Origin of the sequence: Erwinia sp. S43, from assembly GCF_016624745.1 — a bacterium.
Classification (GTDB): Bacteria; Pseudomonadota; Gammaproteobacteria; order Enterobacterales; family Enterobacteriaceae; genus Erwinia; species Erwinia coffeiphila.
The window spans coordinates 1-57671 of record NZ_JACVTX010000005.1; the positions used below are offsets into that span (position 1 = coordinate 1).

The 57671-nt window shown below is 55.8% G+C and carries 41 protein-coding genes (1 of these 41 running past the window's edge); 8 read left to right on the plus strand and 33 right to left on the minus strand.

Annotated elements, in window-relative coordinates:
• Positions 1-153: 153 nt before the first annotated feature.
• Positions 154-1398, minus strand: coding sequence for an N-acetylmuramoyl-L-alanine amidase AmiC (amiC, locus tag IBT47_RS08175; RefSeq protein ID WP_200560067.1), 1245 nt, complete (start codon positions 1396-1398; stop codon positions 154-156).
• Positions 1399-1611: 213 nt separating this feature from the next.
• Between amiC and argA the strand changes: the two genes are divergently transcribed.
• Positions 1612-2985, plus strand: a complete 1374-nt coding sequence (argA, locus tag IBT47_RS08180; RefSeq protein ID WP_200547057.1) for an amino-acid N-acetyltransferase — start codon at positions 1612-1614, stop codon at positions 2983-2985.
• A 17-nt stretch (positions 2986-3002) separates the two neighbouring features.
• Here the strand turns inward: argA and recD are convergent, their stop codons facing one another.
• From recD to IBT47_RS08220, 8 genes are all read right to left on the minus strand, one after another.
• Positions 3003-4832, minus strand: a complete 1830-nt coding sequence (gene recD, locus IBT47_RS08185; protein WP_200560068.1) for an exodeoxyribonuclease V subunit alpha — start codon at positions 4830-4832, stop codon at positions 3003-3005.
• Positions 4829-8365, minus strand: a complete 3537-nt coding sequence (recB, locus tag IBT47_RS08190; RefSeq protein WP_200560069.1) for an exodeoxyribonuclease V subunit beta — start codon at positions 8363-8365, stop codon at positions 4829-4831. Before recB ends, recD begins: the two co-directional genes overlap by 4 nt.
• Positions 8362-11247: a pitrilysin gene (ptrA, locus tag IBT47_RS08195; RefSeq protein WP_200560070.1), complete on the minus strand. Its 2886-nt coding sequence runs from the start codon at positions 11245-11247 to the stop codon at positions 8362-8364. The genes recB and ptrA overlap by 4 nt, the downstream gene beginning before the upstream one ends.
• 120 nt (positions 11248-11367) lie before the next feature.
• Positions 11368-14736, minus strand: coding sequence for an exodeoxyribonuclease V subunit gamma (recC, locus tag IBT47_RS08200; RefSeq protein WP_200560071.1), 3369 nt, complete (start codon positions 14734-14736; stop codon positions 11368-11370).
• A 91-nt stretch (positions 14737-14827) separates the two neighbouring features.
• Positions 14828-15145, minus strand: a complete 318-nt coding sequence (locus IBT47_RS08205; RefSeq protein ID WP_200560264.1) for a prepilin-type N-terminal cleavage/methylation domain-containing protein — start codon at positions 15143-15145, stop codon at positions 14828-14830.
• Positions 15129-15551: a DUF2509 family protein gene (locus IBT47_RS08210; protein ID WP_200560072.1), complete on the minus strand. Its 423-nt coding sequence runs from the start codon at positions 15549-15551 to the stop codon at positions 15129-15131. Before IBT47_RS08210 ends, IBT47_RS08205 begins: the two co-directional genes overlap by 17 nt.
• Positions 15548-16096 (minus strand): prepilin peptidase-dependent protein, encoded by a 549-nt coding sequence (locus IBT47_RS08215; protein ID WP_200560073.1) that lies wholly within the window; start codon positions 16094-16096, stop codon positions 15548-15550. Before IBT47_RS08215 ends, IBT47_RS08210 begins: the two co-directional genes overlap by 4 nt.
• Positions 16087-16554 carry a prepilin peptidase-dependent protein gene (locus IBT47_RS08220; protein WP_200560074.1) on the minus strand — a complete coding sequence of 156 codons (468 nt, stop codon included), beginning with the start codon at positions 16552-16554 and terminating at the stop codon, positions 16087-16089. Before IBT47_RS08220 ends, IBT47_RS08215 begins: the two co-directional genes overlap by 10 nt.
• 271 nt (positions 16555-16825) lie before the next feature.
• On the opposite strand from IBT47_RS08220, the gene ddpX reads away from it, so the two are divergent.
• Entirely contained in the window at positions 16826-17395 is a 570-nt protein-coding gene (gene ddpX, locus IBT47_RS08225; RefSeq protein WP_200560075.1) for a D-alanyl-D-alanine dipeptidase, read from the plus strand.
• Positions 17396-17433: 38 nt separating this feature from the next.
• Here the strand turns inward: ddpX and thyA are convergent, their stop codons facing one another.
• From thyA to rppH, 4 genes are all read right to left on the minus strand, one after another.
• Positions 17434-18228 (minus strand): thymidylate synthase, encoded by a 795-nt coding sequence (gene thyA, locus IBT47_RS08230; protein WP_105593898.1) that lies wholly within the window; start codon positions 18226-18228, stop codon positions 17434-17436.
• Complete coding sequence (gene lgt, locus IBT47_RS08235; RefSeq protein WP_105593897.1) at positions 18225-19103, minus strand: prolipoprotein diacylglyceryl transferase; 879 nt, start codon at positions 19101-19103, stop codon at positions 18225-18227. Before lgt ends, thyA begins: the two co-directional genes overlap by 4 nt.
• Positions 19104-19260: 157 nt before the next feature.
• Positions 19261-21507 (minus strand): phosphoenolpyruvate--protein phosphotransferase, encoded by a 2247-nt coding sequence (ptsP, locus tag IBT47_RS08240; RefSeq protein ID WP_200560076.1) that lies wholly within the window; start codon positions 21505-21507, stop codon positions 19261-19263.
• 12 nt (positions 21508-21519) lie between these two features.
• Complete coding sequence (gene rppH / locus IBT47_RS08245) at positions 21520-22047, minus strand: RNA pyrophosphohydrolase (RefSeq protein ID WP_105593895.1); 528 nt, start codon at positions 22045-22047, stop codon at positions 21520-21522.
• 684 nt (positions 22048-22731) lie between these two features.
• Here rppH and mutH point away from each other — a divergent pair.
• The 3 genes from mutH to IBT47_RS08260 all read left to right on the plus strand — a co-directional run bounded on the left by mutH (position 22732) and on the right by IBT47_RS08260 (position 25040).
• Positions 22732-23418 (plus strand): DNA mismatch repair endonuclease MutH, encoded by a 687-nt coding sequence (gene mutH / locus IBT47_RS08250; RefSeq protein ID WP_105593894.1) that lies wholly within the window; start codon positions 22732-22734, stop codon positions 23416-23418.
• 145 nt (positions 23419-23563) lie between these two features.
• Positions 23564-23779 (plus strand): YgdI/YgdR family lipoprotein, encoded by a 216-nt coding sequence (locus tag IBT47_RS08255; protein WP_200547070.1) that lies wholly within the window; start codon positions 23564-23566, stop codon positions 23777-23779.
• Between the two features lie 220 nt (positions 23780-23999).
• Positions 24000-25040, plus strand: a complete 1041-nt coding sequence (locus tag IBT47_RS08260; RefSeq protein WP_105593892.1) for an NADP(H)-dependent aldo-keto reductase — start codon at positions 24000-24002, stop codon at positions 25038-25040.
• A 108-nt stretch (positions 25041-25148) separates the two neighbouring features.
• On the opposite strand, the gene lplT is transcribed toward IBT47_RS08260, so the two are convergent.
• From lplT to IBT47_RS08295, 8 genes are all read right to left on the minus strand, one after another.
• Positions 25149-26363 (minus strand): lysophospholipid transporter LplT, encoded by a 1215-nt coding sequence (gene lplT / locus IBT47_RS08265; RefSeq protein ID WP_105593890.1) that lies wholly within the window; start codon positions 26361-26363, stop codon positions 25149-25151.
• Positions 26356-28512, minus strand: coding sequence for a bifunctional acyl-ACP--phospholipid O-acyltransferase/long-chain-fatty-acid--ACP ligase (gene aas, locus IBT47_RS08270; RefSeq protein WP_200560077.1), 2157 nt, complete (start codon positions 28510-28512; stop codon positions 26356-26358). Before aas ends, lplT begins: the two co-directional genes overlap by 8 nt.
• A 783-nt stretch (positions 28513-29295) precedes the next feature.
• Complete coding sequence (locus IBT47_RS08275; protein WP_200560078.1) at positions 29296-30699, minus strand: efflux transporter outer membrane subunit; 1404 nt, start codon at positions 30697-30699, stop codon at positions 29296-29298.
• The gene (locus tag IBT47_RS08280) at positions 30689-33814 is read right to left on the minus strand and encodes an efflux RND transporter permease subunit (RefSeq protein ID WP_200560079.1); all 3126 of its coding nucleotides are present in this window, start codon (positions 33812-33814) and stop codon (positions 30689-30691) included. Before IBT47_RS08280 ends, IBT47_RS08275 begins: the two co-directional genes overlap by 11 nt.
• Positions 33815-33823: 9 nt before the next feature.
• Positions 33824-34948: an efflux RND transporter periplasmic adaptor subunit gene (locus IBT47_RS08285; RefSeq protein WP_200560080.1), complete on the minus strand. Its 1125-nt coding sequence runs from the start codon at positions 34946-34948 to the stop codon at positions 33824-33826.
• A 212-nt stretch (positions 34949-35160) separates the two neighbouring features.
• Positions 35161-35349 (minus strand): toxin-antitoxin system HicB family antitoxin, encoded by a 189-nt coding sequence (locus IBT47_RS27020; protein WP_234471798.1) that lies wholly within the window; start codon positions 35347-35349, stop codon positions 35161-35163.
• A gap of 439 nt (positions 35350-35788) precedes the next feature.
• The gene (locus IBT47_RS08290; RefSeq protein ID WP_200547076.1) at positions 35789-37504 is read right to left on the minus strand and encodes a penicillin-binding transpeptidase domain-containing protein; all 1716 of its coding nucleotides are present in this window, start codon (positions 37502-37504) and stop codon (positions 35789-35791) included.
• Between the two features lie 398 nt (positions 37505-37902).
• Positions 37903-40176 carry a molybdopterin guanine dinucleotide-containing S/N-oxide reductase gene (locus IBT47_RS08295; protein WP_200560081.1) on the minus strand — a complete coding sequence of 758 codons (2274 nt, stop codon included), beginning with the start codon at positions 40174-40176 and terminating at the stop codon, positions 37903-37905.
• A gap of 229 nt (positions 40177-40405) precedes the next feature.
• Here IBT47_RS08295 and galR point away from each other — a divergent pair, with 229 nt between their 5' ends.
• A complete protein-coding gene (gene galR, locus IBT47_RS08300) occupies positions 40406-41407 on the plus strand; it encodes an HTH-type transcriptional regulator GalR (RefSeq protein ID WP_200560082.1) in 1002 nt (333 codons plus the stop codon).
• 114 nt (positions 41408-41521) lie between these two features.
• On the opposite strand, the gene IBT47_RS08305 is transcribed toward galR, so the two are convergent.
• Both IBT47_RS08305 and lysA read right to left on the minus strand, forming a co-directional pair.
• Positions 41522-42007, minus strand: coding sequence for a GNAT family N-acetyltransferase (locus IBT47_RS08305; RefSeq protein WP_200560083.1), 486 nt, complete (start codon positions 42005-42007; stop codon positions 41522-41524).
• An 834-nt stretch (positions 42008-42841) separates the two neighbouring features.
• A complete protein-coding gene (gene lysA, locus IBT47_RS08310; protein WP_200560084.1) occupies positions 42842-44095 on the minus strand; it encodes a diaminopimelate decarboxylase in 1254 nt (417 codons plus the stop codon).
• A gap of 126 nt (positions 44096-44221) precedes the next feature.
• On the opposite strand from lysA, the gene IBT47_RS08315 reads away from it, so the two are divergent.
• On the plus strand, positions 44222-45142 hold the full coding sequence (locus tag IBT47_RS08315; RefSeq protein ID WP_200548070.1) for a LysR family transcriptional regulator: 921 nt from the start codon (positions 44222-44224) through the stop codon (positions 45140-45142).
• Here the strand turns inward: IBT47_RS08315 and IBT47_RS08320 are convergent.
• A complete protein-coding gene (locus IBT47_RS08320) occupies positions 45139-46302 on the minus strand; it encodes an MFS transporter (protein WP_200560085.1) in 1164 nt (387 codons plus the stop codon). The genes IBT47_RS08315 and IBT47_RS08320 overlap by 4 nt on opposite strands.
• Before the next feature lie 464 nt (positions 46303-46766).
• On the opposite strand from IBT47_RS08320, the gene IBT47_RS08325 reads away from it, so the two are divergent.
• On the plus strand, positions 46767-47393 hold the full coding sequence (locus tag IBT47_RS08325) for a serine protease (protein ID WP_200548072.1): 627 nt from the start codon (positions 46767-46769) through the stop codon (positions 47391-47393).
• Positions 47394-47409: 16 nt separating this feature from the next.
• On the opposite strand, the gene IBT47_RS08330 is transcribed toward IBT47_RS08325, so the two are convergent.
• The 9 genes from IBT47_RS08330 to prfB all read right to left on the minus strand — a co-directional run.
• Entirely contained in the window at positions 47410-48102 is a 693-nt protein-coding gene (locus tag IBT47_RS08330; RefSeq protein ID WP_200560086.1) for an amino acid racemase, read from the minus strand.
• Between the two features lie 19 nt (positions 48103-48121).
• Positions 48122-49192 (minus strand): ferric ABC transporter ATP-binding protein, encoded by a 1071-nt coding sequence (gene fbpC, locus IBT47_RS08335; protein WP_200560087.1) that lies wholly within the window; start codon positions 49190-49192, stop codon positions 48122-48124.
• An 11-nt stretch (positions 49193-49203) separates the two neighbouring features.
• Positions 49204-51273, minus strand: coding sequence for an iron ABC transporter permease (locus IBT47_RS08340; protein WP_105593871.1), 2070 nt, complete (start codon positions 51271-51273; stop codon positions 49204-49206).
• Positions 51274-51336: 63 nt separating this feature from the next.
• A complete protein-coding gene (locus tag IBT47_RS08345) occupies positions 51337-52368 on the minus strand; it encodes an ABC transporter substrate-binding protein (protein WP_105593870.1) in 1032 nt (343 codons plus the stop codon).
• Positions 52369-52408: 40 nt separating this feature from the next.
• Positions 52409-53716 carry an MFS transporter family glucose-6-phosphate receptor UhpC gene (uhpC, locus tag IBT47_RS08350; protein WP_200560088.1) on the minus strand — a complete coding sequence of 436 codons (1308 nt, stop codon included), beginning with the start codon at positions 53714-53716 and terminating at the stop codon, positions 52409-52411.
• Between the two features lie 90 nt (positions 53717-53806).
• Entirely contained in the window at positions 53807-55345 is a 1539-nt protein-coding gene (locus IBT47_RS08355) for an MASE1 domain-containing protein (protein WP_200560089.1), read from the minus strand.
• Positions 55345-55974 carry a response regulator transcription factor gene (locus IBT47_RS08360; protein WP_105593867.1) on the minus strand — a complete coding sequence of 210 codons (630 nt, stop codon included), beginning with the start codon at positions 55972-55974 and terminating at the stop codon, positions 55345-55347. The genes IBT47_RS08355 and IBT47_RS08360 overlap by 1 nt, the downstream gene beginning before the upstream one ends.
• A gap of 155 nt (positions 55975-56129) precedes the next feature.
• Positions 56130-57650: a lysine--tRNA ligase gene (gene lysS, locus IBT47_RS08365; RefSeq protein ID WP_105593866.1), complete on the minus strand. Its 1521-nt coding sequence runs from the start codon at positions 57648-57650 to the stop codon at positions 56130-56132.
• 9 nt (positions 57651-57659) lie between these two features.
• Positions 57660-57671, minus strand: a protein-coding gene (prfB, locus tag IBT47_RS08370; protein ID WP_200546343.1) for a peptide chain release factor 2 (it continues 1087 nt past the right edge of the window). Within the gene, positions 57660-57671 belong to an annotated coding region that runs on past the window's edge; the region does not span the whole gene.

Consider the following 57671-nt stretch of genomic DNA (forward strand, 5'->3'; position numbering starts at 1 on the left):
ATGGAGCAGCCTGGTAGCTCGTCGGGCTCATAACCCGAAGGTCGTCGGTTCGAATCCGGCTCCCGCAACCAATCAAACACCCTTCAGGGTGTTTTTTTGTATCTGCAGTTTGTTCGCTGATGTAAAGCGGACGGTTTCCCCGCCCACTCTTCGCTACTTATGCGGGCTCAACGATGCGCCGTTAGCAAAGTAAGCCTTAATCCCGGCAAAAATCGACTCCGCCACCTGCTGCTGAAAATGTGCGGTACGCAGCTTGCGCTCTTCTTCTATATTGCTGATAAACGCCGTCTCAACCAGTATTGACGGAATATCCGGTGCTTTGAGTACCGCAAATCCGGCCTGATCGACGCTGCGTTTATGCAGATGGTTCACTTTCCCCATTCGTGACAGCACCTCTTTACCAAACTTCAGGCTGTCGTTAATTGTCAGGCTCTGCACCATATCAAACATCGTATGGTCCAGATAACGATCGCCGCTCATGCTGACGCCGCCAATTAAATCCGATTCATTCTGGGTTTGTGCCAGATAACGCGCGGCGGTGCTGGTAGCCCCTTTGGTCGACAGGGCAAAAACCGACGACCCGCGAGCGGCGCGGCTGGTAAACGCATCGGCGTGGATCGAGACAAACAGATCCGCACGCTGCTTGCGCGCTTTCGCCACCCGCACCTTTAGCGGGATAAACACATCTTCATTACGCGTCATATAAGCACGCATGTTCGGGTGTTTATCGATTAGCGCTTTCAGGCGGCGGCCAATTTTCAGCACCACATCCTTTTCACGAGTTTTATGCTTACCGACCGCACCGGAATCTTCACCACCGTGCCCGGGATCGATCATGATCACGATGGGCCGATCTTTCCCTGCCTTACCAGGCAGCGGTGCCGCATCGGGCTGACTGCGTTCCAGCTCGCCCTGATTGTAATCTTCCAGTAATGCCAGCAGCGGATCATCATCGTACGGCTGTTTAACCGGGTAGAGATCCAGTACCAGGCGGTTTTTAATCCCGGCGACCGGTGCCAGTGTGAAGATCTTGGGCGAGACGTTTTGCTTCAGTTCCAGCACCAGGCGTACGGTACTGGCATCAAACTGCCCCACGCGGGCATTTTTGATGTAGGGGTCGTCCTGACGCACCAGATTGCCGACGCCGTTCAGCGTACGATTGAGCTGAATATTTTCAATATCGACCACCACGCGGTCGGGATTACTGAGCGCGAACTGCTTATACTTCAGTGGGATATTAGACTCAATGGTCAGGCGAGAATAGGTTGACGATGGCCAGATGCGGATCGCCACAACATGGCCGCCAGCAGCCATACCTGCCCGGCTGACGCTGAGCAGCAATACGGCACCCGCTCCCTGTAAAAGCCGTCGTCGGTTGAGGGATGTTGAATCGGTCATGCCACTCCAGTTGCTGTGAATTGATTAATAAAAAGACAAACGTTCGTTTTTTGCAAAAACTTTAGCGAATCCCTTAACCAGTGTCACCCCAAAAAAGCGATTAAATGCAGCACATTAGCTTGAGCAAAAATCAGTACTGGGTGATAAATAAGGAAAAATGCCACTTGCGCCCGAAGCAATAAAAGAATAAAAATACACATTTACCGAATAATAATGCAAAGAGGGTTTGCCGTGAAGGAACGTAGTACCGAGCTGGTTCAGGGTTTTCGCCATACCGTTCCCTATATCAATGCCCACCGTGGTAAGACGTTTGTCATAATGCTGGGTGGTGAAGCCATCGAGCATGAGAACTTCTCAAGCATCGTTAACGATATTGGCCTGCTGCATAGCCTGGGCATCCGCCTGGTGGTGGTTTACGGGGCCAGACCGCAGATCGATGCCAACCTCTCAGAGCGAAATCTCGAGCCTGTTTATCACAAGCATACCCGCGTAACGGACGCACAATCGCTGGAGCTGGTCAAACAGGCCGCCGGCCGACTGCAGCTGGATATTACCGCTCGCCTGTCGATGAGCCTGAACAATACCCCGCTGCAGGGCGCGCATATTAATGTAGTCAGCGGCAACTTTATTATCGCCCAGCCTCTGGGCGTGGATGACGGGGTGGACTACTGCCACAGCGGCCGTATTCGTCGCATTGATGAAGAAGCGATCCACCGTCAGCTGGACAGTGGTGCCATCGTGTTAATGGGCCCGGTGGCGGTTTCCGTTACCGGCGAAAGCTTCAACCTGACCTCTGAAGAGGTGGCAACCCAGCTGGCGATTAAGCTGAAAGCGGAGAAAATGATCGGTTTCTGCTCCGAGCAGGGTGTCACCAACAGTAGCGGCGATATTGTCTCCGAACTGTTCCCGAACGAAGCGCAGCAGCGCATTGAAGAGCTGGAAAACGACCAGGACTATCATTCCGGCACCGTGCGCTTTCTGCGCGGCGCGGTAAAGGCCTGCCGCAGCGGCGTGCGCCGCAGCCACCTGATCAGCTATCAGGAAGACGGTGCCCTGCTGCAGGAGCTGTTCTCTCGTGACGGTATTGGTACGCAGATTGTGATGGAAAGTGCTGAGCAGATCCGTCGCGCCACCATTAACGATATTGGCGGCATTCTTGAGCTGATCCGTCCACTGGAGCAGCAGGGTATTCTGGTGCGCCGTTCACGTGAACAGCTGGAAATGGAAATCGACAAATTCACCATTATCGAGCGCGATAACCTGACTATCGGCTGCGCCGCGCTTTATCCATTCCCGGAAGAGCAGATTGGTGAAATGGCCTGTGTTGCCGTTCATCCGGATTACCGCAGTTCATCACGCGGCGAGGCGCTGCTTGAGCGTATCGCGCTACAGGCTCGCCAGATGGGGCTGAAGAAGCTGTTCGTGTTGACCACGCGCAGCATCCACTGGTTCCAGGAACGCGGCTTCCAGCCGGTGGATGTGGAACTGCTGCCGAGCAGTAAGAAAGAGATGTACAACTATCAGCGCCGTTCCAAGGTGCTGATGGTGGATCTGAGGGAAAACAGCGTGCACGTGCGCCAGAGCTAACTGGCGCTGCGCTATTTTTACAATCGTTCCACCAAACCACTTCGGCGCTGGGTACGCATTTTCACCGCGCTGTTAAAAACGCGGGCATCAGCGTACAGCGTCAGCTGGCGCTTAGCGCGGGTAATGCCGGTATACACCAGCTCACGGGTTAATACCGGCATCACCTGATTCGGCAGCACCATCAGCGTGTGCTCAAACTCTGACCCCTGAGATTTATGCACCGTCATCGCATACGCGGTGTCGTGCGGGGGCAGTCGGCTGGGCTGCACCGCTTTGATTGAGCCATCCGGCAGCGGGAAAAATACCTTCAGCGCCTGCTCACCATCCAGCATCGCAATGCCGATATCTCCGTTAAACAACCCCAGCAAGCGATCGTTGCGGGCAATCATCACCGGCCTGCCAACATACCATTTACCGTTTGCCAGCGTACCGCGACGAATCAGTCCGGCCTGGCGTAGCGTAGTTTCAATACGTTCATTCAGGCCGCTAACGCCGAATGGCCCCTCACGCAGTGCGCACAAAAGCTGGAAGCGCCCAAATGCCGACAGCACGTCAGCAGGAGAATCCCCTGCGGCAAGCCGCGAGAGATAATCACGGTAACCTGCCACACAGTCGTTAAGCAGCTGCTGGTACTCTTCGCTGCTGCTTAAACCGTGCCGGCGGATATCGCTAAACTCACCGCCAAACACGGCGTCTGCACGTTTTACATCCCCGGCATTCACCGCCATCGCCAGCTGGCCGATTCCCGAAGATTCGGTAAATCGGTAACTTTTACGCAGCAGGCAAATCGCATCACGGACCGGCGGAGCGGCTTGATCCTCATTCCCCGTCACCTCACAGCCGGTGAGCCGGGCCAGTTCAGCGGCACGCGCCGGGCTGTAGCCAAATTCGGCGCACCGACAGATATCACCCAGTACGGCTCCCGCCTCTACGGAGGCCAGCTGATCGCGATCGCCAAGGAAGATAATCCGCGCCTGCGGCGGCAGCGCGGCAATCAGATTCGCCAGCATCGGCAGATCGACCATCGATGCCTCATCGACGACCAGCACATCCAGATGTAGCGGGTTACCGGCATGGTAGCGCATGCGCTGGCTGCCGGGCAGCGCGCCCAGCAGGCGGTGCAGCGTTGTCGCCTCCGCGGGAAAGCGTTTCAGTACCGCATCGTCCAGAGCCAGCTGCTGCAGCGTTTTGCCCAGTGACTCGGTCAGACGTGCCGCGGCCTTGCCGGTCGGAGCCGCCAGTTCTATCCGCGGGGAACCAGGGTAAAGCTCAATCAGACAGGCCAGCAGTTTAGCCACGGTGGTGGTTTTACCCGTACCCGGGCCACCGGAGATCACGGCAACCCGTCGAGTGATGGCAACCGCTGCCGCAATTTTCTGCCAGTCTTCCGGCTGCTGGCCGAAATAACGATCCAGCGTGATACGCAGCGCCGCGTCATCAACGGGTAAGGGCTGCTGCTGACGATGAATAAATTCGACGACTTGCCCTTCACTTTGCCACATGCGGTGCAGATAAAGCCGCTGCTGTTGCAGCACCAGGGGCGTGCCGCGCGAGCCATCGCTCACTGCCGAACTCTCAGACAGCAGCTGATGCCAGTTCGTCGGTGAACCGGCAGCCTGCCAGATTGCCTGAGAAAGTTCAGGATGACGCCCGTCAAACATCTCGTCAGGATGCAGCAGCTCAAGAGGCAGACAAACGTGCCCTTCTCCGGCATCACGGCTAACTAAGGCCGCTGCCAGCATCAGTGCGGGCTGATGTTCACCGGCTACCATCAGCGCAAACTGTATGTCCAGCGTGCGCAGCAGGCGCTGGCGACACGCCAGCTGCATGTGCTCGATTAGCGTCATGCTTCACTCTCCACTTCGGCAGAAAACAGCAGGTCAAGCGCGTTGACAAAGTCTGCCTGTGGCCGGGTACTGAAGATGCCGTTACTTCCTTCCGTACCGTCCAGGCCACGCAGGAAAAGATAGATTACGCCACCAAAGTGTTGTTCATAGTCATAACCGGCAAGACGCTGCCTGAGGTAGCGATGCAGCGCCAGGCTATAGAGTTGATACTGTAAATCGTAGCGATGAGACTGCATCGCCTGCGCCATCGCTTCCTGGGTATAGGCGCTGCTCTCCTCCCCCAGCCAGTTCGACTTATAGTCGAGCAGGTAATATTTCCCCTGCCAGCAAAACACCAGATCGATAAACCCTTTCAGCATGCCGCGAACCTGATAAAAATCGAGGGGCGGACATCCGGCGGAGAGCGGGTCCTGCCGCACCAGTCGATCCAGATCCTCAGCGGTGAGCAGGCGGGAAATCGGCAGATAAAATTGCAGCTCCACCCGGCACGTATCCGGTGAAAGCTGATTCAGGCTAACGCCACTGTCATTAAGCGGGGTTTGCAAAATGCGCTGCATCCATTCCGTCATCGTTGGCAGCCAGGCCATATCCAGCCCCTCGGCACTGAGCCGTTCTGCCAGCCACTGTTCATCAAGCTGTGCTGAAAAGTCCAGAGATTCAAACAGACTGTGCAGGAATGTACCCGGTGCTGCACCGCGCGGGAAGGTATGTGGCGTCAGCTGCGGCAGTAGAGAATCCTGCGCCTCACCGACGGCATCAACATCCAGCCGAGGCAAAAGATCCAGTGCCGCTGCGTGGCCGTGCTGCTGTAAACCTGAATAGCTGGTCACGCGCCAGTCGTCACGCAGTAGACGCGTCAGCTGCTGGCTGCTCAGGATTAACTGCCCTTCTACCTCCGGCTGCCAAAGCTCAGCTTCCGTCAGCGGTACGGCAGCCAGAGCGGTATGATCGCTTTCCATCTCTTCCAGCAGAGCATGCAGCATTGCAGCATCGGCCGCCTCGCCGCGCTGGATTAGATATCCCGGCGCGCTGTGGTGTAGATCGCTGTTGCCTTCTTTCTTGCGCGTACCTTTAATCAACGGAGCAATCCCGACGCTACAGTGGTAAATCGATCGCGTCAGCGCTACGTACAGCAGCCGTAAGTCCTCGGCCAGCCGCTCTTCTTCAGCCAGGCGGGCGCTCTCCTCATCCTGCTGTAAATCCAGCAGCGCCTCGAAGGTCTCCCTGTCGTGATAGATGCCGTTTTCCGCCGCACGGTAGTTAGAGACGAACGGCAGCCAGACCAGCGGATACTGCAGGCCTTTCGATTTGTGAATAGTCACAATCTGCACCAGATGGCGATCGCTCTCCAGCCGCAGCTGCTGATTAGCTACCTGAGCGTCGGGCTGCACAACCTGCTGTGCCAGCCAGCGAACCAGCGCATGCTCGCTATCCAGTGCGGTTGCCGCCTCCTGCAATAATTCACCCAAATGCAGTAGATCGGTCAGACGGCGTTCACCACTGTCGGATGCCAGCAAATTCTCGGCGATTTGCCGCCGCATCATCAGATCGCGCAGCATCGGCAGCACGCCCCGTTTCAGCCAGCGCTGACGGTAACGATCGAACTCATCGACCAGCTCATCCCATGCACGCTCATCGCGACTCAGGGCATCCAGCGTTAGCGCATCAAGCCCAAACAGGCTACTGGCCAGTGCGCTGCGCAAAATACGCTCCTGCTCCGGTGCCAGCACGGCCTGGAGCAGCAGCAGGACTTCGCGTGCTTCCGGTGTGGTAAATACGCTATCGCGGTTGGAAAGATAGACGGAGGGAATAGCCAGGCGATTCAGCGCTTCACGCATCACGGCCGCTTCGCTGCGGCTGCGCACCAGAATGGTAATATCTGAAGCCTGTAGCGGTTTAAGGTGCTGCATTTTTCCGATCAGCGCCAGCCCCTGCTGCCCCGCGGTCAGCCAGCGGCAGATTTCCGTCGCACACTGCTGCGCCATATAGTGCTGATAATCAGCCACTCCCACACCGTCGCCAGGCTGCAGCCAGAACTTCAGCGCAGGCTGCTCCACACCGTCCACACTGAAGCTCAGAGAATGGTTGGGTTCCGCCGGGCTGACCTCAATAAACGGGATTTCCTGGAATACAAACGGGGCAGGATGACGCTGGAACAGCTGATTGACGCTGGCCACCATCGCCGGTGACGAACGCCAGTTGGTTTCAAGAGTATAGTGGGCACTGACTTCAGCCCGCGCCCTCATATAGGTAAAGATATCTGCGCCACGAAAGGCATAGATCGCCTGTTTCGGGTCGCCAATCAGCAGCAGAGCACTATCGGCCTGCCCCACATAGAGCGTCTGAAAAATTCGATACTGCTGCGGATCGGTATCCTGAAATTCATCGATCAAAGCGACAGGGAAGCGCTGACGTACGGCAGCAGCTAACAGGTCGCCGCCGGGCTGTTGTAAGGCAGCATCGAAACGGCCAAGCAGATCGTCAAATCCTAACTGCGCGTGCAGGCGTTTTTCCTGACGGGTCACGGTACGGATTTCGTCCAGCGCACGGGCAACAATCAGATCGCGCAGCGTGTGGGGCTGTGCCAAAAAAGTATCAATCTGTTCAAAGAGCGGATGAACGGGAGCGACACCTTTTTTCGTTTTTTCCACCAGCACCCGCTGGCCAAAGCGTTCGAGATCTTTTGCCACGTCATAATCAAGCGTTTCGCTTTGCGCCCACTGGGTAATTTTATTCAGCCAGTTAGGTAAGTGCTTACTGTTGTAGCTACGCCGGTCGATACCTGACGCGTCAATCAGCTCAAACAGATTTCCCGCCGCCAGCCACGCCTGCTTCAGCGCAGTTATCTGGCCGATAATCGCCTCGTGCCGCTGTACCAGCGTTTCTTCCGGGTCCGGCGCTGATTTCAGTGAAGGAGCCTCGCCCCCCAGCCAGGGCGACAGGTCCCTGAGCAGCTGTTCAGGCCCATCCCACAGCTGGCGAACAACACGGGCAACCGGCAGCGGTAGCGGATAGCAGTGGCGTCGCCAGAAATCCGCCGCTGCACGGCGGCGCAGCGGCGTTTCATCTTCAATCAGCTGCTGTTCGAACAACATGCCGGATTCAAAGGCGTTCAGATTGAGCATACGCTGACAGAAGCCGTGAATGGTAAAGATACCGGCTTCATCCATCTGCCGCTCGGCCGCCAGCAGTACTGATGCAGCCTGCCGCAGATCGGGAATTTGCTCAATCAACGCTTGCAGCATCGGATTACGGCTTTCACCACGCACACAGTCGATACGCAGTGCGTGGATGTTTTCACGAATACGCCCGCGAAGCTCGGCGGTGGCGGCCTCGGTAAAGGTCACCACCAGAATCTCCTCCACCGACAGCGGACGGCTGAATGCAGATTCTCCGCCTAATCCCAGCAGCAGTCGCAGATAAAGCAGGCCGATGGTAAAGGTTTTCCCCGTACCCGCCGACGCTTCAATCAACCGCTCGCCGTGCAGCGGCAGGGTTAACGCATTCAGCCTTTCCGCAACCTGCTGACTCATGGTTTATCCTGGCTCACCGGGAACGACTGTTGCAGGGTAGACAGATTTTTCCAGGTCTTCCATCCTGCCGGAGCCGCATAGTCCGCCTTACCGTGATGGCTGCCGGAAATCTGCGATAGCAGTGCCAGACCGGTTGGTGCGATAACCGCCTGATGGAAGAAATCAGCAATGCCATCCGGCGTCAGCGCCTGAATCTGCGCAATCACTTTTTCGCGCGTATCGAACTGATAATTTTCGCGATTAAAATCTTTGCTGTAACGACCGGCTTCTTCATCCAGAGTCTGCGGACGCTGTTTCAGCTCGTTGATCATCGCCGCCTGATACTGGGCAAAATCCTCTTTGCTCAGCGCACGCAGGCGCTTCTCGGCGGAAGGATAAAATGCCTGGAAACGCTGCAGCAGGTAAGCGGGCTGCTTGACGTTACTTTGCAGCAGGAAGCCGATGCCCCACTGACGCCCCACCGGCATCTGGAAGGCAAACACCGCATAGCCAAGCTGCTCTTCGGTACGCAGCTGGTTATAGAACCACGGCTGGATAATCTGGCTCAGCATGCTACTGCTGGCCATACTTTGATGTTCATCAAAGCCAACCGGCACGTAGACCGCCGCCAGCGCCGAGTCCGTGCTGCTTCCCGCTTTTTGCAGATTGGCCAGCGCCTTGTTATCCACTTTAATGAATTCACTGTGCCACCAGCTGTGGCCTTCGCAGTTCAGCTGCTGTCTGACCTGTTCAGCCAGATTGTTTACCGCCTCAGGAGTCATATTGCCGACAACCAGCAGCTCGGGCGTAGACTGCTCCAGCAGCATTTTACGGTAGTCCAGTAACTGCTTCAGGGTGATAGCAGGCAGTAACTTACGGCGCTCGCTACGCTGGGTATAAGGCAGACGCGACAGCAGCTGCGCAGGCTGGATAGCCAGTTCAAATGCTTTGCCTTTTTCCGCCGAGTCCAGGCGTTCCAGATACCAGGATTTGGCCTGTTCCAGCTGTTGTTCCGTCGGCGTGAAGCTGGCATACCCTTCCAGCAGCTGCTTCATCAACTTCGGCAGGCGCTGCGTAAAGCCGCTGGCGCTGAACGTCACGCCATCATCTTCCCCGGTGGAAAAACTAATGCCGCCGACCGATGCCTGCGAACTCAGTTCATCCAGCGCTACGCCAGCCAGATAATCATTGAGAGCGAACAGCACCTGATTCTGTGCGCTGTCCACCGCTGCTTTGTTACGCAGCGCCAGGGTGATATTGGCCTTAGGCTCATCAGCATAGTACTGGCTGGGCATGTAGAAGACCCGCAGCCCAGGCTGATTGAGCAGTTCCTCCGGACGTTCATACTTCTTATCCGGTTTGATCAGACTGAAGTCGTCAGGAATGTACGGGTTGAGCACCGGCAGAGACAGGGTTATTTTGTCGCTCTCTGCCTGCCATTTACTGAATCTTTCGCTGCCGATCTTATCCACCTGATAAGGCGCATCAACAAAGTAGGCCGTTTTGTTATGTGGTTCATTCGGGCTGATAAACCAGATGCGGGCATTCTGCGGGGTCATTCCCTCAAGGCGCGCTTTAATAGCCTGTGGATCGTAGCGGTCTGCGATGTAAGGTGCATCCAGCACATCGGCAACCGGCACGCGAAGCATGGTATCCACCAGCCATTCGATGTAGTCCATATCACGGGTGATGGAGGGATAACGGAAATCCAGGTCCAGCACGTGCGCCACTTCATCAAAGTAACTTTTATCGATGCCCTGCGTACGTAAGGTGTTCAGATAGCTGAAGACTGCGGCGATAACTTCATCACGATTGGCCTGGCCTTTATCCGTCAGCGAGACGGAAATCGAGAATACTCCACCGTTGCGGTCGATAACCGGATCGGCACCGGCGCTGATAGAGTCAGCCAGCCCACGGCTTTGCAGCCAGTCTGATAAGGTGTTTTTGCTGCGGTTACCAATCAAATAACCAATAAGCGTATCGGTTTTACTGCGGAACTCGGCGCTGTTGTTATCAATGCGGAACTCAATGCGCAGCTGTTTGCGCGGCTGTGCAGGCACATAGTGAATGATGATGCCTTTCTGCTTATCGGTGACCACCGGCACGGTGATATCCGGCACCGTCGCCTGACGGTTTTCGACGCGGCCAAAGGTTTCGGCGGCTATTTTTTCCAGCTCGGGCAGCGGTTTATTACTGTAGATCACCGCTTTCATCAAATTGGCTGAGTAATAACGCTGATAAAACGCCTTCAGGGCATCGTGCAGTTTACTGCCCGGCTTATCGCGCAGGGTTTCCAGATTCCCGCCGGAAAAACGTGAGCTGGGATGTTCAGGGTTTAGCGTTTCAGCACCAACCTGTGCCATACGCAGGCCGTCACGGGATCGCGCCATGGTCAGTTCGGCGTTGACCGCATTACGTTCGCGATCGGCATTGACCGGGTCGAGCAGCGGTTCGGCAATGGCGTCGGCCAGCCTGTCGGCAGCCGGTTGCAGCGCATCGTTCTCCACTTCCAGATAAAACGCCGTACGATAGGATGCGGTACTGGCGTTGTGGCTACCACCGTGCTTTTTCAAAAATTCGGCAAGGTTATCCGGCTGCGGGTAACGCTTTGACCCCATCAGCACCATGTGCTCAAGATAGTGTGCCAGACCAAGCTGATCGGTGGGGTTTTCCAGCGATCCGACCGGCAGCGCCAGTGCGGCCAGCGACTTTGTGGCCTTGTCATCGGAAACCAGCAAAACGGTCATGCCGTTATCCAGGCGGATTGCTTTGTACTGACGAGGGTCTTTTTCACTTTTACGAATAATGTCTGTGACCGGTTGCCATCCGGTTTCTGCCTGTGTCAGCGGGCTGAACAGGGCGAAAAAGACAAAGTAAACTAACCAGACTGCATAACGACGCATTCAAACTCCCTCAATTTTGCTGGTGTTTAATTGTTATAAAATAACACTACAGGAGATCATCCTGATTGTCCGTAAAACTTCCCCTATCTTCCTTGGGGAATGTGGGTACATCACCAAATACTATACAGAACGGTGCGCCTGAAGCAGCGGTAAAAGCCAGCGTTCAGCATTCTCGGTCATTGCCAGCAGGTACGTTTCATCCAGCGTACGGATCACCCGTTGCAGATAGGGATCGCTGCCTTCGCCCTCAATCTGATAATTTCCCTGCCAGCGCGCCAGCAGCTTGTTACGCGCTTTTTTCTGCGCAGCATCATCTCGCAGCAGCTCACCGGATGATTCATCGTAACTTTCCTCCAGCCAGGCAGCACCGGATTCAGTCAGCAGCAACGGTGAGCACATGCCCTCGCGGTAGCCCGCAACGTAACGTGCCAGCTGATGCAGGGCGTCATCCGCCGTAATCGCCGGGAATCGCCATTCGCTATCGTTGCGCCCCAGCATCAGGCTGGTACCATTGCCGCCCGTCGCACAGTAAACCAGGTGTTCCAGCCACAGGGTCAGGCCATCCTTAAAGTTAAGATTGCCCGGCCGCCAGCGTAACAGTCCACTGTCCTGCACCTGAGCAAGCCATCCGGTAAGCAAAACACCGTCAACCAGCAGCGAGATTTCCCGGCTTTCCGCCGCCGCACGCTGCTCGCGCACGCGGCTGGCCAGCACGTTCATTTCCTGCTCCTGCTCTTGCCAAACCAGTTCACCGAATGCGCCGTAGGGTAAAGCCCCTGAAGCACGTTGCCGGGCGTAAAGGCGGGAACTTTCTTCCCCCTCTATCAGGCTGTTAAGCAACTGCGCATTCATCTGATAACGCGTCAGGCCATCCAGTGCAAAAGGCTCGGCGTCTGGCAATTCCATCTCTTCCAGTCTGAAGCTGACGCCAAGCCGCATGCTGAAAAATGCCCTGACCGGATGCCGCCAGAAGCGCACCAGTTGCTCAAAGCTTAGTGAATCAAGCTTTTCCGCTGCTAAAGGCTGCATAAACGGCGGATGAGCAATACCCGATGCTTTAGCAGCAGGTAACCACTCGTCAGCAAAACTTCTGAACTCAGAAGCTGCACTGAAGTTTTCGGCCGCAAAAGGCATTCTGCTGTGCAGATGATGCAGATGGTGCGCCACGTTTTTCGCACTGCGGTCAACATCCAGCGAACGGTCTTCGGGCAAGCAGAAGCTCTGGCAGATGTACTCCACTAATTCACTGACCAGTACAGAGGGATATCGTTCCGTATTATCCTGAATTGAACGGGCGATATAGCTGATATACAGCTGCTGCTGCGCTGAATTTAGCGCTTCCAGGAACAGATAGCGGTCATCATCGCGGCGGCTGCGATCGCCTTTTTGCAACTGCTTGCTCATTAAATCAAAGCCGAGCGGTGGCAGCGTTCGTGGATAAATACCGTCGTTCATACCCAGCAGGCACACCACCTTGAAGGGAATAGAACGCATCGGCATCAGGGTACAGAAGTTCACCGGCCCCGCGAGGAAACGCTGGCTGATACGCTGCTGATCGAGCCGGGAGACCAGTTCATCGCGCAGTACGGTTAGCGGTACGGCCTGCTGATAACCGGCTTCAACGCCGTAGCCAATCACCTGCTTCCACTGATCTTCAATCAGCGTTAGCGCCGCTTCCGTTTCCGCATCGCAGATAAAGAAATCATCTAATAGCTGGCGACAGAGCGGCAGCCAGTGTGCCAAATCGCTGGTTTCATCCAGCCAGCGCCGCCAGCGATGCAGCTGCATCAGTAACTCGGCCAGATTCCCAGCCAGTTCCGCGATCAAGCCACTGGACTCATCATAAGGCAGGACCCCCTGCCACTCCCCGGCATCACTGTTCATCGCATAGCCCAGCAGCATTCGCGTCAGGCCGAAGTGCCAGGTATGCTGACCGGTAGCCGGCAGGTCCAGCTCGCGGACGTTGTCATCATCCAGACCCCAGCGAATACCGGATTCAGCAACCCAGTGGCGCAGCAGGCGTAGCCCCTCTTCATCAATTGCAAAACGCCCCGCCACCGCAGGAACTTCAAGCAGGGCCAGAACATCTTCAGCGGTGAAACGGCTGTCAGGTAGGCTCAGTAGCGAAATAAACGCCTGAAGCGCGGGGTGCGCCTGACTGGCGCGACGGTCGGAAATGGCAAACGGCAGCGCACGCTCCGGTGGTGCATTACCAAATACCGCCTGAATAAAGGGCGTATAGGCATCGATATCAGCCACCATGACGATGATATCGCGCGGGGTCAGCGCCGGATCGTCAGCCATCATTGCCAGCAGCCGATCCTGCAGAACTTCGACCTCGCGCTGCGGGCTGTGGCACTGATGGATCACAATTGAACGATCTTCCGGTGCAAGCAGGCGTTTGGCTTCACTGTTTTCCCATTCGCTTTTTTTCAACCCGATAACCGCGTTGTCTTCCAGTTCCAGCAAATCCCGCTTCAGGGTTTGCAGCAGGTTTACCGGCTCAATATCGACAAAGGCGAAGACCTCATTAGGTTCAATCTGCGCCAGCAGGTAGAGATTATCGCGCCCCAGCTTGCCCCATGAAGCCAACAGAGGATTACTCAGCTGCTGCTCACCTGCATCGTTGAACAAAGACGATGCGCTGTCAGCATCACGGAACTGGGAGATCTCATGATTATCCTGATAATGCCTGCGGTTGCGGTTTTGCAGCCTGGCCAGAAACGCGTAATCCTGAATATCTCCCCAGTAATGACGGCAGGGATTGGTAAACAGCAGATGAATATCGATATGTTTACCCAGCGCGCTAAGTGCCTGTAAATAAACCGGCGGCAGTGCCGAAATCCCACAAATAAACACCCGATCCGGCAGATTTTCCGGGCGAGTTGAGCTGTTTTCCAGCCGGTGAATAAAACGCTGATAAAGGTTGGCACGGTGCCATTCAGGTTGCCCAAGCTGATGGGTATATTCAACCAGTGCCGCCCACAGCGGAGCCTGCCAGACCTGTGCCTCGCCAAGCCCCTCGGTCAGTTCGCCTTTTTCCCATCCGTTAAGCCACTGCGGACGATACACCAGATACTGGTCAAACAGGTCGGCGACTCTGGATGCCAGTTGGAACAGCTTGCGCTTATCGTCGTCATCGCTAAGGTAATTACGCAGCGTTGCGAAAGCCTCTCCCGGCAGCATCTCAGGGAGGATCGCCATCAGTTTCCAGCTCATACCGGACTTGCTAAAAGCGCTCTCACGTGGAATATCCGGTAACACGCGAACAAACATGTCCCAGATAAAGCTGGCGGGGAGCGGGAATTCAATATTAGCCGCAATACCAAAATCTTCGGCCAGCGACATTTGCAGCCACTGTGCCATTCCCGGGCTTTGTACCAGCACCACCTCCGGGCTCAGCGGATTGGGCAAGGGCTGATTTTTTATCTGCCATGATGCCAGCGTCTTAAGCAGATCCAGCTGATTGGAATGGTATACCGTGAACATAACCGACAGATTCTCAACGTAAGAGGGTTTAATTTCCTGAAGGGTACTCTACCCGCACAGGACGAACATTGGAAATGTAGCACCATAGCGGTCAATTACCCACCGCCGTGCAGCGTAGCTGAACCAGTTCGGCCCGGCGCCCCGAAGGGCTTACCGTTTTGGCGATTAACAACGGGCATCCTTCCGGGCCATCCTTCTGCTGCACCTGTGCCTGCCATCCCTCCAGCGGATTACCCTGCAACAGTTGCCGGGCGTTACGCCATGCGCTGCGCTGCTGCCACTGTTGCTGGAACCCCTCTGCCAGCACCAGCTGATAGCGCATCAGAGCCATGATGCTAAGGCTAAACAGCAGCAGGGCAAACAGTGTTTCAACCAGGCTAAATCCCCGTTGATTACGACGAGGGATCATCACACAGGCTCCTGTCGGGCAATGGGCAATAATCCAGCCAGCCCTGAGGGACCGCGCTAACTTTCCCACCGGTAAGGCTGCTAACCCAGCGATACAGAGACAACGTTCCACTGCCGCTGTCACCGCGCAGCAGCATTCCGGAGGCGTGGCTTAGCAGGCAGGCGCGCCAGGTATACTGCGGCTGGATCTGGCAGTACCAACCTTCAGCAGTATGCCAGGTCAAGCGTTCTCCCCACATCAGCGCAGATACCGCATCGGTGTACTCAAGGATATAGTGCCGTTCATCAGTGACCAGGCTGAGATTATCACTCAGCTGCTGGCGTGTAGCGTGCAGCAATGCGGTGCCCATAAGCAGAATGATAATTACCATCAGCAGTGCGCCGCTTCCCTGTTGTCGGTGCATCATAAATTCTCCGCCACCAGCCAGTGCTCGATATGCTGGACCAGAGCTGGCCAGACTCTGGAACTCCCCTTCAACATGACTCGGACCTGCTGCCGATTGCGAACCACCCTGAACTCCTCAATGGCGATGACGCGGGGATCGTTCAGCTTCTCCCAGCCGCCGCCTTCACAGCGATCAACGCCGCGCTGCATTTCCAGATTTTTCGATCTTAAGCGAAAGCCGTAGTAATCGCTGTCTTCTCGCCCGGTACTCTCCCATTGCCCGTTGCTGTTTTCATCCCAGCGCACCAGCAGGCAGCGACCTGCGTTCTGAATCTGCATCGCGGCCCCGCTACAGCGACCGTGGCAGTAGCCCGCGCGCCGGGCGGCTTTTTCCAGCGTCTGCATAATCTGCTGCAGCTCTTCATTGAGCTGAACCTGTATCTGCAGGCGCAAATTATGCTGCTGCAATAGCGGTAACGTTCGCGCAGCGCCGAGCATTATGACGCTTCCGATCGCCATCGCCAGCAGCGTTTCAAGTAAGGTAAATCCCCCCGTATTCATCGGCATCCTTCCTCTGATACTGAGCAAATGCGCACCCTGCCACGCGAAGAGACAATGATTCGCCGTTCACCGGCATCGCTGGCAATAGTGATATTGCCAGGGCGGGCGGTATTCTTCACACCATAGAACCCGATTTCCGCGGTCATCGAGCGTATGCTGACTTCCGGCCACGGAGCCAATAGTGTAAAGCGGGCCTGCGGGGAACAGACATCAGGAACACTTCCGCCTCCCAGACACCAGTATCTGCCCGGCTTAAGCCAGATGACCCTGTCGGCGTTATGCCACCAGGCATCGCTGCGCAGGCGCAGAAGCAGCCGCTGGATCTGCTGCGCACTGTCATTAAGCTGACGTAGCTGCTGCCATCGCTGCCAGCCCTGCCATGACCCCAGGCTCAGTACAGCGATGAGCGCGATTACCATCATCAGTTCCAGCAATGTGAATCCCGCTGATCGCGTTATTTTCATCAGCCGAGTGTTGGCTTTTCTCCGCCACGCCGCCAGCAGTACCTTGTGGGTTTACGCGTTATCTTCCAGGCTAAATACGTCTTCTCACCGGCTTTCATTGCCGCTGCGTGGCGCTACGCATTTTTACCAACAAGTCTGATACCATCGCCGGATTTGCCTGGCACCAATGGTGAGAAAGGCTAAGATGCCTGAGCGGGTCAACGGTGCCAGAGCCGAAAAAACCCTGAAAAAAGCCAGCGTGCCAGATTCGAGCAGAACCAAGAGAGAGAAAATGGATGAGATTCAAATGATCGATATTGCCACCTCGCTGCCGCAGGTGAAGATCGATTTAAAATACGCCACAGCGGATAACATTACCGGCCAGCCGATTTACTGCGAACACCGTTGCCTGTTGCACCCGGATGCTGCAGCGGCGCTGGCTCGCAGTGCGCATATCGCCGCTCTTGCAGGCTTTACCCTACTGGTCTACGACGCATACCGCCCGCAGAAAGCGCAAATGAATCTGTGGCTGGCCTGCCCTAATCCTGACTACGTTATCCCCGTCACTCAGGGCTCGAATCACTCCCGCGGAACGGCTGTTGACGTCACGCTGATGGATGAACAGGGAGCGATTGTGGATATGGGCAGTGGTTTTGACGAAATGCACGAATGTTCACATCCCTGGCATCCTTCGATCCCGACGCTGAAATTACGTAACCGGCTGATGCTGAGTGCGATTATGCTTGAAGGGGGCTTCAAGGGGATTACGACAGAATGGTGGCACTTTGAGCTGCCTGGAGCGGCAGATTATCCGCTGCTGACGGATATTTTTGACTGTTACCCACCGCAATCCGCGGCGTAATGCTATCCCCGGCATTATGCATGCCGGGGATAGCATTTTTACACGGCTACCGGCGCTTTAATCGCCGGATGCGGGTCGTAACCGACGATTTCGAAATCATCGAAACGATAGTCGAAAATAGAGGCCGGTTTACGTTTAATCACCAGCTGCGGCAGCGCGCGCGGTTCACGGCTCAGCTGCAGGCGAGTCTGTTCCAGGTGATTGCTGTACAGGTGGGTATCCCCCCCGGTCCAGACGAAATCACCCACTTCCAGATCGCACTGCTGTGCCATCATATGCACCAGCAGAGCATAACTGGCGATATTAAACGGCAGCCCGAGGAAGATATCGCACGAGCGCTGATAGAGCTGGCAGGAAAGCTTGCCGTCCGCGACGTAAAACTGGAAGAAAGCGTGACACGGTGCCAGCGCCATCTCGTCCAGTTCACCCACGTTCCACGCCGAAACGATGATACGGCGAGAATCGGGATCGTTTTTAAGCTGCTCAACAACCTTGCTCAGCTGGTCGATCTGGCGACCATCCGGTGCCCCCCAGCTGCGCCACTGTTTGCCGTAGACCGGGCCGAGGTCGCCGTTTTCATCCGCCCACTCGTCCCAGATCGAGACGTTATTTTCCTTCAGATAAGCGATATTGGTGTCGCCATTGAGGAACCACAGCAGTTCATGAATGATGGATCGCAGATGGCACTTCTTGGTGGTAACCAGCGGAAAACCATCCTGCAAATTGAAACGCATCTGATGACCGAAGACCGACAGCGTACCCGTTCCGGTACGATCGTTTTTCGGTGTGCCCTGCTCAAGGACATGCTGCATTAATTCCAGATACTGTTTCATTTTTCCTCACGAAGTTGCTGCTGCGGGCGACGACGATACGCCCAGATCATCATAATCACGCCGGCCAGAATCATCGGCACGGAGAGGATTTGCCCCATGCTGATGCCGCTGAACAGACCAAGCTGCTGATCGGGCTGGCGGAAGAACTCAATAATAATACGGAAGGCGCCATAACCAATCAGGAACAGGCCTGAGACGGCTCCCATCGGGCGCGATTTGCGGATAAACACATTCAGAATGATAAACAGCACGATCCCTTCCAGAATCAGCTCATAAAGCTGTGAAGGGTGGCGCGGCAGTACACCGTAGGTCGCCAGCAGAGACTGCCATTCCGGATGAGTGGAAACCAGTGCGATATCTTCGCTGCGTGAACCCGGGAACAGCATAGCCCACGGCAGATTTGGGTCAACGCGCCCCCACAGTTCTCCGTTGATAAAATTACCGAGGCGACCAGCACCCAGCCCAAACGGGATCAGCGGAGCGATAAAGTCCGAAACCTGGAAGAAAGTACGCTTGGTGCGGCGGGCGAAGATCAGCATCACTACGATCACACCAATCAGTCCGCCGTGGAATGACATACCACCATCCCAGACCTTAAACAGATACAGCGGATTATCGAGGAACAGCGGCAGATTGTAGAACAGTACATAGCCGATACGGCCACCGAGGAACACACCGAGGAAACCCGCATAAAGCAGATTTTCAACTTCCTCTTTTTTCCAGCCGCTGCCTGGTTTATTAGCCCGGCGAACAGCCAGCCACATAGCGAAAACAAAACCAACCAGATACATCAGCCCGTACCAGTGAAGAGACACAGGGCCGATAGAGAAGATCACCGGATCAAATTGAGGGAAAGCCAGATAGCCGTTATTCATCTTTCACCATTTTTAAATTCTGTCCTGACGGGCAGGCGACGGAATATGTAGACGCGTGCGCACGTGGCGCTGCTGCTTAAGGCTGCGCATGATAGCATAATGCGAATTATTCCGGCCCGGCGTAACTGTAAACTTTGTTAAGCACCGGATCGGATGACTATTTCCCGCCCCGGATCAAACCGCCCAGCCCTCTGCGCTCCATAAAAGCCGCAATCAGTTGACGGACTTCACTGGTGTGCGGTGCTTCCAGACCACGCTGCGCAAGTTCCTGGGCCTCTGACCGGTCGATATGGCGAAGTAAATACTTTACGCGCGCCACATTACGGCCGTTCATGCTGAGATGGTAGTAACCCATGCCGATCAGCATAACCACACACATCGGATCGCCCGCCATTTCGCCACAAAGGCATAGCTCTACCCCTGCACGGCTGGCCTCCTGTCCAATACTGTGTAATGCACGGAGTACGGCTGGATGCAGACTGTCGTAAAGGCTGGCGACCCGGGTGTTATTACGATCCACGGCCAGCAGGTACTGGGTCAAATCGTTGGTGCCAACGGAAACAAAATCTACGCGCCCCCGCAGATGGCTCAGCATAAAGATCATCGACGGCACTTCGATCATTACCCCGAGGCGCGGGCGCGGAATTGCATAACCCAGCATTTCTTCCACCTCGCGCCCCGCCCTGTCGAGCAGGCGCCGTGCCTCGTCGATCTCCTCAAGACTGGTGATCATTGGCAGCAGGATGCTCAGGTTTCCGCTGGCAACGTTGGCCCGCAGCATTGCGCGCAGTTGAACAAGAAAAATCTCGGGCTGATCGAGCGTCAGGCGAATGCCCCGCCATCCCAACGAGGGGTTTTCTTCACTAATCGGCATATAGGGCAGCTGCTTGTCGGCACCGATATCCAGCGTGCGCAATGTGACCGGCTTATCGAGAAACAGCTGCAGCATTCCCTGGTACTGTGCAACCTGCTCTTCTTCCGAGGGAAAACCGTTCTGTAACATAAACGGAATCTCGGTACGATAAAGGCCCACGCCATCTACCCGGCTACCGAGCGGATGCTCATGTTCAGCACTCAAACCCGCGTTAAGCATGACTTTCACCGGTTCGCCGCTTTTAAGCGCACCCGGCTGCTCAACCAGACCTTCTGCCAGCTGGCTTAATTCATTTTCTTCACTGATCAGCCGCTGATATTCCTGCACCAGCACCGGTTCGGGATCGACCAGCAGCTCACCGCGATAACCATCGACGATGAGCAAGCGTCCCTTCATCAGGTCGGGCTGAATATCGGCTCCCATCACCGTTGGGATACCCATTGCACGAACCATGATTGCCGCATGAGAGTTAGCGGCACCATCGCGCACGACAACCCCCGCCAGTCTTTCACGCGGCAGCTCTGCCAGGGTGGTAGCAGTCAGTTCGTCGGCAACCAGAATAAAACGCTCAGGCCAGGTATTGGTGCCCTGAATCGTATCATCGAGGTGAAACAGCAGGCGCTGGCCGAGCACACGCAAATCACCCGCCCGCTCCCGCAGGTAGCTGTCCTGCAGGCTGGCAAACTGCGCGGCAAATTTCTCAATAACCTTTTTTACTGCCCACTCAGCCACCGAACCAGCATCAATTTCCGCCAGCAGATCTTTTTTCAGCCGCGCATCGCTGAGCAGGTGCGAATAGAGGTCAAAAATAGCCGCGCTTTCTTTATGCATGCTGGCGGTGAAACGCTTGCTGTAGCGGCGAAATTCGTTCGATGCTTCGGCCATCGCCAGCGCCAGACGCTCACGCTCACGCACAGAATCCAGCGTTGATGCGGCGGAAACATTCTCCAGTGAGGGCTGTGAAGAATCAACCCAGCCTTCGGCTATTGCTACGCCAGGTGAGGCCGCCAGCGCTTTGATTCGCGTCTGCCTGTACTGCCCAAAGAGAACATTAAGCTGCGACTGAGAAAGGATCGCCGCCATCTGAGTGGCAAGGGTAACCAGAAACGACTCTTCGCTTTCATCGAATTGCCGATGTTCGCGTTGCTGAACCACCAGAACGCCCTGCAGCTGGCGTCGGCTGATAATCGGTACGCCAAGAAACGAGCGAAAACGCTCTTCTTTCACGGAGGGGATAAATTTAAAACTGGGGTGCTTTTGCGCATCAGCAAGGTTAATGGGTTCAGCAAGGCGACCAACCAGCCCAACGATGCCTTCATCAAATGCAAGGGCGACAGTACGCCCACGCGGCTTTTTCAGCCCACGCGTTGCCATCAGGTAGTAACAGCGGCGTTCATGATCGGCCAGATAAACCGAGCAAACCTCGATATCCATGGCCAGACAAATCTCATTAACCAGAATATCCAGCGCCTCGGTAAGCCGGGGCGCTGCCGCCACTTTCTCAACTATTTCGCGTAGTTGTGTGAGCATAATCTACGTGGCTTAACCTCTCTTCCTTCGAAAGCCTTGCGTATTTCTCTGCGCGGTATTCTCCTGCAGGGGCATAACCACACCAGCAAACTCTTTCATTACGCGGCGGTAAACATCGCGTTTAAAAGAGACCACCTGGCGTACCGGATACCAGAAGCTGACCCATCGCCAGCCGTCAAACTCTGGCGTGCTGCTGGTTTGCATATTGATATCCGCGTCATTGCACAACAGCTGCAGAAGAAACCACTTCTGTTTTTGGCCGATACAAACCGGCTTTGTGTCCCAACGCACCAAACGTTTTGGCAATTTATATCGTAACCAGTTACGGGTGGATGCCAGGATGCGAACATCCTTACGGCTCAAACCGACTTCCTCGAAAAGTTCGCGGTACATCGCCTGTTCCGCCGTCTCGCCAGGATTAATCCCTCCCTGAGGAAACTGCCAGGAGTGTTGGCCATAGCGCCTTGCCCACACAACCTGTCCCTGCCTGTTACAAATTACGATACCAACATTCGGGCGGTAGCCATCATCATCGATCACCGGACTACCTCAAACTAAAACTGGATGTTCTGATTGTTTCACACTCCTTACAGGCGGTAAACCACTGGTTTATGCCTGCGAGTCCGCATTGAACTTGGATAACTATTACCAGCAGACAGAGTTATAAACAGAAACAGGGGCAAAAAGGCGATCTTATTCACGTTTTCTGTGGATAGCTTTGTGCAGAACTCAGTTAACAGGTGGGGAAAACTTTATTCAACGTTTGGAGACACCTCGCAAAAAAAAGAAATAACCCCAGGTTAATCATAAGGTTTAACGTCATTTTTACGTTGAATCAGGTGCTGTCATGCTGCTGTCACAGACAGGCTTCCGGCAACTGGCGAAAGATCGAGCACTTGATGATTTATCCACAGAATATGGTGATTAGTTGGACATGAAAGGGGCTAAAGTTGCCAAAATCCCCTTCGTCAAGGCTGTAAATCGAAACAGTATTATTTTTAAATGTGAGTTATCCCATTTTTCTGTGGATAACTATGTAGAAGATCCTGTTCACTGTCGGTGACAAGACGGGTAAAACTTGTCTGAGCAGTGTACATCCCCTTCAATGGGAGGAATAAAAAACATGATTTATCATGCTATTATTATGCTTACCCCCAGAATTAGCGTTAAGCCGTATAACGCTGGAACTGAGAGGTCGTTTTTTAAACAGATCTGGATATCACAATGACAGGCGCTCCTTTCCTCGTTCCTCCCCCCCGTGATGAAACCGAACTGCTGGACAGAGCTAACGCACTTGCCGGTTATACTCTCGGTGAACTTGCCCAACGTATAAGTTTACCGATTCCCCGAGACCTTAAACGGGATAAGGGCTGGGTGGGGATGCTGCTGGAACGTTATCTCGGTGCCAGTGCAGGCAGTAAGCCGGAACAGGATTTTGCCGAAATTGGCGTGGAGCTGAAGACGATTCCCGTAGATGCCGCCGGACGCCCGCTCGAAACGACCTTCGTTTGCGTCGCACCGTTGACCGGTAATAGCGGCGTCACCTGGCAAAACAGTCACGTGCGGCATAAGCTCGGGCGCGTGCTGTGGATACCGGTAGAGGGTGAACGAGCGATTCCACTGGCAGAGCGGCATGTTGGCGCTCCGCTGCTCTGGAGCCCAAATGACGAAGAAGAACATCAGCTGCAGCGCGACTGGGAGGAGCTGATGGATATGATTGTGTTGGGTCAGGTTGAACAGATTACCGCTCGCCACGGCGAGGTTTTGCAAATTCGTCCCAAGGCAGCTAACAGTAAGGCTCTGACCGAAGGTATTGGCCGCCATGGGCAACCCATTATGACTCTGCCGCGCGGCTTTTATCTGAAAAAAACCTTTACGGCAGCGCTGCTTGCACGCCATTTTTTACTGTAGTTTTCCTGCTGATTTGCGGAAGATTATACGAATGTCAATAATATGCGCCTGATTGAGTCCATTTTCAGACTGATGAAATTATCACTACAGGGAAAATAGTTTATTACTACACTCATCAAAGTAATAAATATTAAGGGAGACAAGTATGAAGTGGATGTTAGGTATTGCGGCGCTGAGTGTATCAATGCTGATAAGCGGCTGCAGTAGTGACTACGTGATGGCGACCAAAGACGGTAAAATGATTATGACCGACGGTAAGCCAAGTATTGATAAAGAAACTGGACTGGTGAAATACGTTGATGAATCCGGCCATGAAATACAGATTAACGGTGATGAAATCTCTTCAATCGTTGAACGCTAAACCCTGCTTTGCCATCTGGCGCTGATATTTCAGATGGCAAACGATATGCTTTCCTCTCTCTGATGGGTAATCCCTCTTTCACCTCCCGCGTCTGGCGGTTATAGTCGAAAACCGGGTTCTGCTTCTGTAAGCACAGACACCGCAATCTTTTGCCAGGATCCCCTGTTGCGGACGCAGCTGATGTCCCTGACCTTTTAATAATGAAAAAAGGAAGTCTGCTATGCATTATCACCGTATCCCCCACAGCACACTTGAAGTCAGCTCTCTTGGTCTGGGTACCATGACGTTTGGGGAACAAAACAGCGAAGCCGACGCGCATGCCCAGCTTGATTTGGCGCTTAGCCGCGGCATTAATCTGATTGACACAGCGGAGATGTATCCGGTGCCGCCGCGCCCGGAAACACAGGGTTTAACTGAGAAATATATCGGCAGCTGGCTGAAAGCGCGCGGCTGCCGTGACAAAATAGTACTGGCTTCTAAAGTGGCGGGTCCGGTACGCGGTGCCGATGCCTCTATCCGACCCAATCAGGCATTGGATCGCAAAAATATTCGTGAAGCGCTGGACGCCAGCCTGAAAAGGCTGAATACGGACTATATCGATTTGTATCAGCTGCACTGGCCTCAGCGTCAGACCAACTACTTCGGCAAACTGAACTATCAGTACACCGATAACACCGCGCCGGTGACACTGCTGGAAACACTGGAAGCACTGACCGAACAGGTGCGCGCAGGGAAGATTCGTTACATCGGGGTTTCAAACGAAACGCCATGGGGCGTGATGCGCTATCTGCAACTGGCCGAAAAACATGAGCTGCCGCGAATCGTCAGCATCCAGAACCCTTACAGCCTGTTAAACCGCAGCTTCGAGCTGGGGCTGGCAGAAATCAGCCAGCATGAGGGCGTCGAACTGCTTGCCTACTCCAGCCTGGCGTTTGGTACGCTAAGTGGAAAATATCTGAATGGTGCGAAGCCTGCAGGCGCACGTAATACGCTGTTCAGCCGTTTTACACGCTACAGCGGCGAGCAGGCTCAGTTAGCAATTAGCGAGTATGTTGCACTGGCGCAGCGCCACGGACTCGATCCATCTCAAATGGCGCTGGCATTTGTGCGTCAGCAACCGTTTGTTGCCAGCACGCTGCTGGGAGCCACAACGCTGGAACAGCTTACTGTGAATATCGACAGCTACGATCTGACTCTGGATGCCGAAATTATTGACGAGCTGGAAGCAATCCACCGCCGTTATACTTACCCTGCCCCCTGACGGATCTGCACAAATGTTTGCGGGGCCATCGGGCCCCGCATCAGCACATCAGCACATCAGCACATCAGCACATCAGCACATCAGCACATCAGCATCATAAGACACGGATTATGAAGCAACAGCTTTACGCTTCTGCGCCAGCTGCCAACCCCAGAGAACGGCAATAGCCAGGGCAAACAGTGCACCAAACCCGACGCCGGTTGCAACCGGCGGTGCGCCCAGCTTAATCGCCAGAGAATACAGCCCCAGCATCACCAGCATCGCCGTATTTTCACCCAGGTTCTGTACCGCAATCGCGTTACCTGCACCCACCGTCTGCTTTCCGCGCATTTGCAGCAGCGCATTCAGCGGTACCACAAAGAAACCGCCCAGCATCCCGATAATCGCCAGCAGCACGTAGGCGTTCAGCGCCGTATGCTGCAACGAGAAAGCCACCACCGCAACACCGATTAACACGCCGGCAGGCATACAGCGCCCGACGGTTTTCAGCGTCACCAGTTTTGCCGCCGCTGCGGCACCAAACACAATGCCGACGGCAACCATCGCATTAAGCATCGTTGGCGTTTTATTGTCGGTAATGCCCAGCGCCACCGGAACCCACAGCACCAGCAGAAAGCGCAGCGTAACGCCGGCCCCCCAGAAAAGGCTGGTACCCACCAGCGAGAAGCGGGTTTCGCCGTCGCGCCACAAAACGCGACAGGCGCGGAAGAAACTGGCGGACATCGCGGCAGGTCGCCAGGATTGGCCACTGCGGGCCGCTGCAAGTTTGGGGATCATCAAATTAGCAACGACCGCCAGCGCATAGGCGACAACACACGCCAGCAGCGCACTGGTAAGATTGAGGTCGGCAAGGTATCCCCCCGCCACGGAGCCGAGCAGAATCGCGGCTATCGTTGAGGACTCCATCAGACCGTTGGCTTTGACCAACGTTTCACCATCAGTCAGCTCGCCGAGAATCCCGTACTTGGCCGGGGAATAGGCGGCCGCACCAATGCCAACCAGACCATAACCTAAGAAAGGGTCCAGCCCAACGCAGATTGTCAGTGCGCCAAGCAGCTTGAGGCCGTTGGCAAACATCATCACCCGGCCCTTCGCAAAACTGTCGGCCACCTGGCCCACAAACGGAGCCAGAACAATATAGGTGGCAACGAACACCATCTGCAGAATCGGCTGGCTCCAGTCGGGATAAACCAGCTGCTTCAGTACCGCCAGAGTGGCGAACAGCAGGGCATTATCCCCAAAAGCGGAGAGGAACTGGGCGGCAATCACCGCCATCATACCTTTCGACAATAATGGTTTTGATCCGGCAGTCGGACTATTCATGAGTCTCCTCTGGCCGCTCGGCCATTTCGCGCAGGGTAACAAAATCCGGCTTGCCGCTGCCGAGCATCGGGAGCTGTTTCAACACCCGAATATCGCGTGGGATCGCCAGTTCAGGGCTACCCAGTTCACGTGCTGCGCGCTGTAAACGTTCGCGGGTCAGCTCACTGTCGGTGGTAAATAACACCAGAGCTTCGCCACGATTGCCGTCCGGCTTAATCGTCGCCGCGTGCTGTTTTTCATCAGACGCCTTCAGCGCAATCAGCTCTACGCTCTCCAGCGAAACCATCTCGCCGGCGATCTTCGCAAAACGCTTCACGCGTCCCTGAATCTGGCAGAAGCCGGCATCGTCAAAGCTGACGATATCACCCGTATCGTACCAGCCGCTCTCCATCCGTCCTTCACCGTTATCGGCCTCAGGCGCTTCAAGAACGCCGGGACGCTCAACGCGCAGATAGCCTTTCATGATATTCGGTCCACAAAGCTGCAGTAGTCCGCCTTCTTCAATACCGGGTACAGAAATCAGCCGTGAATCCATACCCGGCAGGATGCGGCCAACGGTATGCGATCGGGCGGCCATCGGCACGTTTATTGCCACCACTGGTGCGCATTCGGTCACACCATAGCCTTCCAGAATGCGGATGCCGAACTTCTCAAACCAGGCATCGCGCGTGCTCTGCTGTAGTTTTTCCGCTCCGGCCACCACGTAACGCAGGCGGGCAAAATCATACGGCTGAGCGAAACGGGCATAGTTACCAAGGAACGTCGAGGTACCGAACAGCACGGTACAGTTACGATCGTAGACCAGCTCGGGCACAATGCGATAGTGCAGCGGGCTGGGATAAAGGAAGACCTCAGCACCGGTCATCAGTGGCGTAAACAGCCCCACGGTCAGACCAAAAGCGTGGAACAGCGGCAGCGCTGACATAAAGCGATCGCGCGGAGTGAAATCAGCGACCGTGCGGATCTGTTCCACGTTAGCCAGCAGGCTTTTATGGGAGTGAACAACGCCTTTAGGATGCCCCTCTGACCCTGAAGTAAACAGCACCATCGCGGCATCTTCAGGCTGCTGTTTCACTTCTGCCAGTGACGGCATCAGCAAGCGGCTGAGTATCCACAGTTTGTCCCGGGTAGTAACGGTATCTTTCAAATCTTCCAGAAAAATCCACTTAACGTCGGGGATTCCTTCCGGCAGATGCCACAACTTGCCTTTATCGAGAAACTGGCGCGAGGTAAACACGGTCTTTACCTGAGCCGCCGTCAACGCACTGGTCAGCCCTTTGACTCCGGCGGTGTAGTTAAGCATTGCAGGAATACGCCCACGCAGGGTGGCCCCCAGGATCGCTGCTGCCGTAACCGTTGCGTTTGGCAACAGCAGGCCGACATATTCACCCTGCTGCGTATAACGCTGCAGAATACGGCCAACGCCCAGTGATTTTTTCAGCAGGCCGGTGTAGCTATCGGGCGTAAAGTTAACGTCCTCAATACAGGGCTTGAAGTAGCCATAGCGCACACGTGCTGCAAGAAAGGCCTGATAAATCGTCTGACGAGGACGCACCGCCATGCGTGCTTCCATCATAATATGGTGCAGATGCTCTCCTGCCAGCCTGCGACGATCGCGGGCACGAGGGGCTTCCGGCATCGGAATGGTCGTAGCGGGTAATACGGTAAGAGAGATTTTTGGAAACAGGCGGCGTTTGAAAACGCCAGCAAGGCGGCCAAAAAGCGTGTATTCAGCACCTTCAATACGTATCGGAACCACCGTTGCCTGTGATTTCGCCGCAACAAAACCCGCTCCGTCGTAGATTTTCATCAGTGAGCCGGTAACGGTAATACGCCCTTCGGGGAAAATCACCACCGGCCGGCCCTGGGCAATCAGTTTCACCAGGTGCTTAATCGACATCGGCTTCGTCGGATCAAGCGGCACAAAGTCAATAAAACGGCTCAGCCAGCGCATGTACCACTGCTGACTGATCGAGGTGTAAACGGCAAACACCGGTTTCACCGGCAGGAAAACGGCTAACAGCATGCCATCAAGGAATGACATATGATTTGGGGTGATTAACACCTTCTGCTTGTACAAACCCGAAAGATCGCCCGTTAGTTGGGCCCGAAAAATCAACCGGAAGAGTAACTTAAGGAAAGAGATCACGTTGCCAGCTCCGTAGCAGGTTGCAAGTTGAGTGTAACAATGCAAGATATACTAGCGTAACTCAACTTTTTAAACGTAAAATTAAGGTGTTAGCTGACAGAGCTTCATTATTCTCCCCCTTGCGATTGAGGCACGTATTAAACACAAAAATAATCCCCCCACGGCTCTGCAATGCCTTGTGATGTCATTACAACCAAACCTCAGAACCAGAGATTAAGAAAAGATAAAACCCTGTACTGTTCGCTCACTCCAAAATCAATCTTAAAACAGCTATTCAAAAATATAACCAAAACACCCACGCATTTAAAAAATATACCAGCATGATTCCAAACATAAAAAACCCACAAAACCATGTATTACTCACCAGTAGCACATATGTATAATCCCCTCCCTGGCACAGTCGCCTGATTTTCATAAAATAAGGACATATCAAAATGAAAACATTAAACCAGGAATAAATGAACAACGTCTCTGGAGCAGGCTTTGCGCAAAAGAACCTGAATTCAATTACAAAAACTATGACAACTTCACAACATACATGAGTTTCATGCTATCAAGCGGTTTTGACCCACTGACACCTCATGTCTCAGGTCTGCAGGCAGCTTACAAAAGCTGGTATAAAGAAATGAAAGTCAGCCCACTTCGCTCAGCCATTCTCAATAGTTGGTCCTACCGTGGTTGCTGATAACAATTAAAAAAGCCCGGATAATCCGGGCTTGATCCTAAACGCAATATTGATCGAAAAATCGATCAATATTGCGGAAGTTTAAAACAGGCTTAACGCTATGATTTCCATCCTCCACCCAGCGCTTTATAAAGCATTATCTGCTGAGTCAGCTGCCCCAGCCGGGTGGTAATTAATAGCTGCTGCGAACTGTATAACGATCGCTGTGCTACCAATACATTCAGATAATTGTCCACCCCTTCACGATAGCGAACGGTAGCCAGATCGTAGTTTCTCTGACTGGCTTGTTCATCCAACTGACGTGCGTACAGCTCATCTTTATAAGTTTCCTGCCCAGCAAGCGCATCTCCAACCTCTTTGAATGCTGTCTGAATCGTTTTTTCATAATCCGCAATTTCAATACGTTTTTGCAGTTTGGCAATATTCAGATTCGCGACGTTTTTTCCACCCCGGAAAATAGGCAGATCGATAGCTGGACTAACGGCCCATGCCGCAGTACCACCGCTAAGCAAATCGCTCAGCCTGCCGGATGTCGATCCTCCCATTGCCGTCAGGCTGATACTGGGGAAAAATGCCGCTCGCGCTGCGCCAATATTCGCGTTCGCGGATAACAGCGTGTGCTCCGCAGCAATAATATCAGGGCGGTTGGTCAGCAAGTCTGAGGGCAGCCCGGCCGGCGTTGCCGGGAAATTCCACTCTTTTTTCAGGCTGGCGCCGGCCAGTATATCCGCAGGCAAATCGGTGCCGACCAGCAAGGTCAACGCATTCACATCCTGTCGCACCTGTCGACTGTAGGTCGCCACATCCGCCTGGGCAATACGCACGAGGGTTTCGGCCTGGACCAGATCCTGCTCGGTGCTGACGCCCCCTTCATAGCTGCGTTTGATCAGATCGTAGGAGTCCTGCTGGCTTTGTGCCGTGCTCTGCGCCAGCTTGAGCAGTTCATTATCCGAACAGAGCGACAGATAACTTGCCGCCACCTGCGAAATCAAACTGATCCGTGTTGCACGCTGAGTGGCGTCCGTTGCCAGGTAACGTTCCAGTGCACTGTGGCTGAGACTACGCAGGCGACCAAAGAAGTCCAGTTCCCATGCGGTTACACCGAAGTTAGCATCAAACTGATGGTAGGTTACCCCCCCACCCGGCCCGGTGTTATACAGATTACCCGGCAGATGAGCGGCCGTTTCACCGGCATTAAGATCGACAGAAGGCATCAGCGCAGAACGAGCAACCGTTACCTGCGATCGCGCAACTTCAACATTCAGCGCCGCAACCCGCAAATCGCGGTTGTTTTCCAGCGCCTGGACGATCAGCTTGTGCATCATCGGATCGGTGAAAAAGTTTTGCCACCGGATATCTGCCCCGTTGCCGTTCAGATGCTGTCCCTGCCCTGCATAATGACCGGCAACAGGCAACGACGGTCGTTGATAGTCCGGTTCCATCGTACAACCAACCAGCATCAGTATCGGCAACAGCCCCATTGATAAAGTCTTATGCATCATGGTTCTGCACCTCTTGTTCTTTTTTATTCCTGCCGGCAAATAGCTGCGAAACGACAACGTAAAACATCGGCACAAAATAAATCGCCAGGAAAGTCGCCGTAAACATGCCACCCACAACGGCTGTACCAATCGAGTGCTGGCTCCCTGCACCTGCACCGTGTGAAATCATTAGTGGCATCACACCAAGGATAAACGCCATCGAGGTCATAATAATTGGCCTGATACGAAGTTTTGCCGCCTCAATTGCCGCTTCCACTAACCCCATTCCCTCTTTCTCATGAAGGTCTTTGGCAAATTCGACGATCAAAATAGCGTTTTTCGCCGCCAGCCCGACCGTCGTCAACAGACCAACCTGGAAGAACACATCGTTTTCTAGTCCCCGCATCGTCACGGCCAGCACGGTACCCAGTACCCCCAGCGGGACGACAAGGATAACGGAAAACGGTATTGACCAACTTTCATACAGAGCGGCAAGGCAAAGAAACACAACGATCAGAGAAATCGTATACAACGCAGGGGTTTGTGAACCCGACATCTGTTCTTCATATGACAACCCGTGCCACTCCACTTTAAATCCCGGGGGCAGTTTGGCAGCAATCTCTTTGACCGCTTTTACTGCTTCCCCAGAACTGTATCCCGGGGCCGGCGATCCCATTATTTCTACTGCGGAAATACCGTTAAAGCGCTCATAGCGTGGAGAACCATACTGCCACTCTCCTTTACCGAAAGCCGTATAAGGCACCATCGTTCCGCTGCTATTGCGGAAGTACCATTTTTTCAGGTCCTCCGGCGTTACACGGGAACCGGCATTTCCCTGCACGTAAACTTTTTTAACGCGGCCGCCATAGGTGAACTGATTCACGTAACTCGACCCCCAGGCAATGGAGAGTGTGTCGTTGATATCGCCAAGATTCAGGCCCAGCGCTCTTGCGCGCTCATCATCAATAATCAAGTGATACTGCGGTTCATCTTCCATGCCGTTAGGACGGGTGGCAAACAGGCGCTTATCTTTCGCCGCCATGGCCAGAAACTGATTTCGGGCGGCCATCAATGCGGCGTGGCCTTTGTTTTGAGTATCCTGCAGGAAGAAGTCAAAACCGGTCGCGTTCCCCAACTCCATTACCGCTGGCGGCACAAGCGCATAAATCCTGGCGTCTTTTGACTTAGAAAAATGCGCCATCGCACGCGCTGCCAGCTTCTGGACCGACTGTTCGCTGTTACGCTCACTCCAGGGTTTCAACAGGACAAATGACATCGCGGTGTTCTCACCTCGCCCCGAGAAACTAAAGCCGTTAGGGGAGAATACGGACATGACTTCGGGGTTTTTCAGCAACCACTCTTCCATATCATTAATCACTTCCTGAGTACGTTCTGAGGCGGCGTTAGCCGGCAGTGTCACCTGCATCATTAAAACGCCCTGATCTTCATCCGGCAGGAATGAGGTTGGCACCCGCATAAACAGTACGCCGGTTGCAACAACCATCGCCAGATAGATAACCAGGAACAGGCTGCGCCGGGAAATTACCGTTCCGACACTCCTCGTATACTTCAGCGTACCGGCATCAAATTTACGGTTAAACCAGCCGGCAATACCTTTATCTTTATGATCTTCAGAAGCGGGTTTTAAGATGGTTGCACACAGTGCCGGAGTGAAAATCATCGCCATCAGCACCGAAAGTGCCATGGCGGAGACAATGGTGATTGAAAACTGGCGATAGATAACCCCGGTAGAGCCGGCAAAGAAAGCCATCGGCAGCAACACCGCCGAAAGCACCATGGCAATACCGAACAGAGCGCCCTGAATCTGCTCCATAGATTTGATTGTCGCAGCCTTGGGATCGAGCCCCTCCTCATGCATCACACGCTCAACGTTTTCCACGACCACGATCGCATCATCCACCAGCAGCCCTATGGCCAGTACCATCCCGAACATCGTCAGTGTATTTATCGTATAACCACAGGCCGCCAGCACGCCGAAAGTCCCCAGCAGTACCACGGGCACCACCATAGTGGTAATCAGCGTAGCGCGGAGGTTTTGCAGGAAAATCAGCATAACGAAAAACACCAGCACGATAGCTTCGAACAGCGTTTTTACCACCTCTTCAATCGATGCACTTACCACCGGCGAGGTGTCATAAGGATACTTAACGATCACACCAGGCGGCAGCGACGGCATTGCATTTTCGACGGTTTGACGCACACCATCGATGGCATCTAACACGTTAGCTCCGCTGGCCAGACGTAAAGCAATACCGGCGGAGGGTTTACCGTTATACGTTGCTGAAATGCTGTAATCCTGCGGCCCTAAATCCACACCGCCCACATCACGTATGCGCACCTGTGAACCATCGGGATTCACTTTCAGCAGGATATTTTCAAACTGTGCGACCTTTTGGAAACGTGTTTTACCCACGATAGTGGCGCTGAATTTTGCCCCCTCTACCGAAGGCAGCCCCGCCAGCTTACCGCTTGATACCTGGACGTTCTGTTTGTTGATAGCGTTAGTCACATCGCTTGGAACCAGCTGAAACTGGTACAGCTTGGCCGGGTCCAGCCAGATACGCATGCCGTATTCTGACCCCATGACGATAAAGTCACCCACGCCATTCGAACGCGCAATCGAGTCCTGGAGTTTTGATACCAGCAAATCGGCGAGGTCACCGTTACTCATTTGACCGCTGTCCGCAATCAGGCTGACCACCAGCATAAAGTTGGCCTGATATTTACGGACGTTGATCCCCTGCTTAACGACCTCATCGGGTAGCTGTGACTCGGCGAGTGACACTTTGTTTTGCACCTGAACCTGAGCAATATCGGGATTGGTACCCTGATTGAAGGTCACAATAATTGTCGCGCTGCCGTCGCTGTTACTTTGCGATTCGATATAGCGCAGGTTATCTATGCCGTTCAACTGCTGCTCGATAACCTGCACAGAGGTATTCTGAACCGTCTCGGCGCTGGCGCCAGGGTAGGTCACCTGTACAGAGATAGCAGGCGGAGAAATATTCGGATACTGGTTAATCGGCAGGGTAAAAATCGACAATCCCCCAATCAGCATCACCAGAATCGCCACAACCCAGGCAAAGACAGGGCGCTCAATAAAGAATTTAGACATCCGTTTTCCTTACTGCGCTGAGGGATCGGCAGTGGTTAAGTTAGCCCGCTTAAAGACTTTAGGCTGATGCTCACTGGGCGAAACCAGGCTGCCATTACGGACCAGCTGTAATCCATCAACAACAACCCGGTCGCCCGACTTAAGTCCTTCAGTGACCAACCACTGGCCGTTAATCATCTCGCCGGTTTTAATAGCCTGCTCAACCACTTTATTATCTGCCCCAATTTTGTAGACATAAGGACGGCCTTTAGGGTCGTGCATAATGGCCGGCTGCGGTGCCAGTATTCCCTGATGAGCAACACCCTGAGGCAGAACCGCGTGTACAAACATACCCGGCAGCAGATCACGGTTGGGATTCGGGAAAAATGCACGCATCGTAATGCTGCCGGTGGTTTCATCGACAGTTACTTCCGAGAACTCCAGCTTGCCCATATGGACGTAGTCCGAACCATCTTCCAGCGTTAGCTTAACGGCAGCGGCGTTGTCCCCTACGGCCTGTAACTTGCCTTCAGCCAGCGCGCGCCGCTGACGCAGTAGCTGCAACGACGATTCACTGACGTCTACGTAGATCGGGTCTAGCTGCTGGATTGTCGTGAGGTAATTGCTTTGACCATTGGTCACCAACGCACCCTCGGTATAAAGAGAGCGCCCGATTCTGCCGGTGATCGGCGATCGAACGTTGGTATAGTTGAGATTAACCTGAGCAATTTCTAATTCTGCCTTCGCCTGTTTTTCCGCGGCAACGGCATCGTCGTAGCTTTGTTTGCTGACGGCTCTGGCTTCCATCAGCGGTTTGTAGCGTGTCGCCAGCTGGCGGGCATTTTCCAGTGTTGCCAGCGCCTTGTCGTAGGTCGCCTGGTAACTGGCGGGATCGATCAGATATAAGGGCTGCCCGGCCTTAACGTCACTTCCCTCAACAAACAGACGTTTGAGAATAATACCGCTAACCTGCGGCCGCACTTCGGCCGTCCTGACCGCTGTCGTCCTGCCAGGAAGTTGTGTAAATAGCGTTACCGGCTGACTTTTGAGTGTTGTCACACCAACACTGATCGGTTTTACCGTGGTGTCTTTGGTTCCCTGATCGCAGCCTGCAAGCATAAAAACCAGACATAGGGGAAGGATCGTTGATCTCATAATTTAATCTCTTACCATAACCTTTAAATTTAATAACGAGAGTGACTATTCTCAAGATGAGTTAATAACATACCGGGGAGCTGAGCCAGGCCTTAACACAGCTGGGCTTACGTCAAATATGTTTGCTTAAAGCGTTGAATGGCCCCTATAACGCTGGGTCACCAGTACGTTGGTTACAGCCTGCTGGCTGACAATTAGCAGGCTGTATCTGATCAGCCTCTGGGCTCAATTCCCCGGCGACGCAGCTCTCGCCGGGCCAGTTCCTTGAGCCAATATGCAAGGGTAATGTTGTCATCATCCGTCAACGACTTAATCTGAGCATGAAGCTCAGGATGTATTCGCAGCTGAAAGGCTGCTGAACGTCCACCGACTTTAGGCGTCCTGTCTTTAAGTTTCGGCATAGTAATCAGCTCCTGGGAATAAGAACGCCCCTTGTCGCGCTACCAACACCATCAAGGGGCTGACACCGTTAACAGAATGCGATGCTGACGGTGCTGGGGGCAGCTTAGCCTCAATGCAATTATTTCTTTGGTGGATTCAGGTGAAAGATGTAAACAGAATATTGAAAGTTGTGAGCGTTCTTCTGGATTGAAACAAAGAGTAAGATTCTGAAGATACAGACAAAAAAAAACCCACGCATCCGCGTGGGTTGGTGCAACTGAACAGGGTGCAGTCCGCCGGGAGCAGACTGTATTCACACCAATCAATACCTCTGGGACTGCTATTGTCACCAGAAGCCGATCCTGAAACCAGCAAACAAAAGCAAATGAATGGCGCTAAATGCAACCAGTCATGACCGGCCGCTCATTTCTTTACATATTGAACATCCTGAGGTTTTTCCTAACCCGGGTTATAAAGTGCATCCGGCGCGATATTCATATGCTTCAGCACCGGACCAATAATATTGCCAAATACCGGTGCCGCTACCGAGCCACCAAAGTGATCCCCGGCGGTCGGGTGGTTAATCATAATCACCAGTGCCACCTGAGGATTGCTGGCAGGGGCCACGCCGGCGGTATAGTTGATATAGCCGCCGTCATATTTGCCGCTGTCACCCATTTTTTCCGCCGTACCGGTTTTAATTGCCAGCCGATAGCCCGGCACCGCCGCACGCACCCCACTGCCGCCAGGGAGCGCATCACTTTCCATCATATGCACCACGGTTTTGACCGTATCCTGATCGGCAACCCGCGTACCTAACACCGGCGGTGTCACCTTGGTGATCGACAGCGGGCGATAAACGCCGAATGAACCCAGCGTGGCGTACTCACGCGCAATTTGCAGCGGCGTAACGCGTAAACCATAGCCGAATGAGAACGTTGCACGTTCAATGTCCGCCCAGCGCTGACGGTGCAGGGGGAAGTAGCCGACGCTTTCGCCGGTCAGCCCAAGGCCGGTTGGTTTACCCAGGCCAAACGACTGATAGGTATTCACCAGCACCTCTGCAGGCATCGCCAGTGCGATATGCGACACGCCGATATCACTCGATTTCTGCAGGATGCCGGTCATCGTTAATCGTGACCAGTGGCCAACATCGCGGATCAGATGGCCGTTAACCCGGTAAGGGGTGGTATCCAGTACTGAGTCCGGGCGAACCAGCTTGCGGATCAGCCCTTCCATTACCACCAGCGGTTTAACCGTTGAGCCCGGCTCGTAGCTGTCATTAATCGCCGTGTTACGCATCTGCGCGGGCGATACTTTGGCAAAATTGTTCGGGTTAAATGAGGGATAAGAGGCCATCCCGAGGATCTCCCCGGTATCGATCTTAATCAACACCGCCGCACCGGAGTCCGCCTTATTCAGCAGTACACCATCGCGCAGCTTGCTGTACAGAGTGTACTGGTCGAACTTATCAATACTCAGCTGCACCGTCGGCGGCTGCTGAGGCGGCTCGTAGTTAATCATTGCCACAATATTGCCGTTGGCGTCCTGACGATATTTCTCCACGCCGGGCGTACCCTGCAGGACTTTATCAAAACCTTTCTCCAGCCCGGTCAGCCCGTTGCTGTCTGCACCAACGATACCAATAAGCGGCGCGGTGGCCTCACTCATAGGATAAAAACGGCTGTCGTCATAGACGGTGGTAATACCGGTCAGATGAAGTTTGGAGATATCTTTCGCGATGCCCAGCTCGATCTTTCTCCCCAGATAAAGGAAGCGGCGATTGGGATTAGCATTAATTTGTGCCGCGATCTCCTCCGGCCTGAGCTCCAGCGCATTAGCCAGATAGGCCCACTTGGCGCTGGTAAAATCCGGATGCGCTTCTAAAACTCGTTGCGGATCGGCAATCACATCGCGCGAGGGCACGCTGAGCGCCAGCGCTTCGCCGTTCCTGTCGAGCAGGGTGCCACGGTTGGTCGGTAAGGTAACGGTTCTCAGCGAGCGTTCATCCGCCTCTTTTTCCAGCATCGGATGGTTAATCAACTGTAAATCGGCCACCCGCGCGAGCAAAACACCCAGGCATGCCAGCACGCCCACACAGACAAGGCGGAATCGAACGGGATTTAACGTCGGGGCTGGCTGAGATTTGGTCAGCGATCTTTTCAAGGGAGGCATGTTTTTTCCAGAACAGGGTGCGTGATAACTCTCTGGCGTTTATACAAAAAATGATTCGGAGTTAACAGGCAAACAGTGTTTCAGATCGTGATTAAGCGAGAGGAGAAGTCATGCAGAAAGTTCAGAAAAAAAGATGAATAAAATCAGTAATCTGTAAGAAAACCCTTAGATTACAGGCAAAAAAAACCTGCGCATCTGCGCAGGTCGGTGAAACAAAGCGATAAATACTTTTTGATGTTCACCCATCAATACCTCTGGGATCTGAACTGTATCAATCCGCCGCATCGGCTCGCTACTCAGGAATCGCAACAGTTACCCGCAAAATGTAACCAGCTATGTGATTTGTAGGGGTTTTAGCAATGAATCGCCAACATTCAGGCTAACCCCCCTTCATCCCGTCAGGCCACCTCAGGCAGTTTGCGAATCTCCACCAGGCAACTCATGGCGTTCGGCCCCTGGGTTAAAGACGAAGTACCAATATCCAGCGTCAGTACGTTAGGGTTTCCGGCACGATCGTAGTCCCGCCAGGCTTTGCCAAACCCGGGATCGAACCAGGCACCAGTGGAAATCAGCACCACATTCTGACTGACGCCTTCCGTCAGGCGCACACCGGCCTGAATGCGGCCGCGATCGTTACTGACTTCAATCACGTTACCGTCGCTGATACCGCGTTCCGCCGCATCCAGCGGATGCATCCACAGCGTTTCGCGCCCGGCCGTTTTGTTGGCCTGCACCGTTGGCGTCGCATCCAGCTGACTGTGTAGACGGTCGCCGGGTTGAATAGAAATCATATGCAGTGGGAAGCGTTGTTTAACTTCCGATCCCAGCCACTCGGCAGGCTCGCGCCATTCGGGATGCGGGCCAAAGTCAGCAAGCTGATAGCCCTCAATCGTTTCCGAAAAGAGTTCGATTTTACCACTGGCGGTTTTAATCGGATTGGCCACCGGATTAGCGCGAAAATCAGCCATAAATACCCAGTCTTCCTTCGGCAGCGGGATCTCCACGTGCCCTTCCTCCCAGAATGTTTCGAACTCCGGGAAGTCGACCCCCTTGTGATTGTGGGCCACCGCGCAGCGCTGGTAGAGATGTTTGATCCACTCCATTTCATTGCGGTTTTCGGTAAAGGTGTCGCGATACCCCAGCCGCTCGGCCAGATCGGCAAAGATATCAAAGTCGTTGCGCGCCTGATGCTGTGGTGCAATCGCCTGATGCATCGCCAGCACGAAGCGATCTTTGGACGATCCGCCGATATCATTGCGCTCAAGGGTGGTGGTCACAGGCAAAACGATATCCGCCATCTGCGCTGCGGGAGTCCAGACGATATCCTGCACGATAACCGTATCCGGGCGCTGCCAGCCCTCGACCAGGCGGTTCAGCTGCTGATGATGGTGGAACGGATTGCCGCCCGCCCAGTGGATCAGATGAATATCCGGGTAGGTGTGCGTTTCGCCCTGGAAGGTATATTCCTCGCCGGGTTGAAGCAGCATATCGCTGATACGGGCAACCGGTATCGCCCGGTGCGCAATCGGGTTAACCCCGGTAGACATCAGGGGAGACGGGCCTTCAATACGCGGATTGCCGACGCTGTTCATGGAGCCGTGACCAAACGAGAAACCGGCCCCCGGCAGGCCCGGTTGACCCAGCATTGACGACAGGGCAATCATCATCCAGTACGGCTGTTCGCCGCGATGGGCGCGCTGAACCGAGTAGGAGCAGGTAATAAAGCTGCGCTTGCCGCTTAGCTGCTTTGCCAGCAGCGCGATGCGCGCGGCCGGGATACCGGTAATCTCGCTGGCCCACTGCGGCGTTTTCGGCTGGCCGTCGCTTTCCCCCAGCAGATAACTTTTGAGCTGCGGATAACCCACGCAGTGCGACTGCAGGAAGGCATTATCCACCGCCCCCATGCGCTCGACTTCAAATCCTAACGCCAGCATTAGCGCCACGTCGGTGTTCGGGCGGATCGGAATCCATTCAGCATTGACGAACTCCGGGCAGTCGTCACGCATCGGGCTGATGTTGATGACCGGCGTGCCCTTTGCCGCCAGCTGCTCTAGCGCGGGCTTCAGGCTGTGCTCGCCCGCTCCGCCGGAGGCAACCTGTGCGTTTTTCAGCGCCAGTCCGCCAAAAGCGATAAAAACTTCACAGTGTTTGACCACATCCGGCCAGTCGGTAACGCGACCGGTCAGCGGCATATAGGTGCCAATCACATAAGGTAAAAAGAACTGCGCGGCACCCCAGCTATAGTTGCCCTGCTGATCAATGCCGCCGCCGCCAAGGTTGTAAAAACGGCGCACCAGCGTGCGGGCATGGTTAACGCGGCCCGCCGATGACCAGCCGTAGGAACCGTCGAAGATCCCACTGGCACCATAGCGGTCGCGCACCCGGCGGTTTTCCTCGGCAACCAGATCGAGCGCGGTTTCCCAATCCACTGCGACAAAATCCTCGCGTCCGCGCAGCGTACGATCGCTCTTCTCCCGGGATTTCAGCCACGAGCGGCGCACCATCGGCTGGCGGATACGCTTATCCGAATAGACCAGTTCCGGAATGGTATTGAGCATCGGTGACGGATCCTGGTCAGCGAAAAAGGGGTCACAGCGCAGCAGTTTGCCATTTTCAACAACGGCACTGAAGGCACCCCAGTGGGCAAGGTGAGGGAGTTTTTTTAACGTCATGCGAGGACCCGGTCATGGTGTCAGTTTTTCTGGAAACTCAGAATAGCATCGCTCAGTAACGGAGTGAAACCGTGTTCACTTTATCAGAATGAACCGCCTGCAATCAGGTGAACCCAAAGAGGAAAATCCTCAGCTTTGCGACGCCCGGCGCATTCTCCAGGCTTGCAGTCACTGCGGCTTTCCGCAACACTACTGCAATGTAAACGCTTACCCAGAAAGGTTGGACCCTATGGCTACCATAAAGGATGTCGCCAGACTCGCGGGGGTGTCGGTAGCAACCGTTTCTCGCGTCATCAATAACTCCCCTAAGGCCAGTGAAAATTCGCGCCAGGCGGTGACGCAGGCGATGGAGTCGCTGAAATATCATCCGAATGCCAACGCCCGCGCGCTGGCGCAGCAGTCCACGGAAACCATTGGGTTAGTGGTCGGGGACGTTTCCGATCCCTTCTTTGGCGCAATGGTAAAATCTGTCGATGAAGTGGCATGGAATACCGGTAATTTTCTGCTGATCGGCAACGGCTACCATAATGAGCAAAAAGAGCGTCAGGCCATTGAACAGTTGATTCGCCACCGCTGTGCGGCGCTGGTGGTGCATGCAAAAAAAGTCCCGGACAGCGAGCTGATCGGCCTGATGAAGCAAATTCCCGGGATGGTGCTGCTGAACCGCGTGCTGCCGGGCTATGAACAGCGCTGCATTGCGCTGGATGACCGTTACGGTTCCTGGCTGGCCACCCGACATCTGATCCAGCAAGGGCATAAAAATATTGCCTTTATCTGCTCTAATCATTCCATTTCTGACTCCAGCGACCGCCTGCAGGGCTACTACGATGCGCTGAAAGAGCATGGCCTGCCCTGCAACGATCGGCTGGTCGCTTTCGGTGAGCCGGATGAGGTGGGCGGTGAAACGGCGATGACCGAGCTGCTTGGCCAGGGAAAAACCTTCAGTGCGGTGGCCTGCTATAACGATTCGATGGCGGCAGGTGCGCTGGCGGTGCTGAGCGATAACGGCGTGCGGGTGCCGGAGGAGATTTCGTTGATCGGCTTCGACGACGTGCTGGTGTCACGCTACGTTCGCCCACGCCTGACGACCGTGCGCTATCCGATTATCACCATGGCGCAGCAGGCTGCCATGCTGGCGCTGGCGCTGGCCCACGTTCAGCCGTTGCCGGAAGTGACCCATCTGTTCAGCCCGACGCTGGTGCGCCGTCATTCAGTGGGAACGCCAGCCTGAACCGACAGCGACAGCGGTTCAGCTGTTCAACAGTTCAACAGTTCAACAGTTCAACAGTTCAACAGTTCAGCAGTTCAGCAGTTCAGCAGTTCAGCGGTTCAGCGGTTCAGCGGTTCAGCGGTTCAGCGGTTCAGTGTCTGACGACAAAGACTTAGAGTAAAGATGTACGGTGGTCGCGGGATAGTCCAGCGCATCACCGATATAGCGCCAGCCGAACTTTTCGTAGTAGCCCATGCAGGCTGAGTAGAGATAGAGATTCTCGTCACCGCGCTGTCTGCAGCAATCGATAATGGTTTGCTGCAGCTTCTCGCTTAGCCCCCGCCCGCGCCAGCTTTCATCAATGTACAGCGCTGCCAGCCAGGGAAACAGATCCTGGCGACTGACCAGATCGCAGCGCCACAGCCCCACCGTTCCCACAGGGCGTTCACCGTCGAGGGCCACAAAGGTGATTGGCAGGTCGCTACCTGCCAGACTGCTGTCGATGACGCTGGCAAAAAAGTCGCGGCTGTTATCGGTGCCAAACGCTTTCCAAAGCCAGTCGGTGATGATTTCGCGATGTTCGGTGGCGTCGGCGAGCGGCACGATACGTGGGGTGGTCATGGTGCGGTTCCGGGGTGATGGTTTTGAGTTCAGTAAATTACCACAGGGAACGGGGTTTGGCTGCGGGGTTAGGGGATCGGGGGACAGCCTCTGTGGCTATTGGGTTCTGAAGCTGCCGGGTGATGAGATCGGGGGACAGCCTCTGCGGCTGCCGGGCGGTCCTCGCACCGCTTTGCGGTGCCTTCGGCTACGGCATCCGGCCTGCCGGACCGGCTAAGACGGGCGTCCTGCCCGGCTTAGCCTGACGCCAGCTTCCCTGCTGGCATCTCCTGGCCTGATGCCTTCACCTCAGCGCTGCGGATTGCCCGTCATCCGCAGAGGCTGTTCCCCTTCTTACACTTGAAGTCGCTATCTGCTAAAAGCTACAGGCGAGTTTGGCAATTTCCTACCAATTAAAGACAACACTAAATCGACGGCACAGAAGGGCTACTCCGGTCGAAGCATACAAAAAGTCTCTGCCCCCCGGATACTTGAAACCGCTGTTTTCTAAAGCTGCACGCGAAACGAAGAGTTTAGCCACAGACAACACTAAGCTAATGGCGCAGACGGGTGGCTACCCCGATCGGAGCATCCGCAGCGCTGAACGTAATGAGGAAGCCAGGATTCGGCCACACGGACGTGGCCGAAAGGCACAGCCGGGCAGGACGCCCGTCTGGGCCGCTCCGTCGGGCTGACGAATGCAGTGAGGGGACCGCGCAAGCGGCGCGAGGACCGCCCGAACGGGGTAGCCACCCGTCTGCGTGAACACCGTTACGTCAGACAACATGGGATAGCCATCCGCCTGCGCTATCGCATCAGACAACGCCAGCAGCTCCGCCCGATTTTAACGACTCATTACAGTTCCAGCGCCAGCAGCTCCGCCACGGTCTGCGCACGACGGATCTGCCGTGGCTGACCGTTCTCGAACAGCACCTCCGGCAGCAGCGGACGGCTGTTGTAGTTTGACGACATCGACGCACCGTAGGCACCGGTATCATGGAACACCAGATAATCCCCCACCTTCACCGCCGGCAGCGCGCGGGTTTCCACCTTGCCGCCTTCCTGCTGGGTGAACACATCGCCCGACTCGCACAGCGGACCCGCCACTACCGTCTCGACGGTATTCTGCTCGTCCAGCTGACGGCCATCGCCTGCAATCGCGGAAATGTGGTGATAACTGCCGTACATGGACGGACGCATCAGATCGTTAAAGCCCGCGTCCACCAGCACGAAGTGACGGCTACCCATCTCTTTCACCACGCGCACCTGGCTGACCAGCACGCCCGACTCGGCCACCAGGAAACGACCCGGCTCGATCTCAAGTTTTACCGGGTGACCCAGATGTTTTGCCACGCGCTGGCGGGCGGCATCCCACAGACCGAAATAGTGATCGGTATCGATCGCTTCTTCACCAAAACGATACGGAATCGACAGACCGCCACCGGCAGAAATCGCTTCCAGATCCTGACCGAAGCTGACCACCTGATCCACCATCGCATCGCAGACCTGCTCCAGATGGCTGTAGTCCACGCCGGAGCCAATATGCATATGAATCCCGACCAGCTTCAGCTGATAGCGCTGAACCGCTTCCAGCGCCAGTGCCATATCGCCGAACCAGATACCGTGCTTGCTGTTCTCGCCGCCGGTGTTGGTTTTCTGGCTGTGGCCGTGGCCGAAGCCCGGGTTAACGCGCAGCCAGACCGGATGCCCGGCAGATACGGCACCCAGCTGGTGCAGCATGTCGACAGAACCGGCATTGACCGGCACCTTCAGCTCCGCCACGCGGGCCAGAGTTGGCTCATCCAGCAGGTCGGCCGTAAAGACGATCTCGTCGCCGCCCGCCTGATAGCCCGCCGCCAGGGCGCGCTCAATCTCACCCAGCGACACGGAATCGACCTTCACGCCCGCGGCACGCATCAGGCGCAGAATATGAATATTCGAACAGGCCTTCTGGGCGAAGCGCACCACGTCAAACTGCTGCAGCTGAGCAATGCGCTGCTCAATGATACTGGCGTCGTAAGCCCAGACCGGGCCGCCCGTCTGGCGGGCAAGGGCTAAAAGATTGTCCTGATTCAGAGCGGTAGTGGTGTCGGTCAGCAGGCGTGGCATAAGGGTTCTCCATAAGTGAATAACGCTATTACGCCACATCTCCTGACGGCATAAAAATATCTGTTTTATCGCAGTCTATTCATCCATGATATGGCTTAACTGAATTGTCTTCCCGTGGAGAAAGCGATGGCCGGAGTCTCCCTGCGCCACATTGAGATTTTTCATGCCGTGATCACCACCGGCAATCTCACCGAGGCGGCCGCACTGCTGCACACCTCGCAGCCGACCGTCAGCCGCGAGCTGGCGCGCTTTGAAAAACTGATTGGATTACAGCTGTTTGAACGGGTACGCGGACGCCTGCAGCCCACCGTACAGGGCCTGCGGCTGTTCGAAGAGGTGCAGCGTTCCTGGTACGGGCTGGACAGAATTATCAGCGCCGCCGAGGGCCTGCGGCAGTTTCGTCAGGGCGAGCTTTCCATCGCCTGCCTGCCGGTTTTCTCCCAGTCGCTGTTGCCGCTGCTGTGCCAGCCGTTTATGCAGCAGTACCCGGAAGTCAGCCTGAATATCATCCCGCAGGAGTCGCCGCTGCTGGAAGAGTGGCTGTCGGCACAGCGTTACGATTTAGGGCTGACTGAAACCAGCCACACGCCCGCCGGGACCGAGCGCCGAGCGCTGTTCACGCAAAATGAAGTCTGTGTACTACCGAAGGACCACCCGCTGGCGCGTCGCGACTGCCTGACGCCGCAGGATTTTGCCGGCGAAAATTATATCAGCCTGTCGCGCACCGACAGCTATCGCCAGCTGCTGGATAATCTGTTTAACGAACAGGGCGTGCAGCGAAGGATGGTAATGGAAACGCACAGCGCGGCGTCGGTGTGCGCGATGGTCAGAGCGGGAGTGGGCGTGTCGATTGTGAATCCGCTGACGGCGCTGGATTACGCCGACAGCGGAGTGGTGATGCGGCGCTTCAGCGTGGAAGTGCCGTTCACCGTCAGTTTAATCAGGCCGCGTCACCGGCCCGCGTCGGCGCTGGTTGATGCCTTCAGTGAACATCTTCAGCAGCATATCGGCCTGTTCAGCCAGCGCCTGGAGCAGCAGCTGAATTAAGCGCTAACCGGCTGCCCCTGCGCGCGGGAACCGCGGAAGGTGACCAGGCAGATAATCAGGCCGATTGCCGCCAGCACCGCCGCAGAAACCGGCACCGCCGTCAGGCCGTAGCCGCCACCGATCACCGCACCGCCAACCCAGGCACCGAGGGCATTGCCGACGTTAAACGCGGAAATATTCAGCGTGGACACCAGGTTCGGCGCATCTTTACCGTGGCGTACCACGTTAATTTGCAGCGCAGGCACGGTGGCAAAGGTGGCCATCGCCCACAGGAACAGGGTGATTTCCGCCAGCCACAGCGCGTGAGAGGTCCAGCTGAACAGCAGCGAGAACACCGCAATCAGCGAGAAGCTGAGGATCAGGCTGAACGACACGCGCCAGTCCGCCAGCTTGCCGCCCAGGGTATTACCCACGGTCAGACCGGCACCGATCAGGAACAGGGTCCAGCTGACGCCGCGATCGGTAATTCCGGTCACTTCCAGCAGCAGCGGGGCGATATAGCTGAACAGTGCAAACATCGCGGCGGCGAAAAACACCGTCATCAGCAGCGACAACCACAGCTTGCCGCTGCTCAGCGCGCTGAATTCGCTGGCCAGATCCACCGGCTTTTCATTGCGATTAGTCGGCAGGCTGACAATCAGGCCGATAAACGCCAGTACGCCAATCACCGATACGCCCCAGAAGGTGGCACGCCAGCCGAACAGCTGACCAAACCAGGTGCCCAGCGGCACGCCCAGCACGTTGGCCAGGGTCAGGCCGGTAAACATCAGCGCCACGGCGGACGCCTGCTTGCCCGGCGGCACCAGGCTTGCCGCCACGACGGCACCGATACCGAAGAAGGCACCGTGGCATAACGCGGTAACCACGCGGGCCAGCATCAGCAGGTTGTAGCTGTAGGCCAGCGCGCAGAGAATATTGCCGATGATAAAAATCACCATCAGCAGGATCAGCGTACGTTTACGCGGCAGTTTCGCCGTCAGCAGCGCCATAATCGGCGCGCCAATCGCCACGCCCAGCGCATAGCCGCTGATCAGCCAGCCCGCAGACGGGATCGATACCTGCAGATCGCTCGCGACCTCCGGCAACAGCCCCATAATCACGAACTCGGTGGTGCCGATAGCAAAGGCGCTCAGCGCCAGTGCCAGTAATGAAACAGGCATTTCACACACTCCCAGGATTGTCAGAATTCAGCCCCCTACGTGGAGGGCCATTATCGTCAGGTGAATATTTTTTACGCGATACGCGACGAAGGTCACAGAACGACATTAAAACACAGGCGAGGAATCGCTTACAGCACGGCGCAGGCAAGGGTGTGTTGCCAAATTAGCAATAATTAATCCCCCAACATCCGCGCCAAACGTAAGCGAAAAAAACACCGGATATTAATGACATGGCGAAATATTCACCTGGCGTGAACAAACACATAACACCAGCTAATGTTTTTTCCTGCGGAAAACTCCTGGTTTTTGGAAATTCCATACCATTTCATTGCGATCTCCCCCGTTGCCGTTAGGCTTATTGAGATCGTTAACAATATGAAATTACTGCTGTGGATAGCCAAAGGCGTTATGCAGAAACGCTTACTTCACCGGCTATCTTTTCAACTAATCATTGGGGATTATCGATGAGAGTGGTTATTTGCCTGCTAGCCGCCTGTCTGGGCGGGTGTTCAGTAGGGAAGTATCAGTACAGCAGTGAAGCTGAAAAACGGGTCGATATGACGGTAACCGGCATCCCCACCATCCTGGGTGCCGGGGCATTGGGAACCACCATTCCGCTGACGGCGAACTACAGCCTGACCGCGGCTCACGTGGCGAAGCTGTCGATGTACGAGGTGAAGTCTTACCACCCGGAGTGCGATCTGGCAGTGATTTACCACAAGAATGAGGGGCTGAAACAGGAACCGCGTTTCCGCAACGGCAAGATTGGCGACAAAGTGAATATGTACGGCTACAGCTTTATCTCCGCGCTGCCGATGGCCTCCAGCGGGGTCAATCTGATTAATACCGGGCTGGTCAACGAATGGAATAAAAAACCCTGCGTGGTGGTCGCCACCAACGCCGGGGTGGTGCAGGGAATGTCGGGCGGCGCGGTGTATAACGCCTCCGACGATTCAATTGGTGGGGTGATTGTTGGCTACACGGACACCGTTAACGATCTGAAAACCGGCAAGCCGCGCTATCGCGATGTCTCTCTGTATGTTCCCTACTCACGCTTTAAAGACTGGCTGAATGATGCAGTGAAGTCCTGATCAGTCAGTCAGGAGCTCACCGCAGCATAAACTCCACCGCCGCCTGTGCATGAATGGCGGTGGTGTCAAACACCGGGACCGGGCAGTCGCTGGCATTCAGCAACAGCCCGATTTCCGTACAGCCGAAAATCACGCCCTCTGCGCCTCGCGCCACCAGGCCGTCGATAATCGCCAGATAGCGCGATTTAGACTCGGCGGTAAACTGCCCCTGGCAAAGCTCATCGAAGATGATGCGGTTAATCTGCTGACGATCGGCTTCATCGGGTATCAGCGTGGTAATGCCGTGCTGCGCGAGCATCGGTCCGCGATAAAAATCCTGCTCCATGGTGTAGCGCGTCCCCAGCAGCGCAACTTGTGACATGCCCGCCCGCTTGATCGCCTCCGCAGTGCCATCGGCGATATGCAGGAACGGCAGGCCGCTCTGGTCAATAATCGGCTGCGCCACTTTATGCATGGTATTGGTGCAGAGCACGATCCCTTCGGCCCCTGCCCGCTTCAGCGCCACCGCAGCATCCGCCAGCATCTGCCCGGCTTTATCCCAGTCGCCGCTGGCCTGGCAGGCTTCTATCTCGTAGAAGTCCACGCTCCACAGCACCAGCTTCGCCGAATGCAGCCCGCCCAGGCGCTGCTTGATCCCTTCGTTGATCGCCCGATAGTACGGCAACGTCGATTCCCAACTCATGCCGCCGATCAGTCCCAGTGTTTTCATTCCCGTTCCTCAGTCCGTGTTATTGATCCTGTAACACAAACATACCAAACGGATGGATCTGGAGATAGAACTCATCACCCGGTGAAGGCTGGAGTTCGGTGGCGTTGACCTGCAACAGCAGCTGCTGCCCCTGCCACTCCACCAGCACCTCGTACTGCGGCCCCATATAGGCGACTTTTTTAATCGTGCAGCGCTGGCTGGCATCGCCCTGTAATCCGAGGGTGATGGCTTCCGGGCGCACGCCGACGGTACAGTGCTGCATGCCCGGCGCAAACCCTTCCGGGCGCGGGATGGCGTAGCCGAGGATCTCCACGCGATTGCCGCTGATTTGCGCCTCAAAGATATTGGCATCGCCCATAAAGCTGGCCATAAAGCGCGAAGCCGGGAAGCGATAAAGCCGCTGCGGTTCGCCGATCTGCATAATCTGCCCCTTGTTCATCACCAGCACGGTGTCGGAAACCGCAAAGGCTTCGCTCTGATCGTGGGTGACGTACAGCGAGGTGATATTGAACTGCTGCTGCAGTTCGCGGATCTTCTCACGCATGCTGCGGCGCAGGTTGGCATCCAGGTTACTCAGCGGTTCGTCGAACAGCAGCACCTTCGGCTTGAGGATCAGCGCACGGGCCAGCGCCACGCGCTGCTGCTGTCCGCCGGAGATCTGATCGACGTAGCGATCGGCGAAACCGGCCAGATCCACCAGCTCCAGCGCCTCTTCCACGCGGTCGCGGATCTCGCCTTTCGGTTTGCCCAACATCTTCAGGCCATAGCCGATGTTCTCCCCCAGCGACATATGCGGGAACAGGGCGTAGGACTGGAACACCATGCAGATATCGCGGTGCTGGATCGAACGATGGGTCACGTCTTCCCCGTCGATAAAAATCTGCCCGTCGCTGGGTTTCTCCAGCCCGGCGACCATTCTCAGCACGGTGGTTTTACCGCAGCCCGACGGCCCCAGCAGCGTCACCATCTCCCCTTTCGGGATAGCGAGGCTGAGGTTTTCAATCACCGAGTTGCTGCCAAAGCGTTTTGCCACGTTGCGCAGTTCAACGAAGCTTTTCTTTTCCTGGGTTTGCGCGAAGTTAGTATTCATATGCACCTTAATTAACGGGTTTTCGCCCGCGAGCGGGCCACGCGCGCTTCACCCACCAGCGCATCGAAAATAAAGATAATTGCCAGCATCACCACGATCAGAATCGAACCGTAGGCGATCGCCATGCCGTACTCTCCGTCCTCAACGCGGTTAAGGATGTAGGAGGTGGCCACACGGGTATCCGGCGTAACGAGGAAGATAATCGCGCTGACGGTGGTGATCGCACGGACGAAGCTGTAGATCAGCGCCGAGAGGATCGCCGGGCGCAGCAGCGGCAGGATGATATACAGCACGGTGCGCAGCGATCCGGCACGCAGGCTGAGCGAGGCTTCATCCAGCGATTTATCCAGCTGGCCCAGCCCGGCGATCCCGGCGCGGATGCCGACCGGCACGTTACGCATCACCATCGAGATAATCACAATCGCCGCGGTCCCGGTCAGATACACCGGCGCACCGTTAAAGGCGAGGATATAGGAAACGCCCGCCACGGTGCCCGGAACGGCAAAGCACAGCATGGTGGAGAACTCGATCACCTTCTTGCCGCGGAACTGCTGACGCACCACCACGTAGGCAATCAGCAGGCCGAAAATAGCAGTAATCGGCGCGGCGATCCCGGCGTACAGCAAGGTGTCGAGCAGCGATGGCCACGCGCCGTCACTGAAGCCCTGACCGAACAGTTTGCTGAAGTTATCCAGCGTCAGGGTGTAGTCCACGCCCCAGTTCACGGTAAAGCTGCCGAAGAAGATGCTGCCATACAGCAACACGTTAAAGGCGATCCACACCCACAGCATCGCCGTCACCGACCACACCAGCGACACCGGCAGCGGCTGCACGTCGCCACGGGAGGATTTGCCCGAGATGGTGACGTAGGAACGTTTACCGATCCACAGATACTGCACGCAGAACACCAGCAGTGAAAACAGCAGCAGGATCACGCCCAGCGTACTGGCCGAGGTATAGTCCAGCTGTGCGCCGGTAATGTAGAAGTAGATCTGCGTAGCCAGCACGTCAAAGTTGCCGCCCAGCACCAGCGGATTACTGAAGTCCGCCAGCGACTGGACGATAACGATCAGGAACGAGTTGGCCAGCGCCGGTTTCAGCAGCGGCAGGAACACCCGGCGGAAGGTTTGCAGCCGGCTGGCGCGCAGCGTGTAGGACGCCTCTTCCAGCGACGGGTGCAGCGTTTTGATCGCGCCGTCGAGGATCATAAAGGACATCGGGGTAAAGGCCAGCACCTGCGCCAGCCAGATGCCGGTAAAACCGTACAGCCAGTTGGTGTTGGTCAGGCCAAGGTAGTTAACCATAAACTCCGTGACGTAGCCGGAGCGGCCCATCATCAGGGTCACACCCAGACCGACAACGAACGGCGGGGTGACAATCGGCAGGATCGAGAACACCCGCCCCAGCAGCGCCGAGCGTTTGGCGATGCGCGTGGTGTAGATCGCCAGCACCATACCGAAGAAGGTACAGCCGATGCCGACCGCCGCGCTCAGCAGGAAGGAGTTCCAGATCACCTGCAGAATATGCTTCTGCCCCAGCACCGCCATAAACTGCAGCGGCGCAAAAGTACCGTCATCGGCGGTGATCATCGGTTTGAAGATCGCCAGGCTCGGCCAGATGATAAACAGGCCAATCAGCGCAACGATGGCGATCAGCGATCCCAATACAAAGCGGTCACCACCCAGCCACTCCAGGCGCGACAGCGCCACGGTCATGACCCCGCCCAGCGCGCAGAAAATAACGATGCTGCCGTAGCCCAGGCCGCGCTCCAGCCAGGCGGCGCTGACCACCATAAAGACGGCGCAGCCCAGTGCCCATGCCGCGTCGAAGCGGTGTCGCCCGCGTGAAGCCGTGCCACGAACCGGCCGCAGCAGCAGAACCAGCGGCAGCAGCAGCCACGCCTGGCTGATATTGGCACCCGACCAGCCGTAGGCCGCGAGAATCTCGTCAGACGTTGATTCCAGCAGGCCGTAGTCGAGGCTGAAGATCGGCAGCAGCAGGTAGCCCGCCACCAGTATCACCAGCCAGATAAAAACAGTATCCCGTCCCTGCGGCAGGCGCAGAGCTGTGGCATCACTCATAGTGTTCCCCGGAGGTTGAAGCGAAAGCGATAGCGCGGCAGCAGGCCGCGCCAAAGTTAAGAATTACTGCCCCATCTTCACGTCGTTAACCCACTTATTGATCAGATGCTTACGCATCTCGGTGGCGCCGTATTTATCCATGTCGTAATCGATCAGCTTCAGGTCATCCAGCTTGAGCGAGTTCGGTGAGGTTTCTGCGGTGGTGTTGGTCAGGATCTGGTAGGACTGCCCCTGCTTCCACGCCAGCTCCTGCGCTTCTTTCGACAGCGCCCAGTCCACGAACAGACGGGCGTTGTCGATATTGCGCGCTTTCTTCAGGATGCTGACGCCGCCGACTTCATAGCCGGAGCCTTCACATGGAGAGATCAGGGTCAGCGGTGCGCCCTTGTCTTTTTCGAGCGAGTAGTCGTGCAGGAAGCCGATGCCGATCGCGGTTTCACCACGGGCGGCGTTACGCGCCGGGGCAATGCCGGACTTGGTGTACTGAGAGACGTTCGCGTTGAGCTTTTTCAGATAGTCGAAGGCCTGATCTTCCCCCCAGAGCTGGGTAAAGGTCGCCAGCGCGGTGTAGGCGGTGCCGGAGCTTTGCGGATCGGCAATTTGGATCTCGCCCTTGTAGATCGGGTTGGTCAGATCCTTCCAGCACTTTGGCTCCGGCAGATTTTTCTGCTTCAGGCGATCGGTGTTGACGCCGAAGCCGAGGATACCGATGTAGATCGCCGAAGAGTAGTTGCCCTTCACTTTGGCCGGATCGCGGAACTGCGGCATGATCTGATCCAGCACCGGGGATTTATAGGCTTCCAGCAGCCCCATTTCACCGGCCTGAGACTGCGGATCGAGCGTACCGCCGTACCAGACATCGGCCTGCGGGTTATTCTTCTCGGCATCGACCTTCGCCAGCGTGCTGCCGGAGCCGTTGCGGATAAAGCTGGTTTTCACATCGTACTTCTCACCGAAGGCTTTCGCTTCAGTTTCACACATGGCGTTGGTGGCGCTGCAGTAGATCACCAGGCGGCCTTTGGCATGTGCCGCACCGGACATCGCGCTCACTGCCAGCCCGGCAGCGATCAGGGTAGAGAGGGCTAAACGTTTCATCAGGTTATCCTTATCGTCGAGGGTCGGCAGACCCCGTCGGTTACGGAGCCTGTTTAAATCTCTGCCGGTTCAGTCCGGCAATCAGCAGCGGCATCAGCAGCACGCCGATACAGCCTGCGGTAGCGGTCAGCAGGGCAAAAAAGCCCGACCAGCCGTAGTGCTGCATCACCTGGGCCAGCGGCCAGCCCGCCAGCGCGGCGCCCAGGTAAGCAAACAGGCCGAGGAATCCGGTAACGGTTCCCGGCGCGGCCTTGTGGCTGTATTCCACCGCCGCCAGGCCAATCAGCATCTGCGGGCCAAAAACAAAAAAGCCCAGGCTGAAGAAGCACACCGAGAGCAGCGACCGGTGATGTACCGGTGCCAGCCACAGCGCCGCCATGCTGAGGAACAGACCTAAGGCAAACAGCAAAATCATCGGGGCACGCTGGCCACGAAACAGCAGATCCGAACCCCATCCGGCGAACAGCGCCCCGATCACTCCGCCCAGCTCAAATAGCGTCAGCGTGGTATTGGCGCTCAGCAGATTTACACCGTGGGCCTCGGTCAGCCACAGGTTGCCCCAGTCGTTGAGCGCGATGCGGATCAGGTACACCAGCACGTAAGAAACGCCCAACAACCAGATGGTGCGATTGGCCAGAATCTGCTGGCGCAAAATATCGCGCATCGACATCGCCGGGCTGTGCTCCTGCTGCCACAGCTCCAGCGGATCGCGCCGCCATTCCCCCACCGTCGGCAGTCCCTGTGCGGCGGGCTTATCGCGCAGCCGCCAGCAGAGCCAGATGCCGATCAGAATGCCCATAATCCCCGGCAGCAGCAGCGCGGCCTGCCAGCCCCAGCGCATCGCCAGCCAGCCCGACAGCAGCGGCACCAGCGTGCCGCCAAGGTTGATCGAGGTGTTCCAGCAGCCCCACCAGAAGCCGCGCTCGTTGCGCGAATACCAGTGGGTGAGCAGCTTGGCGCACGGCGGCCAGCCCCAGCCCTGGAAAAAACCGTTCAGCGTCCATACCAGCAGCAGCGCACTCCACGAGCCGCAGAAGGTAAAGACGATATTCAGTATCCCGGTAGCGATCAGCCCGCCGCCCATAAACCACTGTGCGGGCGTGCGATCGCTGATTGTGCCGGACAGAAATTTCGATGCGCCGTAGACCAGATAAAACAGCGTGCCCAGCAGGCCGATGTCGGCTTTATCCAGTCCCAGTTCCAGCTGCATCACCGGCATTACCTGGCTGATGCTGCGCCGCGTCAGATAAAACGCGGCATAGCCGATCACCATGGTGAACAGCAGTCGCGGTCGCCAATAACGGTAGCGCTGGCTAATCTGCTCTGGCGTCAGGGTGATGGCTGCCATGTAAACCTCCGGGTCATCACGGGCTAATATAGGGAAGGCATTACGCCGGGGCATGAGACAAAGTTGGAATGAACCAGGAATTATTCCTGGTCAGGGCGCAGTTTCGCGTGATTTTGTGGGCAAGTTAACAGTTATGCAGGTTCCCGGCGGCGGCAGGAGCTGCCAGTCGCCGCCGAGCGCCCGCACCCGCTCCTCGATTCCGCGCAGGCCAAAACCGCTAACGACAGGTTCGGTGATGCCGATGCCGTCATCGCTAACGCTCAGCGTCAGCAGGCCCGGCTTCTCTTCCAGCGTCACCACCACCTGTCGTGCTCCCGCATGTTTGCTGATGTTGTTCAGCAGCTCCTGCACCACGCGATACAGCGTGAAGGTCAGGGTTTCATCCGTAGGAGAGGTGCTGAGTCGGTAATGAAGCTGGAAATCAATGCCGCGATCGGCGAAGGAGAACTCGGCGGCCAGATGCTGTAGCGCTTTATCCAGCGCCATTTCGTCCAGCACCGGCGGGCGGATCTGCCGCAGCAGCTGGCGGGTGGTGCGATGAATGCGCCGCGACAGGTCGCTAATCTGCCCTGCGGCCTGTCTGGCCGCCGGTGCATCGCTGCCGCGCGCCACCAGCATTGCCTGGATCTGAATGGCGGTAATGTTCTGGCCGATCTCATCGTGCAGCTCGCGGGCAATGGCTTTACGCACCTGTTCTTCAGTGTCCACCAGCTGTGCCATCAGCCGGTGCCGGGCCTGTAGCTCTTTTTCCAGCTGCTGACGATAGCGCTGTAGATGCTGGGCCAGCTGCTGCTGACGGCTGACGGCAATCCCCAGCCCGATGCCGAGCAGCGCCTGGGTGGAGAGAAACAGCTCCAGCTCGCGCAGATCGTGAAACGCGCCGCTGGCCTGCCGGGTCAGGGTAATCAGCACGCTGCCGACGATCGCCGACAGCACCCCGCCCTGCCAGCCAAAGCGGTAGGCCATCACCACGTTGGGCAGGAAAACAAAGATCAGCAGCAGCCGCTCCATATCCGGGGCAATCGATACCTGCACGCAAACGCCGATGGCGAAAATCACCGAGCACCAGATCAGCAGCGAGGTGCGCAGCGGCGGATCGGGCATGCGCTGCGCCAGCATATCGCTGAGGTGCTGCTGTTTGAGATATTCATAAATCAGGTAGATAAACGGCGTAAGCAGTACCCCGCCGGTAAAGCTGGCCAGCAGAGTCTGAGTGACCGCTTCCTCCAGCCAAGGGCCGATCGTCACACCCTGTAGCAGCGTGTTCAGGGTCACAGCCACCAGTAGCAGGATCAGCCGCTGCCAGTAAAGCGTGTAGCGATGCCACTGAGACTGGCAGACCCAGGCAGGCAGCACGCTCAGCAGCGGCGAAAGCAGCATCACCGGCCGCACGATCAGCTGCTCCAGCTGTAGCCAGCTAAGCAGGATCGCTTCTACCAGCAGCAGCGCCGCCCAGTAGCGCTTCGGCAGCAGGATCATCAGCGCCAGATGCAGTCCGGCAGGCAGTAGCAGCACCGCCTGCTGGCCGTTCTGGCTCAGCCACAGGCCGATGGTCCACAGCGCCAGCCAGCCCAGGGCGAAAAACAGCGCCAGCATCAGCGATAAAACAATATGGCGCACCTGCGGCATCAGGTATGGCTCAGCAGCTGATGCTGAAGGGCAAAGTGCACCAGCTCAACGGTGGTCTGGCAGTTCAGTTTGCCCAATACGTTGGCGCGATGAACGTGCACGGTTTTATGGCTGAGCGCCAGCTGGTCGGCAATCGCCTTCACGCTGATACCGTTAATCAGCAGATCGAATACCTGCTTCTCTCTCGGCGTCAGCGAAGTCAGCTCTTTGGGTACGGGCCGGGTCTGGCGCAGCGCACGCAGCGCATCGGCACACAGGTAAAGCCCGCCGACGCTGACCGAACGCACCGCCTGTACCAGTTCCTCCGGCCCGCAGCGTTTAGTCAGATAGCCGCTGGCACCGGCATCCACCGCGCTTTGCACAAAGGCGCTGGTGTCATAAATGCTGAGGATAATCGCCCGGAAGCCCGGACGCTGCTGCCGCAGCCGGGACAGCAGGCTCAGCCCGCTCTCATCCGGCATGGCAATATCCAGCACCGCTACGTCGAAAGGCTCGCGCAGCAGATGCGGCCAGGCCTCGGCGGCGGAAGCAAACTGGCCGGTCACCTGGATATCGCTTTCCAGGGAGAGAAGCTGAGCAAAACCGGAACGCACCACGATATGGTCGTCGATCAGGGCTACGTTAATCATGATGGATAAACCTGCTAAAAATTTTGTGCATGATGCCCGCCGAACGGGGCCTTGAGCAAATGCGAGCGGGGAAAATGCTGGGGGGTTAACAGTTTAGGCTGAGGGACAAATAAAAACGGCCAGCAAAAGCTGGCCGTCGGGTAGGACAATAATACTTACTTGCTGCCCGGGCGCAGAGCCGGGAACAGGATCACGTCGCGGATGGTGTGGCTGTTGGTAAACAGCATCACCATACGGTCGATACCGATGCCCAGACCGGCCGTTGGCGGCAGGCCGTGCTCCAGCGCGGTGACGTAGTCTTCGTCGTAGAACATCGCTTCGTCATCACCGGCGTCTTTGGCGTTAACCTGCTGCAGGAAACGCTCGGCCTGGTCTTCCGCATCGTTCAGCTCCGAGAAGCCGTTACCGATTTCACGGCCGCCGATAAAGAATTCAAAGCGGTCGGTGATTTCCGGGTTTTCGTCGTTGCGGCGCGCCAGCGGCGACACTTCAGCCGGATACTCGGTGATGAAGGTTGGCTGGATCAGATGCGCTTCGGCAGTTTCTTCGAAGATCTCAGTAACCAGACGGCCCAGACCCCAGCTCTTCTCAACTTTGATGCCGATAGACTGGGCAATCGCCACAGACTTGTCGAAATCGTCGAGATCGGCCAGATTGGTTTCCGGACGATATTTCAGAATCGCTTCTCTCATCGTCAGTTTTTCAAACGGCTTGCCGAAGTCGAATTCCTGCTCGCCGTAAGGCACAACGGTGTTGCCCAGAATATCCTGCGCCAGGGTACGGAACAGGCTTTCGGTCAGTTCGATCAGATCTTTGTAGTCCGCATAGGCCATATAGAGTTCCATCATGGTGAACTCTGGGTTATGGCGCGGCGAAATACCTTCGTTACGGAAGTTACGGTTGATCTCGAAGACGCGATCGAAGCCGCCCACTACCAGACGCTTCAGGTACAGCTCTGGCGCAATACGCAGGTACATATCGATGTCCAGCGCATTGTGATGGGTGATGAACGGACGGGCAGATGCGCCGCCTGGGATCACCTGCATCATCGGGGTTTCCACTTCCATAAAGTTGCGGTTAACCATGAAGCTGCGGATGCCCGCCATGATTTTTGAACGCACAACGAAGGTATTACGGGAGTCATCGTTACTGATCAGATCGAGGTAGCGCTGACGATAGCGGGTTTCCTGATCGGCCAGGCCGTGGAACTTGTCCGGCAGCGGGCGCAGTGCTTTGGTCAGCAGGCGCAGTTCGCTACAGTGGATCGACAGCTCGCCGGTCTTGGTCTTAAACAACTTACCGCGAGCGCCGACGATATCGCCGAGGTCCCACTTTTTGAACTGTTCGTTGTAGATGCCTTCAGCCAGATCGTCACGGGAGACGTACAGCTGAATGCGGCCACCGACATCCTGCAGCGTGACGAAAGAGGCTTTACCCATGATGCGACGGGTCATCATACGGCCAGCGACGCTGACCTCAACGCCCAGTGCTTCCAGCTCTTCGTTTTCCTTGTCGTCAAACTCGGCGTGCAGCGTGTCCGAGGTGCGGTCACGGCGGAAGTCGTTCGGGAACGCCACGCCGGTTTCACGCAGCGCGCTGAGCTTTTCGCGACGCGCTTTCAGTTCGTTATTAAGCTCAACTGCTGCATCAGCGGCCTGCGGTTGTTGTTCAGACATGTGAGTTCCTTATAACCCTGC

What these genes read in the sequence shown, in the direction of transcription:
- IBT47_RS08355 (WP_200560089.1), bottom strand. Translation starts at nt 55,345, where the DNA reads ATGCCGCAGGTGCGCCATATTGTTTTATCGCTGATGCTGGCGCTGTTT.
- ptrA (WP_200560070.1), bottom strand. Translation starts at nt 11,247, where the DNA reads ATGCGTCGTTATGCAGTCTGGTTAGTTTACTTTGTCTTTTTCGCCCTG.
- IBT47_RS08280 (WP_200560079.1), bottom strand. Translation starts at nt 33,814, where the DNA reads ATGTCTAAATTCTTTATTGAGCGCCCTGTCTTTGCCTGGGTTGTGGCG.
- thyA (WP_105593898.1), bottom strand. Translation starts at nt 18,228, where the DNA reads ATGAAACAGTATCTGGAATTAATGCAGCATGTCCTTGAGCAGGGCACA.
- recC (WP_200560071.1), bottom strand. Translation starts at nt 14,736, where the DNA reads ATGTTCACGGTATACCATTCCAATCAGCTGGATCTGCTTAAGACGCTG.
- IBT47_RS08315 (WP_200548070.1), top strand. Translation starts at nt 44,222, where the DNA reads ATGGCCGGAGTCTCCCTGCGCCACATTGAGATTTTTCATGCCGTGATC.
- IBT47_RS08205 (WP_200560264.1), bottom strand. Translation starts at nt 15,145, where the DNA reads ATGATCCCTCGTCGTAATCAACGGGGATTTAGCCTGGTTGAAACACTG.
- IBT47_RS08320 (WP_200560085.1), bottom strand. Translation starts at nt 46,302, where the DNA reads ATGCCTGTTTCATTACTGGCACTGGCGCTGAGCGCCTTTGCTATCGGC.
- ptsP (WP_200560076.1), bottom strand. Translation starts at nt 21,507, where the DNA reads ATGCTCACACAACTACGCGAAATAGTTGAGAAAGTGGCGGCAGCGCCC.
- argA (WP_200547057.1), top strand. Translation starts at nt 1,612, where the DNA reads ATGCAAAGAGGGTTTGCCGTGAAGGAACGTAGTACCGAGCTGGTTCAG.
- IBT47_RS08345 (WP_105593870.1), bottom strand. Translation starts at nt 52,368, where the DNA reads ATGAAACGTTTAGCCCTCTCTACCCTGATCGCTGCCGGGCTGGCAGTG.
- IBT47_RS08340 (WP_105593871.1), bottom strand. Translation starts at nt 51,273, where the DNA reads ATGAGTGATGCCACAGCTCTGCGCCTGCCGCAGGGACGGGATACTGTT.
- IBT47_RS08360 (WP_105593867.1), bottom strand. Translation starts at nt 55,974, where the DNA reads ATGATTAACGTAGCCCTGATCGACGACCATATCGTGGTGCGTTCCGGT.
- amiC (WP_200560067.1), bottom strand. Translation starts at nt 1,398, where the DNA reads ATGACCGATTCAACATCCCTCAACCGACGACGGCTTTTACAGGGAGCG.
- IBT47_RS08305 (WP_200560083.1), bottom strand. Translation starts at nt 42,007, where the DNA reads ATGACCACCCCACGTATCGTGCCGCTCGCCGACGCCACCGAACATCGC.
- lgt (WP_105593897.1), bottom strand. Translation starts at nt 19,103, where the DNA reads ATGAATAACGGCTATCTGGCTTTCCCTCAATTTGATCCGGTGATCTTC.
- ddpX (WP_200560075.1), top strand. Translation starts at nt 16,826, where the DNA reads ATGGATGAGATTCAAATGATCGATATTGCCACCTCGCTGCCGCAGGTG.
- IBT47_RS08220 (WP_200560074.1), bottom strand. Translation starts at nt 16,554, where the DNA reads ATGAAAATAACGCGATCAGCGGGATTCACATTGCTGGAACTGATGATG.
- IBT47_RS08260 (WP_105593892.1), top strand. Translation starts at nt 24,000, where the DNA reads ATGCATTATCACCGTATCCCCCACAGCACACTTGAAGTCAGCTCTCTT.
- IBT47_RS08215 (WP_200560073.1), bottom strand. Translation starts at nt 16,096, where the DNA reads ATGCCGATGAATACGGGGGGATTTACCTTACTTGAAACGCTGCTGGCG.
- IBT47_RS08325 (WP_200548072.1), top strand. Translation starts at nt 46,767, where the DNA reads ATGAGAGTGGTTATTTGCCTGCTAGCCGCCTGTCTGGGCGGGTGTTCA.
- IBT47_RS08285 (WP_200560080.1), bottom strand. Translation starts at nt 34,948, where the DNA reads ATGAGATCAACGATCCTTCCCCTATGTCTGGTTTTTATGCTTGCAGGC.
- lplT (WP_105593890.1), bottom strand. Translation starts at nt 26,363, where the DNA reads ATGAATAGTCCGACTGCCGGATCAAAACCATTATTGTCGAAAGGTATG.
- IBT47_RS08330 (WP_200560086.1), bottom strand. Translation starts at nt 48,102, where the DNA reads ATGAAAACACTGGGACTGATCGGCGGCATGAGTTGGGAATCGACGTTG.
- recD (WP_200560068.1), bottom strand. Translation starts at nt 4,832, where the DNA reads ATGACGCTAATCGAGCACATGCAGCTGGCGTGTCGCCAGCGCCTGCTG.
- IBT47_RS27020 (WP_234471798.1), bottom strand. Translation starts at nt 35,349, where the DNA reads ATGCCGAAACTTAAAGACAGGACGCCTAAAGTCGGTGGACGTTCAGCA.
- mutH (WP_105593894.1), top strand. Translation starts at nt 22,732, where the DNA reads ATGACAGGCGCTCCTTTCCTCGTTCCTCCCCCCCGTGATGAAACCGAA.
- IBT47_RS08210 (WP_200560072.1), bottom strand. Translation starts at nt 15,551, where the DNA reads ATGATGCACCGACAACAGGGAAGCGGCGCACTGCTGATGGTAATTATC.
- IBT47_RS08255 (WP_200547070.1), top strand. Translation starts at nt 23,564, where the DNA reads ATGAAGTGGATGTTAGGTATTGCGGCGCTGAGTGTATCAATGCTGATA.
- IBT47_RS08275 (WP_200560078.1), bottom strand. Translation starts at nt 30,699, where the DNA reads ATGATGCATAAGACTTTATCAATGGGGCTGTTGCCGATACTGATGCTG.
- galR (WP_200560082.1), top strand. Translation starts at nt 40,406, where the DNA reads ATGGCTACCATAAAGGATGTCGCCAGACTCGCGGGGGTGTCGGTAGCA.
- recB (WP_200560069.1), bottom strand. Translation starts at nt 8,365, where the DNA reads ATGAGTCAGCAGGTTGCGGAAAGGCTGAATGCGTTAACCCTGCCGCTG.
- lysS (WP_105593866.1), bottom strand. Translation starts at nt 57,650, where the DNA reads ATGTCTGAACAACAACCGCAGGCCGCTGATGCAGCAGTTGAGCTTAAT.
- fbpC (WP_200560087.1), bottom strand. Translation starts at nt 49,192, where the DNA reads ATGAATACTAACTTCGCGCAAACCCAGGAAAAGAAAAGCTTCGTTGAA.
- lysA (WP_200560084.1), bottom strand. Translation starts at nt 44,095, where the DNA reads ATGCCACGCCTGCTGACCGACACCACTACCGCTCTGAATCAGGACAAT.
- IBT47_RS08290 (WP_200547076.1), bottom strand. Translation starts at nt 37,504, where the DNA reads ATGCCTCCCTTGAAAAGATCGCTGACCAAATCTCAGCCAGCCCCGACG.
- IBT47_RS08295 (WP_200560081.1), bottom strand. Translation starts at nt 40,176, where the DNA reads ATGACGTTAAAAAAACTCCCTCACCTTGCCCACTGGGGTGCCTTCAGT.
- uhpC (WP_200560088.1), bottom strand. Translation starts at nt 53,716, where the DNA reads ATGGCAGCCATCACCCTGACGCCAGAGCAGATTAGCCAGCGCTACCGT.